Below are 56,775 nucleotides of genomic sequence, written 5' to 3'. Positions count from 1 at the left end.
TGGCTGAATTCTGCGAGGCGCATGCTGCGGAGCGGTGAGGGGCAGGCTTGACCTTCCCACAATGGAAGGTTGCACGATGCCGCCGCTATCGCGGCCGGATTGTGCAAAGGAATATCATGGCGAATGCCCCGAAGGAGACGTCTCACGGTGGTCACGAGGCCCATGTGGGCCATGCCGCCCACCATGGTAACCACGGACATGGTGCCCATGTCGGGCACCAGGATGCCGGGAAGACGAATGAGGGGCAGGTCAAGGATCCGGTCTGCGGGATGGCGGTCGATCCCCACGAGACGACACACCGCGCGCAGCACGGAGGGCGGCCCTATTATTTCTGCTCCTCTGGCTGCCAGTCGAAATTCGAGGCTGACCCGGCTCGTTACGTCGATCCAGAGCTAGCCGCGGCAACCGATACCGCGCCGGAGGGGGCGACCTACACCTGCCCGATGCATCCCGAGATCAGGCAGATCGGGCCGGGTTCCTGCCCGATCTGCGGCATGGCGCTCGAACCGGTTCTGATGACTGCTGAAGCACAGCCCAATGCCGAGCTGGTCGACATGAGCCGGCGCTTCTGGATCGGCCTCGTTCTCGCCCTCCCGGTCGCGATCCTGGAAATGGGTGGGCATCTGCTCGACCTTGACCACCTGATTCCGCGTCACCTCTCCAACTGGATCCAGCTCGCCCTGGCGACGCCGGTGGTGCTGTGGGCTGGCTGGCCGTTCTTCGAGCGCGGCTGGCATTCGCTGGTCAGCCGCAACCTCAACATGTTCACGCTGATTGCGATGGGAACGGGCGTTGCCTGGGTCTACAGCGTCGTGGCGACGTTGATGCCCGGGATCTTCCCGCCGGCCTTCCGCGGGCATGACGGCTCGGTCGCAGTTTATTTCGAGGCCGCGGCTGTCATCACGGTGCTGGTCTTGCTCGGGCAGGTGCTCGAGCTGCGCGCGCGGGAAAGCACGGGCGGCGCCATTCGCGCCCTTCTCGATCTTGCTCCCAAGACGGCCCGGCGTCTGAATGCCGACGGCTCCGAGGAGGAGATCCAGCTCGATACGGTGCAATTGGGGGATCGTCTGCGGGTTCGCCCTGGCGAGAAAGTGCCCGTGGACGGCGCAGTGGTCGATGGCCGCAGCGCTGTCGACGAATCCATGGTCACTGGCGAATCCATGCCCGTGACCAAGACTGTCGGCGACGCCGTGATCGGCGGCACGATGAACCAGTCCGGCGGCCTCGTCATCGAAGCGCAGAAGATCGGGCGCGACACCATGCTGTCGCGGATCGTGTTGCTGGTCTCGGAAGCCCAGCGCAGCCGCGCGCCGATCCAGCGCCTGGCCGACCAGGTCTCTGGCTATTTCGTGCCGGCCGTCATCGCCATTGCCCTGCTCGCCTTTGCCGCCTGGGCCATCTGGGGGCCGGAGCCGCGCCTTGCCTTCGGGCTGGTGGCTGCGGTCTCGGTCCTGATCATCGCCTGCCCCTGTGCGCTCGGCCTTGCGACGCCGATGTCGATCATGGTCGGTGTCGGGCGAGGGGCCCGGGCCGGCGTGCTGATCAAGAATGCCGAGGCGCTTGAGCAGATGGAGAAGATCGACACGCTTGTCGTCGACAAGACCGGCACGCTCACCGAGGGGCGGCCGGCGGTCACCGCGATCCGGCCGGCTTCGGGATTTTCCGAGGCCGACATTCTGCGCCTTGCCGCCAGCGTGGAGCGGCCGAGCGAGCATCCCCTGGCGGTTGCGATCGTTGCATCTGCCGAAGCCAAGGGCGTTACGACGGCGGCCGTGACGGACTTCGATTCCCCGACCGGCAAGGGAGCGTTGGGAACGGTCGAGGGCCAGCGGATCGTGCTCGGCAATGATCGCTTCCTGGCCGAGCACGGCGTCGATGTGTCGGGCCTCGTCCAGATCGCGGACGACCTGCGCAGGGACGGTGCGACGGCGATTTTCATGGGCGTGGACGGCAAGCCCGCTGGCGTGATCGCCATTGCCGACCCGGTCAAGGCTTCGACGCCGGAGGCTCTGTCGGCGCTGCGGTCCGAGGGGATACGCGTCGTCATGCTCACCGGCGACAACCGTACCACGGCGCAAGCCGTGGCCCGCAGGCTCGGCATCACCGAGGTCGAGGCCGAGGTTCTCCCAGAGGACAAGAGCGCGGTCGTGGCGAAGCTCAAGCGGGAGGGGCGCGTGGTCGCGATGGCGGGCGACGGCGTCAATGACGCGCCGGCTCTGGCTGCAGCCGATGTCGGCATCGCGATGGGCTCCGGGACCGATGTCGCCATCGAGAGTGCCGGCGTCACATTGCTCCAGGGCGACATGACCGGGATCGTGCGTGCCCGGCGTCTGTCTGAGGCCACGATGCGCAATATCCGACAGAACCTGTTCTTCGCCTTCGTCTACAACGCGTTCGGGGTGCCGGTGGCGGCAGGCGTGCTCTATCCGATCTTCGGCTTGCTGTTGTCGCCGATCATCGCAGCGGCCGCGATGGCGTTGTCCTCGGTCAGCGTGATCGCCAATGCCGCGCGGCTGCGGGCGGTGAAGTTGTGACCGATGCGAGCCGGCCGCGGCCGTATCCCCGCTCCGGCTCGCTGGCGGCTTGCCGGTGGCGAGCGCCGAGAGGGCGCAGGAACACGGTCAGACATGTCCTCGGGCCGGAATGCGCCCGGACGGTGCGCCCATTCTTCGTCTTGGTTCGGATTTGAGTTCCTGACGCAGATCTGAGGGAAGCATCTCGTAGCGTCACTACAGCATTGCCTGCGTCAGTCGTTTGAGAGATGCTGTCATTGCGGTTTGGGATGGTCGCGTCGTTGTTGCCCCATCCCTGCCGGCCTGTCGCTTGGATGAGCAAGCCTGCCTTACCCGCAGAATGTGAGAGCGTTCTCGACCGGAGGCGAAATGAGCTACGTCGCTGATCGTGACAAGCAGCAGCTCGCGCAACTCGACGAGCAGATTTCGCAGTTCATCGCGCGCTACAGGCAGCACAGACCGGCGCGGCGCAAGACGGTCATCCTGTTCCCGGGAGGCATGGGATCCAGCATCAAATGGGCGACCACGACCCAGGGCAATACGCCCTATTTCTACAATCTGATCTGGCTGGATTGCCCCATCCTGACCGGGGGCGCGCTGCTGCTCAAGATGAAGGGCGATGACGATGCGGGCCGGCATTTCGTGATCGCCGATGGCTGCGTCCGGTTTCCTCCGGTGCTTACCCCCTACGACGATTTCCTGAGCTGGTGCACAGCCAGGAAATTCGATTGGTTCGTCTTTGGCTGGGACTGGCGGCGCGATCCCGAGCTCGTGGCGCGCTTCTTCCTGAAGAGCTTCGTGCCGAAGTTCCGTCAACGGGTCCGCGAGGAATGCGGCACCGATCCCTTCGCCGATGTGACGCTGATCGGGCACAGCTTCGGCGGCATGGTCGTCAAGCTGGTCCTGAACCAGGGCGGCTCGCATGTCGCAGCGGTCAGGCGGGCGATCAGCGTCGGGTCGCCCTTCTACGGCTATGCCGGGCAACTGAACCGCTATTTCAAGGGCGACCCCGACCTGGACAGGCTCTCATGGTCCTACGACCCGCGCAATCTGACCCAGTTGATCTCGTCGTTGCCGGGGCCATACACGCTTCTCTACCTGGACCAGGCGACCTTCCAGCGTGACCAGGCGGCGTTGGCTGCCGATCCGAACTATCCGCTGTCGCGATATCCGGTCAGGGACCGCGATACCGGCGCGATCGCCGATCCTTACAACCCCGGGAAGAACGGAACCCAGGTGCGCTACCCCGTGAACTGGGGCTTCAGCCATGCCGCCCTGGGCCGGGGCAACACGGTCTATGAGAATGTGGCGCTGCCGCTCGGGGCGGCCACGAAGAGCAAGTTCTACAATATCCGCGGCGTCCAGCAGCGCAGTGGAAGAACCGTCGACGAGACGATCCTTGAGCAGACATGGGACTGGATCGACCCCGCCTTCGACCCGAACTCCGATCCGTCACCCATTGTCGATCACTCCTGTTGCCCGGGAGATGGCGTGATCCCGGCCTGGTCCGCGCGTCTGGTCTCGACCCCCGCGGCCAATGTGCGCACCGTGACCGGAGACATTGACCGGGACAGTCTCGAGCATATGGATCTGATGCTGAGCCCGCAGATCCGCGCGCAGATCCTCAACATCATGCAGTAGCTTGGCGAGGTGCGTCATGGCCGTGAAAACACGCAAGCCAAAGTCCCCGCCGCCTCCTTTGCGTGCCTCCCGGGACGAGCTCAACAGGTTTCTGGACGGTCTCCAGGCTGCCCAGGCGGAGGCTGCCGGAGACAGCACCAAGCTCCGGACGGCGACGCTCGCGCACATCGCCAAATACAGTCTGCCTGAATTGCAGGGACTCATCGGCAGGGCCTATGTCGATGCGCCCAAGAGCGCCAGCCAGAAGCTCGGTACGATGCCGAAGGATGGCGGGCCTACGGAAGAGGAAGGTTCGCCCAAGGTTCCACGACCGCGCTCTCCAGCCCCGAGGGGCAGGGCCAGCCCAAAGCCGAAAGGCAAGTGAGCCTGGAATGCTGCGCTATTTCTCCGGCCGCATGGCGACGATGCCGGTGTCCAGGGGAGGCGAAACCGGCAGAGGTCGTGCCGTCGCCTTGGGTTTCCGGCGGGCTTCGGCATAGGGAATGAGCCAGAGGCTCGGCTTGCCGTCGCCATCGGTGAGCGCGATCGGCTCGAAATAGCGGACGCGATCCTCCGGCGACAGATCGTCCGGATGTTCGCCATATTGCGGGTCGAGCGTATCGCTCCCAGCCAGATAGGTGCGCGGTCGCGCCGGCGAGGACTTTGACCAGGTAAAGCAATGAAAGCTCGCCGAGGCGATGATGTACCATCGCATCGGGTTGAACGAACGGCTGTGGCGGAGCCTCCGCAAGGTCTTGAGCAGGATGCGCATGCGCCCGACCACGGTCCAGGGACGCCGGAAGATCCGTTCGAGAAAGGCGACGATCGGCTGAGCCGGTTCGGCAAGCTGCGCGTAGCAGATCGTCTCGCCGTCCAGGTCCCGGAAGCGAAGATTGGGAGCCAGGCGCCCGCTCTCCAGATCCTCCCAGAAGAGCTGGGTTCCGGCGAGAGGAGCAACGACGCTGAGATAGGTCGGCATCGGCATCAGCGGGTTGTCGGCGATGGCTTCCATGGCCTGCTGCATCTCCGCAGCCGTCTGGTAGCGAGGGTCGAAGAGATAGCCGTAACCGACGGCAATGCCGTGCCCCTCGGCGAAGGCGACGTCATCGATGACATTCTGGCGCCGGCTGAGGTTCTGGGTCTTGTTGTAGCGGCGCAGAAAGCTCGCATCGAGCGATTCAATCCCGACGAACAGCCCGACGCATTTGGAGGCGGCGAAGGTCTCGATGAGCGCGCGGTCCTGGACGACGTTCTGGGTGACCAGCGCGCCCCAGCCCCGCACCTTGGGATGGTCGCGCAGGAACTCGCAGATGGCCAGCATATGGGCCCGGTCATCCGAGAAATTATTGTCCAGCAGCATGACCATCGGATACCAGCTGCGCATGCTCAAGCGGGGGCTCGATTGCAGCGCGCTTTCGAGCGACGCCTTGAAGCTGGCTAGCCCATGGCGAACATGCGCCCCGACTTCCGAGGGGATGACGCAAAAGCTGCATTTGAAGCTGCATCCGCGTGAGGTCTCCGCAAGATGCGTGCTCGGATTGATGCCGCTTTTGCGCAAAAGGCTATAATCGACCGTGTAGTCGGAGATTTGTGCAATCGGAGAGCGGTAGATTGGTCGGAGCGAGCCGGCCAAATAATCGTTAACGACATCTCTGACGCAATCGACGCCGCCGGCGCAGACGACATCGAAGAACTGCTGAGCGAATTCCGGGAAAAGCGTGCATACGCTCCCGCCGGCAACGACCGTCGCTCCACTGCGTCTGAAATGATAGGAGAGTTGCCGCAGTCGATCGAAGTCGGGCTGAAGCCCCGTGAGGAATACGAGGTCGTACTTGTTGCAATGTGCAGGGTCGAATGGGCCGTGCCAGTCTTCATGATAAAGCACGACATCAAATCGCTTTGCATCGATCAGTGCAGCAATATGCAGACCTGCGATAGGTTGCATGAAATGCGTCGAGCGCCGTTTGTCGCGACCAGGCCGAAGATGGGCGCAAATGACGACCGTTTTGATCGTCTGTGGTGCGCCGGGACTGGCTTCGGCTGATGTTCGGGAGAAAAGACGCGATATTCTTGAGGCAGGCATGAACGGTCGCCCCCCGTATACTGGCGGAAAAACTAGAGACAGCTAGGTAATGACTTCACTCTATGCGCATATGCGGCCATATTCAAACTGACGAGACAGTAGCCGAGCGCCGACTTTCGCGACACAGGAGCCTGTGCGATGACGATGAGCGAAGCCGAGCCTCGAAAACTTGTGTCGGAGAGGCGCTACGTCACGATCGTCTTCGTCGACCTCGTCGGTTACACCCAGTTGTCGGAGCAGCTTGATCCGGAAGAGCTCCGTCTCGTTCAGCGCCGCTACCAGCAACTGACCCTGACGACCATGGAGCGCTATGGCGGCTTCGTTGCGAGTTACACGGGCGACGGTGTCCTCATCTTCTTCGGCTATCCCACGGCCCGCGAGAACGACGCGGAACGGGCCGTCCGTGCCTCCCTCGAGCTGATGGAGCGGATCAAGACGCTGAACACGAGCATCGAGGATGGCACCGTTCCGGATATCGCAGCGCGTATCGGCGTTCACACGGGCCTCGTCGTGATGGCTCCGGCCCGCGTCAGCAGCGGCTCCAGCGAACTCGGTGCGGTGGGCGAGGCCATCAATCTCGCGGCGCGACTGCAGGCTGAGGCCGCGCCTGGGACGGTCGTGGCGACCCGGGAGGTCACCGACCTCACCGCCGGGCTGTTTGAAGTCAGGGCCCTCGGCCCAAGAGCCATCCGGGGCCTTTCGCGTGAGATCGAAGTCTTCGAGATTGCTCGTGAGCGATTGGGAACGGCGCGGCGCCGAGGCAGGGTCGCGAGCAGTGTTCCGATCGCTGTCGGCCGGGAAAGCCATCTCCAGAGCATCCTTGCGCGCTGGACCAGCGCAACGAGCGACAGGCGGGCGCAGTTCGTTCTCGTGGCCGCGGATGCAGGAGTCGGAAAGACGAAGGTCATCACGGAGATCTGCGGTCATCCGGCGCTCTCCGATGCAGCGATTTACATGACCTATTGCCATGAGCTGTTCGCGAGTACGCCGCTCTACCCGGTCGCGAGCTTTCTCTGGGCACGGGCTGGTCTCAAGTTCGAGGACGACAACAAGGTGCGCGGCGCGAAGATCGGCGCCGTCCTGGACGAAATCGGCCTCAACACGCCGGAGAACAACGAAATACTGGCAAGCCTGATCGGTTTGGCTGCAACCGGCATCCGCGAGCAGTTTGCCCCGGCCCCGACAATGTTCAAGCGCAAGCAGTATGAGTTCGTCATCTCGGTCATCGTGCGCACGGCCCGCCGACAGCCGACCCTTGTGGTGATCGAGGATGCGCATTGGCTCGACCCGTCCTCGGCGGAGCTCTTGCGGGAACTCCTCGTAGCCGGGGGCGATGAGGCACTGATGGTCGTGGCCACCGCACGGCCGTTCCCGCGCGCCGAGGGATTGCCGGAGCCCGACGAAGTCGTGACGTTGGAGCCGTTGTCGGGGGAGCAGAGTCTCGCACTGGCGCACGCGATTCCGGGTTCGGAGGAGCTGCCTCCCGAAAAGATCGCGCAGGCGGTCGCTGCCGCCGAGGGCGTTCCGCTCTTTGTCGAGCAGTTCGTGCTCTCCTTGATCGACGAACACATCCAGACGCCTCATCCCATCCGCAAACCGTCGAATGTCCCGCTTCTCCTCGCGGAACTCATGTCCGAGCGGCTCGATCGGCGTCCGGGTGCCCGACCCGTCGTACAGGCCGCGGCGTGTATCGGTCGTTCCTTCACCCCGGTATTCCTCGCCCACGTCCTGGAGAAGGGCATCAGGGAGGTGATCGCGCCTGTCGAGGCGCTGGTCGACGCCGAGATTCTCCTGCCCAAGCGCATAGGCGGGGAAATCCGCTACGAGTTTCGGCATTCATTACTTCAGCGCATGGCTCATGAATCGATGCTCGCCACCGAACGGCGCGCGATCCATGATCGCATTCTGGGCCTGCTCGATCAGGGGGACGGCGTCGATATCCCCTTGCCTGAGGTCACTGCGCACCATCTCACCGAGGCGGGCCGCTACCAGGAGGCAGTCAAGGCCTGGCTGAGGGCTGGGGCGAGCGCCGGACAGCGTTCTGCCCATATCGAGGCGATCGGGCATATTCGCCACGGCTTGTCTCTGCTCGACAAATTGCCGGAGGACATGGCGCGGACGACGCTCGAGCGCGGCCTTCAGGCGGCGCTGGTCGGCTCCATCACCGCCGCGCAGGGGCCGACATCGTCAGGTTTGCTGCAATGCTGCAAGCGCGGGTTGGAGCTTTGCAGCGAAGACGAGCCCTCGGCATTGATGTTTCCGTTCCTGTTCGGAAAGTTCACTTTCGCCAATTGCAGCGGCGATGTGCCCGAAGCCGCGTCGCTGGCCCAGAACTTCCTCGATCGATCCGAGCGCGCGGACTATGGCTCCGGCCGAGCCATCGGGCACCGTCTGATCGGCATGGTGCGGCTCGGCCAGGGCAAGGCCGACGAGGCGATCGAGCATCTCGAGCACTCCCTGCTCATCGGAGAGCGTGATCGCGACGAGGCCAGTACATTCATGTTCGGCCAGAACACCGAGATTCACACCAGATCACTGCTGAGCCTCGCTCATTTCTGCCTCGGCAATGTCGGCGAGTCCCTGCGCATAGGCATCGATGCGCTTCGCTCCGCAGACGCCTTGCGGCATCCTCATTCCGCGGCGATTCCGATGTCCTATGTCGGTGGCTGGGTCTTCGGGCTTTCGAAGGCGACCAATGAGCTGATGCAGGAGGCAGGGCGGCTGGTGGCCTTGTCGGAGCAGCACGGGCTCGCAGGCTTCCGGGCCCATGGCGCGGCGTTTCTGGGCTGGGGGCTCTGCCAGAAGGGTGATCTCGCGCGCGGCGCGGCAACCATGCAGAGGGCGATCGCGGCATTCGAACGCGTCGGTTACGTATTGTCCCTCTCCGGCTATCTCGCCAATCTCGCCGAAGCTCAGCTTCAACTCGGGCAGTTGGCGGAGGCGCAAGCCTCCTGCGACCGGGCGATCGCGTTGATGTCGCGAAGCGGTTCGCTGTGGCTGGAGCCGGAGCTGGATCGGATCCAGGCCGGCATCATGGCCAGGGGCGTGCGGGCGCAGCAGCAGGATGCGGAGGCGGCACTGCGCTCGGCGGTGGAGAAGGCAAGGCGGCTGAACTCTCCCGTGCTGGAGCACCGCTGCCTGGCGTCCCTCCGGGATCACCTCAGGCCGCAGGGCCTCGACCCCGAGGTCGAGGCGCGTCTGGAGGCTCTCGCACGCTTTGACGATCTGTCCGGGACTGTGTCGCGCGCCTTGCGGGAGACGGGCGCTGCGGCTGACCTGTCTCGTGTCGCCAGCCAGATGGTGTCATAGGCCGCTGATGCGGCATGAGCAGCCGCGGCAGCGGCGCAATCTCCCGTCGCGCTACAGGCAGGCATAGCAGATCGCCCTGACATGGCGCAGGTCGGTGCCGCAACAGCCTCCGAGGACACGCGCGTTCTTGAGTTGCTTGCGCAGGCTGCGATAGCGATGGGCGAGGTCGAGGGGATCCCCAGCATCGAGTTCGGTTGCCATGTCGAGTTCGGTGTGGCTCAAGGTCGAGGCGTTCGCCCTCAAGCCCCCGATCCTGTCGAGCCAGGGTGCGCTGCCGGAGATGACCCGCTCGAAATGCAGGGGATGCGCGCAGTTGATCATGTAATGGAGGGGATAGGCCTCGGTTGCCTCATCGACGCGCTCGATCGCATGGCCCAGGGGCTCTCCGCTCGGGAGCCTGCCGTCGGTCTCCAGGGTGAAGGAGATGACGGCGGGCATTCGGTGAGCCTGCGCAGCGGCGGCGATGCCGATCGCCTCGTTGCTGTAGGTCATCGTGATGGCGCTCACCATGTCCGCTTCGGTGCGGGCAAAGGTCTTGACCTGATCCTGATGGTAGAGCTGCGCTTGCCGCGCGCTCATGCGCGTATCGATCCGATAGCCATCCCCACGCGGCCCGATCACGCCGTTGATCACGATCCTTGAATCGCTGGTTTCGTAGTGAGGACGCAGCTCCATCGCCAGCTGAACCGAGGCTCTCTGAACCTCCTCGATCATGGTGCGCGAGTAGTCCAGCTTGCGGGCCCAATCGGGATTGGCGCGCCAGGTCGGCGTATCCAGAATGAAGCCCTTGCCGTACTCGGCGGCGAGCGTGAGATAGGGCAGGAAATAGGCCTTGAGGCGGGCTCGGCCTTCTTCGCTGCGCACCAGCGGGAAAGCGGCGAAGAATGGCAATTCAAGCCCGTCACGAAAGGCGAGTGTCGTTTCCAGTCCGCCGTCCGTGAGGAATTCTCGCGCCAGGACCTGCGGAAGAATCGCCCTGTACTTGGCCATGGCCTTTCCCCTGTGTGGGATTGTCGCCGAACCCTTCCCGGAAAGGCGGATGCGTTCTGTGATCTGGATCACAGATGCTGTCAGGCGCCCCAGAGCGCGACGGAGATGCGTTGGCGCCTGCCGCGAATCTCGACTGTGCGAATGCTGTCGGGTTCGCGGTGGCGCTTCCGGATGTCGCCGGATGCGACGAGGAGCTCTGCTGAAACGGCAAGCGCGGCGCCTTGCTCCTTTGCGACTTCCATCAAGCGGCTCGCGACATTGACGCTGTCCCCGGTCGCAGTGATGTGCTGATGCGCTTCGTGCCCGAGACGAGAGACGATGACCGGGCCGAAATGGACACCGACACGAAGATCCGGATGGCCAATCGATACCTCTTCGCCGGTGGCCCACTCGCGCATATCCTTGAGCAGTGCCCAGGCCGTGGAGAGAGCGTGGCCGGCATCATCGGCGTGCGGATCTGGAATGCCGAACGCGATCATTGCACCGTCGCCCATGAAGGAGATGACGAGCCCGTCATGCGCGGTCACCTCGTTTTCGATGAGCGTGTGAAACGCCTTGAGAAATTCGCGTGTTCGCGTGAGGCCGGCCTGCTCGCTCAGCCGCGTGAAGCCCGAGAGGTCCACGAACAGGATCGCAACCGTCTGTTGCACCGGCTCGCGCAGGAACCCCGGGTCCCGTGCAATGCGATCTGCGAGCAATGGCGGCTGAAACTGCCGTAAAGCGGCTTCGGAACGGGCGATATCCGTGGCCTGGCGGCGGTCCCATGTCTGCCGTAAAACCACTGCGAGGACGACAGGTGGAATGACTGACGCCAGCGGGAGCGCCGAACTGAGCCAATAGCCTGCGGCGAAGAGCGCCGTGGTGGCCAGCAGCCAGGCAGCGAGACCGAAGACCGCTGCGCCGACGCCGATGCCGAGCGGAGCAGAGGCGATGAAGAAGACGGAGCCGGTGGCCAGCACGAGTGCCACGCCTGCGTCGAGCAACCGCACCTCGTGATCCCGGACCAGTCCGGTGCCGGCGATCAAATGAGCGATGCCGGTCGCCAGGACCTCCACGCCCGGCGTCACGGGATCGAAGGCGGTGCTGAAGGTGTCGCCGATAGCCGTGGCGGTGACGCCGACAATGACGATACGGCCCCGCAGGCGCTCTACGGGCACGGTGCCCGCAAGCAGGCCGGTTGCACTGATCGTTTCGAAGCTGCCTCGCGGGCCGTAGAACCGGAGCGGAAGATGGAATCCGAGGTCGAGCTTCACCGGGCTGCCTGCCAGGCGCACGGTATCGACGCCGAACACAGGAGCCTCGCCCTTGAAGCCTGCCGCCACACTTAGGACGAATGATGGCATGACCCCGCGGTCGGTCCGGAAAAGCAGCGGCACATGCCGCGGGGTGCCGCTTGCGTCGGATGAAATATTGACGAGACCGACGGCTGCCAACCGGTCGAACGGCGACAGCGGCCAGAGCATCTGTTTCGGTGCCGGTAATTGCGAGCTTCCTTCCTCGTCCCGGCCGAAGCTGCCGGCCGCGGCGACGAGTGAAGGCGTTCGTTCGAGAGCCTGGGCAAGCGCCTCATCTGTCTCGGGCGAGGTCGGGTCGACGAGCAGCAGGTCGAGTGCAAGGGTGCGTGGGGCCGCGGTTCCAATGGCGAGGATCATCCGAGCCAAAGTGGAGCGCTGGAGCGGGTAGCCGCGTTGCTGAGCCACGGTTTCATCATCGATGGCGATGATGACGATTTCGCCTGGGGGTGAGCGTCGACCGGCAATAAGCAGGCGCATGTCGGCGAGCGCCGCCTCGACTCGGTCGAGAGGATTGCGCTCGCCCGCGAGATGCATTCGCCCCAGAAATCCGGACCAGAGCGCGGCGATCACGAGGCAGAGGATGGTGATCGACGCGGGCAGGCGGACACTGCGCGTCGAGGTCACCGCCCGAACCGAGCAAGCAGCCCTGCGGCGCGCTCGCGGGACCAGCGGTGCACGTCAAGTCGCTTTTCCTGGGAGACGTCAACGCCATCGCCGGGATTGAGTTCGACGGGGTCCGTGCCATCGCGGCGCGTGACACGCACGCGCCCTTCGGCGACGAACACCGATGTCTTCGAGGTCGTTACGTCGACGGCATAGATCGTGCCGCGGACCGAGGCGATGGCGTGGGGCGTCAGGATCTGGAGGGGCCCGCGGCGACGGGGTAGCTCGACCAGAAGGCCTTTGCCATCCAATGCGATTGATTGAATCGCGCGGCCGGGCTGTGGCGATTGGACCTGGAAGCGGGTGGCGGCCTCCGCTTCAATGATCAGGCCACCGCTGCACCGGAACACGGTTCTCGGCGGATCGGTCCGCGCTGACGGGGTGCAGCCCGCAGGTTGTTGCGCGGCGGCGGGCGGGATCGATGCGCAAATGGCGCAAGCGGCAATCGAGAATCGGAGGAAGCGCATGGCAAGCCTCTCATGCTCGGTATTCAGATCGCGCCGGACTTCGCCAGCTGCCGAAAGCTGTCGACATTATGAATCACGAGGCGGCCCCGTCCAAGGGAGAGAATGCCGATCTGTTTCCAGCGCTGCAGCTGGCGGTTCACGGTTTCGCGGGTGACGCCGGTCAGCGCCGCCAGTTCCTCCTGGGAAATGTGCAGCTCGCTGCCATAGTCGGTGACGAGCACTTCGATGCGTCGCGCCAGCCGTGATGCGGCTGGAAGGAAGGCCGTGTCCTCCATGCGCTCGCTCATGCCGCGCAGCCGCTCGCAGAGCAATTCGATCAGCCGGATTGCAATCAGTGGCTCGTTGTCGAGCAGATTCAGGAAGTCACGCCGCGGCACGAAGAACATCTCGGTGTCTTCCAGCGCAATGGCGTCGGCGCTGCGGGCGCGACCGTCGAGAAGGGCGATCTCCCCGAAGACGTCGCCGCCTCCCAGCAGGTTCATCGTCAGCTGCTGGCCGGCATCGTCCGTGGTGCCAATTCGGATCCGGCCATGCCGGATGGCATAGAGGCCATCGCCGGGATCGCCCTTCAGGAACAGGACCTCGTGCGGTGCCAGGTGCCTCGGCAGGCAAATTGCGGCGATCTTGACCAGGGCGTCGTGAGCAAGCCCAGCGAAGAACGGATTTACCGATAGAAGCCGAACCACCAGATGCGGCGCGCTGCGCATTCCCAAGTCCCCCTGTTCTCTCCGTTGCTAGGAAAAGCTGACGCCTATGTGACCTGTTTCACAGAAGATAGCACGGGAACGGCCGAAAACCCCCGGCGAAGGCCGCAGCGACCGCAGCCCGCAGTCGCTGTGTGTGCCGCTCCGAACGGGAGTTTCGCCGTGCACCACACCGCCAACACTCATTCCACGCCGTTCAGGACAACCTCGCTCGAACCGCTGCGCGAGCCCGAGACAGTGACGCAGGCGGGCGAGTGCCCCTTTCTTGGCAGGATGACGCGCGCGAGCCGCGCGCTGGTCACATCGCTGGCGCTCGCCTTTGGCCCGCAGCGCGGGCAGTCGCAGAGCGTTGCCATGGATGCGCATACATTGAATGACATTGGGCTGAGCCACGCCGAGGCTGCCCAATGGGGGCCGCTGAGCCGTTACATGCCACGCCCCTGGGGCGAGACGGATACGCTGAACTGATGCGCAGGCGCAGGGAAGCTATTGTCCGCAACACGGGAAAATTGCGGTACGCTGGAGCGCAGCGCTCACATCACAGGCCGGATGCGCTCCATGGCGGATGGTTCCTCTCTGCAGGCGGCCCAGCGCTTGCGCTCGCGGCCAGGACAGGCGGCAGCGCAAACCACGCCTCAGGCGCCGGTTGAGGCGAGCGCGCCCGCAGCAACAGGCTTGTTTGCCTATATCTGGCGCAACAGCCGCCGGCAGCAGCTCCAGATCATCGCGATCGTGCTGCTGTCGTTTCCCTTTTACTATCTTTCGCTTGAGCTGCCGAAATACATCATCACGGACGCCATCCAGGGCCGCGCCTTTTCCGGTGGGCAGGAGACTGCACGGCTCTTCCGGTTCTCGCTCGCCCTACCGGCCTGGCTCGGGGGCAGCCGTGAACTTCTCAGCGGCGTCATGCTCGATCGCATCAGCTATCTGTTTGCGCTGTCCGGCCTGTTTCTGCTGCTGGTGCTCATCAATGGCGCCTTCAAATACGTCATCAACATGCGCAAGGGGGCCTTGGGCGAACGGCTGCTGCAGCGCCTGCGCGCCGACCTCTTCGCGACGCTGCTGAGTTTCACGCCCGAGGCACGGCGCCGGCTCAAACCGTCCGAGGCCGCGACTGTCATCAAGGACGAGGTCGAGCCAGTCGGCGGTTTCGTCGGTGATGCCTTCATCCAGCCGGTTCTGCTCGGTGGCCAGGCGCTGACGGCGCTGATCTTCATTCTGCTGCAGAATCTGGCGCTGGGGTCGATCGCGGCAGGCATCGTTCTCGTGCAGGCAGTGATCATTCCCCGGATGCGGCGTGAGCAGATCCGGCTTGGGCGACAGCGCCAGATCGAGTCGCGGGCCCTGGCCGGCAAGATCGGCGAGGTCGTCGAGTCGCTGGACGAGGTTGCTGGCCACGGCACCTCTGCGGTCGAAAAAGCACTCGTCGCAGTGCGCCTCGAGAGGCTGTTCGGCATCCGCTACCAGCTCTATGGGCGCAAATTCGCGGTCAAGTTCCTGAACAACCTGTTGGCCCAGCTGACGCCATTCCTGTTCTACACGATCGGGGGGTATTTTGCCCTGACCGGCCGTCTCGACATCGGCCAGCTCGTCGCGGTCATCGCCGCGTATCGTGACCTGCCGACGCCGGTAAAGGAACTGATCGACTGGGATCAGCAGCGTCTCGACGTCGAGGCGCGGTTTCAGCAGGTCACCCAGCAATTCTCGCTGGACGATGCCCCGGCGCCGGAACGGCCGCAGGCCCCGCTCTCCGGAGATGGGATCGTGCCTGGCGAAGGCATGATCGCGGCCAAGGGGCTGACGGTTCTTGGGCCGGCCGGCGACCGGCTGCTCGAGCGCGTTTCATTCGCTCTGCCCTTGGGGGGGAACATCGCCTTGATCGACAAGGCGGGGGAAGGGGCGGCTGCGTTCGCGTCTGTGCTCGGGGGCAGTATGGCGCCGTTCGACGGCGCGGTGACGCTGGCCGGTATTCCCTTGGCTTCGTTGTCCTCCGAACGGCGAGGGCGGACACTGGCCTATCTCGGAGCGGAGCCCGTCATTCTCGATGCGTCCCTGCGCGACAACATTCTCTATGGCCTGCGCCGCCCTGTTGTCGCCCAGGCCGGGGCCCAGCCCTGGTCGCTCGACTTCAGCGGCGCCGGCGTCGCGAGCAGGCACGAGCTCGAACGTCTCCTGGTCGAGGTGCTAGGCGTGGTCGGGCTCGCCGAAACGGTGTTTCGCTTCGGCCTGCAGCGCCAATTGAGTGCGGACGACCCGACCGAGATCGTCAACAGGGTTGCCGAGATCCGTACGAGAATTCGCTCCAGGCTGATTGGGCGCGGGGCGGGCGATGCGGTGGAGCCCTACGATCCCGAGCGATACACACGAAACGCGACCATCGGCGAGAACATCCTGTTCGGCGTCGTCACTGATCCCGGCTTCGCCGGGGAACGCCTGGCCAGTCACAAGCTGGTGCGCGCCATTCTGGACGCGCAGGGCCTGACCACGCTTCTGACCCAGATCGGGCGGCGTATCGCGGCGACCATGCTCGAGATCTTTCGCGATCTTCCAGCCGATCACGTCCTGTTCGAGCAGTTCTCCTTCCTTTCCGCGGCCCAGTTCCCTGACTATCAGGTCATTCTCGGGCGGGCCGAGGCCCGCACCCTCCGGGAGGCCGATCGCTCCCGGTTGATCGCGCTGGCATTTCTCTATGCGGAGCCGCGGCATCGGCTGGGGCTGCTGAGCGAGGCGGACGAGGTCCGCATCCTCGCCGCGCGGCAGTCTTTCCGCGCGCAGGCCACCCCGGAGATGGCGGATGCCATCGCCTTCTACGATCCGGCCCGTTACTGCCCGGCAGCCCCTCTGCGCGACAATCTCTTGTTCGGCTGCGTTGCCAGCAGCAGTGCTGCGGATGCGGAGCGCGCGCTCGAGGCCATCCGTGAGAGCCTGATCGAACTGGGCCTGGAGCGTGACGTCTATCGTTGGGGACTTGAACAACAGGCCGGCTATGGCGGACAGTTCCTGTTTCCGGCTGCGAAAGCGGCCGTTGCTCTGGCACGTTGCCTGATCAAGCGCCCGCAGATCATGATCCTGAACGACGCGTTGGCGTCGTTCGGGCAGGCCGAGGCTGCCAGGCTATTCGCACGGATCACGACCTTCATGAAGGGGCGGACCATTCTCGTTGCCGGCCGGCAGATTGCGGAACTGGGTCGTTTCGACGCCAGCCTTGAATTCCACGGAACCAACTCCGTCAGTTCCGCAGACGCGGCGGTTCAGACGCAAGCTCAGTCCGACGAGGCGTTCGTGAGCGATCAGTTTGACGCGGGCAGTATCGAGCTGCGCGCCCTGCGTTCCGTGCCGATCTTTGCCGATGTCGATACGGTGCGCCTGAGGTTGCTGGCCTTCACTGGCGAGCGGGTCGAGTTCGCGGCGGGGGAGGTCATCTTTCGCCAGGGAGACGAGTCGGACGCCGCCTATCTGCTGATCACGGGCTCGGCCGACGTCGTGTCCGAGGCGTCGGGGCCGCCTGTCCGGATCTCGACCATGAACGCCAACAGCCTGTTCGGTGAAATGGGGATCGTGACGGATGATCCTCGCTCGGCAACGGTCATCGCGACCACGCCGCTGACGGCGCTCCGCTTGCGCAAGGAGGTTTTCGTCGCTCTGCTGACGGAGTTCCCTAACATGGCCCTCTCGGTGACGCGGTTGATCGTCCGGCGCCTGCAGGACAATGTGGTTACGCTGAGCCATCGGCACTGAACCGGCCCCTGGCATGGTGCATCACGGCAGTTGCAGCGGATCGACCGAGATCGCCCGCTTCAGCGTCCTGAGACCGAAGGTCGTGCGTGACTGGCGAATTCCGGGGATCCGGTACAGCGTCTCACGGAGGAAGCGCTCGTAGTGGTCGGTGCCGCTGACCACGACCTTGACGAGATAGTCGTATTCGCCGGTGACGAGATGCGCCTCGACCACTTCGGGAATGCGCGCCAGCGCGTCCCCGAACGTGTCGAGCACCTTGTCGTCGTGCTTGTCGAGCGTGATCTCGACAAAGACGGTGTTGTTGAGCCCCAGGGCCGCGTGATCCAGGACTGCCACATAGCGCTCGATTGCGCCGCTTTCCTCCAGCCGCCTGACCCGCGTCCAGCAAGGCGATGGCGAGAGCCCGACCTTCTCGGCCAGTGCGCTCGTCGTCAGGCGGCCATCGGCCCGCAGGGCGGACAGAATCCGCCGGTCGATAGGGTCGAGAGCGTCGCTGCGCCTGGACTTGCCGGTCATCGGGCGAATCTTCTGTAAATGGAGACAGTGGCGGAAGAATTTGCCGAGATTGAGCCGAATGTCGAGCGTCTTCGGGAAAACTCTTTCCGTTTGCCGGATTAACGTCGTTGCGGCGATGGGGGTGCGTGATGACCGGGCGAATGCAACGGCGAGTTGTGGTGAAAGCGTCGACCAGCGACGCCTATGACGGGCTGGTCAGACTCCTGCTCGATGCCCAGCGCCTAGGCTTCGCCCTTGTCGAACTGTCGAGCTCCCGCCAAGATGACGGACGAACCGCGATCCGCATGGTCATCGAGACCGAAGGCGTCTCGGACTGCGCGGAGATCGGCTTCCGCCTTGCCCGCCATCCGGCGCTCGCAGCTGTTGAGGCTTTCGAGTTCGGCGACGAGCCGGGTTCATTCTATGTCGGCTCGCTGCATGCGGGTCGGCAGGGCGCCCTTGCCGGAGTGCGGGCATGACCGATCAGCCGTTGCGCTTTCATGTCCCCGAACCCGCCAGCCGCCCGGGCGGCAGGCCGGATTTCTCCAATGTCGTCATCCCGGAAGCGGGCTCGGTCCGCCGGCCTCCGGTCGATATCGATCCCAAGGAAATTCGCGATCTCGCGTATTCGATCATCCGCGTGCTCGACCGGGAGGGGCAGGCTGTCGGCCCGTGGGTGCCCGATCTCGACAGGGATGCTCTGATCCGGGGCATGCGCCACATGATGACGCTGCGCGCCTTCGATGCCCGCATGCAGATGGCGCAGCGCCAGGGCAAGACCTCGTTCTACATGCAGCACACCGGGGAAGAGGCGGTGAGCTGCGCCTTTCGCATCGCGCTCGGCCCGGAGGACATGAATTTCCCGACCTATCGCCAGGCCGGGCTCCTCATCGCGCATGATTATCCGCTCGTCGACATGATGTGCCAGATCTACTCGAATGAGCGAGACCCGATCAAAGGCCGCCAGCTTCCGGTCATGTACTCGTCGAAGGCGCACGGCTTCTTTTCGATCTCCGGCAATCTCGCCACCCAATTCGTTCAGGCGGTAGGCTGGGCCATGGCCTCGGCGATCAAGGGCGATCGCAGGATCGCCGCCGCCTGGGTCGGCGACGGCTCGACAGCGGAGTCCGATTTCCACGCCGCCCTGGTCTTCGCCTCGACCTACAAGGCCCCGGTCGTCCTCAACGTCGTCAACAATCAGTGGGCGATCTCGACCTTCCAGGGCATTGCCCGCGGCGGCTCCGGCACTTTCGCGGCGCGCGGACTCGGCTTCGGCATTCCGGCCCTGCGCGTCGACGGCAACGACTACCTTGCGACCTACGCAGTGGCGCAATGGGCGATCGAGCGCGCGAGGCGCAATCTCGGGCCCACGCTGGTCGAATACGTCACCTATCGCGCCGGCGCCCACTCGACCTCGGACGACCCCTCCGCCTATCGGCCCAAGCATGAATCGGAAGGTTGGCCGCTCGGCGACCCGCTGATCCGGCTGAAGCAGCATCTGATCGCATTGGGCGCCTGGACTGAAGAGCGGCACAAGCAGGCCGAGGCCGAGATTCTCGCAACCGTGATCGCTGCGCAGAAGGAGGCCGAGGGCCACGGCACCCTGCATGCCGGCGGCAAACCCTCGGCACGCGACATCTTCGAGGATGTCTATGCCGAACTGCCTCCGCACCTGCGCCGGCAGCGTCAGCAGATCGGAGTCTGACGCGATGGCTCGAATGACGATGATCGAGGCGATCCGTTCGGCGCTCGATGTCTCGATGGGGCGCGACGAGAACGTCGTGGTCTATGGCGAGGATGTCGGCTTCTTCGGCGGCGTGTTCCGATGCACCCATGGCCTGCAGCAGAAATACGGGGTGAACCGCTGCTTCGACGCCCCGATCAACGAACTCGGCATCGTCGGCACGGCAGTCGGCATGGCGGCCTATGGCCTGCGCCCCTGCGTCGAGATCCAGTTCGCCGACTACATGTATCCGGCTTACGATCAGATCGTCTCGGAGGCGGCCAGGCTGCGCTACCGTTCGGCCGGCGATTTCACCTGTCCGCTGGTGATCCGCATGCCGACGGGCGGCGGCATCTTCGGCGGCCAGACGCATAGCCAGAGCCCGGAGGCGCTCTTCACCCATGTTTCCGGGCTGAAGACCGTGGTGCCCTCCAACCCGCATGACGCCAAGGGCCTCTTGATCGCCGCAATCGAGGATCCCGATCCCGTCATCTTCCTCGAACCGAAGCGGCTCTATAACGGCCCGTTCGACGGTCATCACGATCGCCCCGTGACACCCTGGTCCAAACATGAGCTCAGCGAGGTGCCGGACGGCCATTTCGTGCTGCCGCTCGGCAAGGCCGCGATCCGGCGCGAGGGCGCGAGCGTCACCATCATCGCCTATGGCACCATGGTTCATGTCGCCGAAGCGGCAGCCGAAGAGACCGGCATCGACGCCGAGGTCATCGATCTGCGCAGCCTGCTGCCGCTCGACCTCGATACGATCGTGGCCTCCGTGCGCAAGACCGGCCGCTGCATTGTCCTGCACGAGGCGACGCTGACCTCGGGGTTCGGCGCAGAACTCACGGCCCTGGTGCAGGAGCATTGCTTCTACCATCTCGAGGCGCCCGTCATGCGCGTCGCCGGCTGGGACACTCCCTATCCGCATGCCCAGGAATGGGCCTATTTCCCCGGCCCGGCGCGCGTCGGCGCCGCCCTGCGTGAGATCATGGAGAGCCGATGATGGCGGAACGGGTCATCAAGCTTCCGGATGTCGGCGAGGGCATTGCCGAGGCCGAGCTCGTCGAGTGGCACGTCAAAGTCGGCGACATCGTGCGTGAGGACGATCTCCTTGCTGCTGTGATGACCGACAAGGCGACGGTCGAGATCCCGTCGCCGGTCGACGGGGAGGTGGTCTGGGTCGGCGCCGATATCGGCGACACCGTTGCGATCGGCTCGGCGCTGGTCCGGCTGAAGGTTGCAGGCGAGGGCGCGACTGATCCTGGCGAACCGGAAGGGAGCGCGGCGCCGGAGCTGGTCGTTGTCGAGCAGCCTGTCGCCGCGCCGAAGAACGAAGCTCCCGCCCCCGCTCCGGCAAAGCTGACCGAGGCCAGGCCCGCTGCATCGCCCAAGCCGCGCGCGGTCTCAGCTCCCACGCTGAGCGCCGTACCGAGGCGGCAGGCTGGCGAGAAGCCGCTCGCTTCGCCGGCCGTCCGGCTGAAGGCGCGCGAGGCCGGGATCGACCTGCGCCAGGTCGTGGGCTCCGGCCCGGGTGGGCGCATCACTCACGAGGACCTCGACAGCTTCGCGTTGCGCGGGCCCGAGGCCGAACGAGCGCCAGGGCTGGCGCGCCTGACCGCCGTCACCGACATCAAGATCGTCGGCCTGCGCCGCAAGATCGCCGAGAAGATGGCGCTGTCCAAGGCGCGCATCCCCCACATCACCATCGTCGAGGAGGTCGACGTCAGCGCGCTGGAGGACCTCCGCGCAGTCCTGAACAAGAAGCCGACGCTCGAGCGACCGAAGCTGACGCTTCTGCCCTTCGTGATGCGGGCGCTGGTCAAGGCGCTGGCCGAGCAGCCGAACCTGAACGCGCTGTTCGATGACGAGGCCGGGATCGTCCACCAACATGCCGGCATCCATATCGGTATCGCGACCCAGACGCCGACCGGACTGATCGTGCCGGTCGTAAAACATGCCGAGGCTCGTGATCTCTGGGACTGCGCCCGGGAACTCGGCCGGCTCGCCGAACGGGGACGCGAAGGCATCGCGACCCGGGACGAATTGACGGGTTCAACGATCACGGTCACATCGCTCGGCGCGCTCGGCGGCGTCGCCACCACGCCGGTGATCAACCACCCCGAGGTCGCCATCGTCGGCGTCAACAAGATGATGATCCGGCCGATGTGGAACGGCACGAGCTTCGTCCCGCGCAAGATGATGAACCTGTCGTCGAGCTTCGACCATCGCGTCATCGACGGCTGGGATGCGGCCGTCTTCGTGCAGCGGCTCAAGGAGCTTCTGGAAAACCCGGCAATGCTCTTCGTGGATGCCTGACGCCATGACCGAGATCACCTGCAAACTGCTTGTCATCGGCGCGGGCCCGGGCGGTTATGTCTGCGCCATCAGGGCTGGCCAGCTCGGCATCGACACCGTGATCGTCGAGAGCACGAAGCTTGGCGGCAGCTGCCTCAATGTCGGCTGCATTCCGTCCAAGGCGCTGATCCATGTCGCCGATGAATATGAGAAGCTGGCCACGGCCGCGCAGGGCAAGACGCCGTTCGGGCTCACGGCCTCGGCGCCGGCGCTCGATTTTAAGCAGGCCATCGGCTGGAAGGACGGGATCGTCCAGCGCCTGAACAACGGCGTCGCCGCGCTCTTGCGCAAGTCCAAAGTCAAGATCGTGCATGGCCGGGCTCGCTTTCGCGACGGCAAGACCGTTGCCGTCGAGACCGAGACGGGCCCGAAGCTGATCCGGGCCGAAACAATCGTCATCGCCACCGGCTCTGCGCCGGTCGAGCTGCCCTTCCTGCCCTTTGGCGGCACTGTGATCTCGTCGACGCAGGCATTGTCGCTGCCCGCGGTTCCGGGGCGGCTGGCGGTCGTCGGTGCCGGCTATATCGGCCTGGAACTCGGGATCGCCTTTGCGAAGCTCGGCTCGCAGGTCACCCTCGTCGAGGCGTTGCCACGGATTCTTCCGCTTTACGATGCCGAGCTGACCGCGCCGGTCGAGAGATCGCTGTCGAGGCTCGGCGTCGGGCTTCTGCTCGGGGCGAAGGCGCGCGGCGCGACTCCGGACGGCAAGTCCCTGCTGGTGGAGACGGCGGAAGGCGAGGAACGGCGGATCGCGGCGGACGCGACACTCGTCACCGTTGGCCGCAAGCCGGTGCTGTCCGATCTCGGGCTCGAGGAACTGGTGCTCGACATGGATGGCAGCTTCATCCGCATCGGCGAGCGCTGCGAGACCTCGATGCGCGGTATCCATGCGATCGGGGATGTCACCGGCGAGCCGATGCTGGCGCACCGCGCCATGGCGCAGGGCGAGTTGGTGGCGGAGATCGTCGCCGGCCTGCCGCGCGCCTGGGACAAGCGTTGCATTCCGGCGATCTGCTTCACCGATCCGGAAATCGTCTCGGCCGGTTTTTCACCGGGCGAGGCGCGTCGCGCCGGCTTCGAAATTAAGACCGGGCAGTTTCCGCTGGCTGCCAGCGGCCGTGCGATGACGCTCCACAGCGAGCAGGGCTTTGTGCGCATCGTCGCGCAGGCCAACACCCATGTGATCCTGGGTATCCAGGCAGTCGGGCAATCCGTCTCCGAACTCAGCGCGGCGTTCGGGCTCGCCATCGAGATGGGCGCAACGCTCGAGGATATCGCCGGAACGATCCACGCCCATCCGACGCTTGGCGAGGCCGTGCAGGAGGCGGCGCTGAAGGCGCTCGGCCACGCCATTCATATCTGACGCGATTGCGGCTGTGACTGCGCTACGGCCCGGGCTTCATTCGGCAGCCCGCGCAACCGAGGGGATGACTGCCGGTCTCGGCTTCGCTGTGCCATCGCCCTGCCTTCGTTCGCTGCGCCGGGGCGGCTCGATTTCGAACGAGATGGTGCAGCCCGTTTCGGTGTCGGCGATGATCAGTTCCCGGCCGTACTCGGCCAATGTATCCGAGACGATTGCAAGGCCCAGTCCGGATGAATGATGACTGTCCGGAGCGAAGTGGACGCCACGTTGCAGGATCAGTTGGCGTCGGTCTCCCGGCACGCCGGGCCCATCATCGCTGACCGAGAGAACGGTGCTGCCGCCGTCAGCGGTGTGGACCTGCACCGTAACGGCGCTGCGTGCCCATTTGCGCGCATTGTCGAGCAGATTGCCGACGACCTCGGCGAAGTCGTCGGTTTCCATCGCGGCGCTGACGTGTTCGGGAATCGTGACGCTCCAGCTGATGCTGTCGGCGCTGTCGATGCGGCTCATCAGATCGACCAGCCGGTTAACGATCGGCAGCACGAGCGTTCTCATGCTCACTGCCTGGATCGCACCGTGCGTCCGCGCTCGCGCAAGCTCGCGCTCGACATGTGCGCCGATCGCTTCGCATTGTTCACGCAGAATGGCTGCATGCGCGTGCTGTCCGGACTTTTCAAGGCGCGCCACTTCGCTCGACAGGATCGTGAGCGGCGTCTTCAGCCCGTGGGCCAACAGGCCCGCCCTGTCGCGCGCCTTGCGCACCAGCTCATCCTGGCGATCGAGCAGCCTGTTCAGATCATCGACCAGCGGCTTGATCTCCTCGGGAAGGGTACCTGTCAGGCGCGATGTGCGGCCTTCGCGCACGGCGGTGAGACTCGCGCGTAGCTGATGAAGGGGGCGCAGGCCGAACCGCATCTGCAGCCAGGCCCCACCGATCAGCAACAATGCGAGCAGGAACAGGATCTTGGCGACATCGAGGGAGAAGGCGTGGCGCAGTTCGCCGATATCGGCATGATCAAGCGCGACGGCCAGCTGGAACGTCCGTGGGCCATCGGCGCCATCGAGCTTCACCGAGCGTTCGAGGACGTAGAGCTCGGAGTTGTTCGGCCCGTCGATCTCGAACGCGCCCTTGCTCTTGTCCTCCCCCTTGGCCGTGCTCGTATCGAGGATCTGGTCCCAGAGCGAGCGCGAGCGCAGATGCTGCACCGCCCCTTCGCTGATCTGCCAGTAGGCGCCGCCATAGGGCAGCTGATAGCGCGCATCGGCGAGATCGTGGTTGATCAGCGGGTTGCCGTCCGCATCGAGCTCGAACGCCTTGGCGAGTTCGCTGGAGCGGATCTCCAGCTCGATCGCGATGCGCTTCAGGACATGCTGCTCGAACACCAAGATGAGCGCTGCGCCTGCGGCCGCGAGCGTCACGGCAATCGTCAGGGCTGCGATCGTCAGGATGCGCTTGCGGATCGAGCCCGAGCTCATCGCCTCAGCCCCCGATGATGTAGCCATGGCCACGCCGGGTGCCGATCGTCTCCGCCCCGACCTTCCGGCGCAAGCGCCCGACCAGCACTTCGACAGCGTTGCTGTCGGGTTCGTGATCGCCGCCATAGACATGGTCGATCAATTCGCCCTGCGACACAACCCGCCCCTGATTATGCACGAGGTAGCGCAGCAGCCGATATTCCAGCGGAGACAGCTCGACATTGCGCCCGCCAACCGCAACCGTTCTGCGGCGCGTGTCGATATTGAGGTCTCGATAGACCAGTTGAGGCGTCAGGTGACCGCCAGCTCTGCGAATGAGTGCGCCGACCCGGGCGACCAGTTCCTCGGCCTGAAACGGCTTGGGCAGATAGTCGTCGGCGCCGGCGTCTATGCCTTCGACGCGCTCCATCCAGGCGCCGCGCGCGGTGAGGATCAGAATAGGTGTCCTGACCGAGGCTGCCCGCAGCTTGCGGACAACCGAGAGCCCGTCGAGCTTCGGCAGGCCAAGGTCGAGCACGAGCGCATCGAAATCGTCCGTCTCGGCGCGAAACCAGGCGGCCTCTCCATCATGGACGACCTCCGGAACATAGCCGGCTTCCGTGAGCGCGGAGGCGACATCGCTGGCGATGCGCCGTTCGTCCTCCACGACGAGAATTCTCATCATCGCCTCCGCATTTGGAGGATCCGGTTGCGCCGGGCGTCGACTACGACTTCGCGGTAGCGGCCTGCGCCGTCGAGAACCAGTAGTTCATAGCGCCATTCGCCCGTGGGCGCGAGGCGCAGATCGACCTCGAGCACGTCACCGGGAACAGCCGCGCGCACCACTGACAGGACGGCGCCGAGCGACACGACCTGTCCTCCCTGGGTCGCCTGACGTGCGAAATCGGCACTCGTATTGCCCCAGTGCTGGCCGGTGCTGACGGCATCCTCGCCGTTCCTGCCGCCGCGACCCGAGCGACCACGCTGATTGTCTCCCGAATTCTGGCTCGCGGCGGACCCGCCGTCATGGCCCGATCTGCCGCTGCCGGAATTGCTTCCGCTGTTGCCGGAGCCTCCGCCGCCGCTGGATCCGGAGCCGCCGCTGGAGCCACCGCTGCCACCGCCGGAGCCGCCGCCGCCGGAACCGCTACCTCCGCTTCCGCCTCCGGAGCCACCTCCACCTCCGGAGCCTCCGGAGCCGCCCCCCCCACCGCCGCCAGAACCGCCGCCGCCCCCGCCGCCATCGCCTCCGCCATCCTTGGCAAAGGAGGGGGCGATCCAGGCCGGGCTTGTCGTGACGAGCGCAAATACGACCGCGAGGGCCGGAACCGCGCGCCACAGGGCGATGTTGCGTGAATGTCGCATGGTAGCTTTCGAAGCTACGACACCCAAGCTGACATTTCCCTGACAGGCCGCGTCAGGCTGGCGAGGTTCGAGGGCGCGCAGGCTCTGCTCCGTCACCGAGGAGAGAATGATCGGCGGTGGCTATGGCAAGGAGATACGACCATGACATTGCGATCACTTATGCTGGCGACCACCATCCTGGTGGCGACCACCGGCTCGCAGGGCGCGAGCGCCGCCATCCGTGACGACAGCTCGCCTCACCTGGAAGGCATCATCCGCCTGGGGGCGTCAGCCCTGTCCCGGAGCGGTGAGGGCGAGAACGATTCCCCAGCTCACAAGAGTGCGACCTCGCATGAGGACGCGGCCCGCGTCATCCTGGCGCGCGACGGCGGCGGGGGAGGTGGCGGCGGAGGCGGCGGCGGAGGTGGTTCTGGAGGCGGAGGGAGCGGTGGAGGCTCCGGTGGTGGCAGCGGCGGCTCTGGCGGAGGCAGCGGAGGCAGTGGCGGCGGAAGTGGCTCCGGCTCCGGCTCAGGCTCCAGCGGCAGTAGCGGCGGCAGCGGCCGCGGTGGCGACAGCGGTGGTGGTCTCGGCGGTTCGTCGAGCGGCGGTGGCAGCGCAGCCGATGCGCGTGGCCGCGGCGCCGATGATGGAGCCGGTCATGCCCGAGGCGGTCGCGGTGCTGATAACGCTGTAGGTCAGGCTCGGCATGGGCGTGGAGCGGATGATCCGGCCGGCCATGTGCGGCAGGGMCGGGGTGCGGACGATGCRGTCGGYCAGGCCCGGCGTGGGCGTGGAGCGGACGATCCGGCYGGCCATGTGCGGCAGGGCCGGGGTGCGGACGATGCAGTCGGCCAGGCCCGGCGTGGGCGTGGGGCAGACAATCCGGTCGGCGACGTACGTCGCGCCCGCGGCGCCGACGACCCGGCCGGCCATATCCGGGGTGGCCGCAGGGCGGATGACCAGGCCGGTCATCTCTGAAACAGGCCGATGCGCGAGGCTCAACGCCGCCTCGCGCATCCTCTGGCATCCTGCCTGATGTGGGAAGCGAGAGGCTGGACAGGCTGGCTGTTTCGGCTCGGCGAGCGCGACGGTGACTGCGAACGGCTTGCGCGATAGGTTGGCCTAAACTAGGCGCACCCTCGTGAAGCAACGGTTCCTCGCGTTTCTCGGATTATGGATACCGCTGGCGCTCATCGCCCTTGCCCTGGCGGCTGCTACCGAATTCGTCCGGGTGCGGGACGGGCTGGAGCGGGATGGCGGCACGCTGCACCGCGTCCTGTCGCAGCGCGTCGATCAGCATGACGCCCATCTGACCAGCCTCGCAGCAGTCCTCGCAAGCTCGGATGCATCATCCGCAACCTTCCAGGCTGTGGTCGAGGCGATGCAGCGCTTCTATCCCCGCATCGCTGCTGTCGCCCTGATCGATTTCCCCAAGTCATCCGAAATGGATGTCGGCAGCCCACCATCTGCTCTCCGGGATTTCGACATGGCGGCGCTTGCGGGAAAGCTCCGCGAACTCGGGCCAGGGCAGGCTGGGACGGTCGCCAGCCGAGGGGGGACGCCGTTCTACGCGCTGGTCAAGCGCCTTCCCGACACTGCGTCCGAAGTCCGCGCGCTCATCCTGGTGATCGACGGCAAGCTCCTGGTCGAACCGGAGGGCGGCCAGCCGCACGAGATCGCTCTCGTGCTTCGGGATGCTGCCGGAGCGATCCTCGTTCAGACCGGGGTAACCCTTCCCGAACAGGGAGTGATCCCCCGTCTCACCTATGAAAGGGCGCTGGGCAGTCGGTCACAGCCGCTCGTGCTGCACCTCGCCGGGCAGCCGGTTCTGGCGGATCTCCTCCCGCCGCGCACCGCATTCGTCGTCCTGACCGCGACGGGGCTCGCGGTCTTCCTGTTGCTGGTGATCCGGCGCGAGAGACGGCGAACGGCGGGCGCAAGGGAGGCCATGCGCCTGCACCAGCATGAGGCCCGGCTGGCCCATGCGATGCGGGTCAATACAGTCGGTGAAATGGCGTCCGGCATTGCCCATGAGATAACCCAACCCCTGACGGCGATCCTCAGCCAGAGCCAGGCGGGCCTTCGCCTGGCTCGGTCGGGAGGGAAAACCCCCGACGAACTCGTGAGCGTGCTTGAGGCCAATGTCCGTCACGCGCGGAGGGCGGGCGAGATATTGGAGCGGCTGAGGGCCTATGTCTCACGACGTGATCCGGTCCGGCAGCCTGCAGATCTCAACCAGATTACCCGCAATGTGGTCGAACTGGTCGAACGCGACCTGCAGGAGCGCGCGATCACGTTGCGGCTGGAGCTGAGCCCCATTCCGCCATGGGCGGTGGTGGATCGCGTTTCCATCGAGCAGGTCGTGCATAATCTGGTTCGAAACGCTGCCGAGGCGCTCGACGCGATGCCGGAGGAGCGGCGCGTGATCACGATCAGGGTCCGGGAGGTTGCGGGGGAGGCGGTGATTTCGGTCGCGGATCAGGGGAGCGGCATCGCGGATGCCGATATGGCGCGCCTCTTCGAGCCGTTCTTCACGACCAAGAGCGGCGGAATGGGCCTTGGCCTGCCATTATGCGAGCGCTTGGTCGAAAGCGCGGCCGGACGCATGGAAGTCCGGAACGGAGCGGCGAGTGGGGCCGTCTTCACGATCCGTATCCCCGTCTTGATCGCGGAGCGGAAGGTTGCTGCGGAATGAAGCCGGCTGCACGCACGGTCTATCTGGTGGATGACGACAGCGATGTCAGGGAAGCGTTGACCCTGCTGTTGAAGACCATGGGATTCGCCGCGAAGCCGTTTTCGAGCGCGCAGGCTTTCCTTGATCGCCCGGATCCGCGGCAGGATGGCTGCGTGGTCGTCGATATCCGCATGCCGGGGGTCTCGGGTCTGCAGCTGCTCGAACGGATGGCCACCGCGGCAGTACGTATGCCGACGGTTGTGATCACCGGCCATGGCGATGTCACCGCCTGCCGGCGCGCATTCAAGGCCGGGGCCGTCGATTTTCTGACCAAGCCGGTCGATGAGCAGGTTCTGCTCGAAGCGATCGAGGCCGGTTTCGCGCAGCGCGACGACCTGAGCCGGGATCAGGCAGAGCGGACCGAGCGGGCCGCACTGCTCGCTCGCCTGACCCCACGCGAGCGCGAAATTCTCGATCTGGTAGCGCAGGGCCGGTCGACCAAGGAGATCGCACGCGCTCTCGACCTCTCGCCCCGCACGGTCGAGACCCATCGTGCCAATATCGGGGTAAAGCTTGGCGCGACCTCGGTTGCCGCCATGGTGCGGGCCGCGCTTTAGGGCTCGGCCTCCGGCAGGTCTCCGTATGATTACGGAGATGGCTCCGGCACCGCACCGATAATCTTCGCCGCCGCCTCGGGCTAACCTTTCTCCGTCGAGCACAGGGTTCGATCACGCTCAGTACCGGAGAAATCATGTCCATGATCCGCCTTGCTGCCGCCGCAGCCCTTGCGCTTGTCCCCGTCGTCGCCGGGGCTCAGGTTCTTCAGGAACGGAACATGCCGCTGGCCATCGCCCAGGAACTCGCCCAGGCCACCGTCGAGGCTTGCGCGGCCAAGAATTTCAATGTGACGGCGACCGTCGTCGATCGTGCCGGGCTCGTGCGCGCCGTGCTTCGCGCCGATCGGGCCGGGCCGCACACTGTCGAGGCCAGCCGCGCCAAGGCTTTCACCTCTGCCTCTGCCCGCAACGCTACCTCGGCGATCGCGGAGGGCGCCGAGAAGAATCCGGCCGCTCGTCATCTTGCGTCGATCGAAGGCTTCCTGCTGCTCGGCGGCGGCGTGCCGGTCAAGGTCGGTGACGAGGTCATCGGTGCGGTCGGGGTCGGGGGCGCTCCCGGGGGGCATCTTGATGAAGAATGCGCCAATGCCGGCATCGAGAAGGTGAAGGCGAAGCTGCGCTGAGACTATTCTTAGGCATGTCGATGAAGGCGGCCGGCGCTCGGCCGTCTTCGGGATCGTCGGAGTGGGGCAATGTCGAGAACGCTGTTCGCCGCCGTAATCCTCGCGGTCGCGACCCTGTCGGGCCAAGTGCGGGCGCAGACGCCGCCGAGTGCCGCGGAATTGTCCGCCTATCAGGGCCTCCACGCCGCTGCCGCGTCCGGCGACGTCGCCCGGGTCAACCACCTTGCCGCGACGGGGGCTGACCTGAACGCCCGGGACGGGAACGGCCGCACGCCGCTCCATGTCGCGGCCTTTCGCGGGCAGGGGGCCGTGGCGTGCGCCCTGATCGTCGCGGGAGCGAACCCGGCGCTTCTCGACCACCAGCGTTATGATGCCGTCACCATCGTCGCAGTCAGTGACGATGTGCCGACGTTGAAGGCTCTGCTCGCCGCGGGCGCGGCCGCGACCCTCGTCACCAGCCGCTATGACGGCACCGCGCTGATCGCCGCCGCCCATCTCGGCCATGAGGGCATCGTAGAAGAGCTGATCAAGGCGAAGGCGCCCCTCGATCACGTCAACAATCTCGGCTGGACAGCGCTGATGGAGGCGGTGGTGCTCGGCAATGGCGGCCCACGGCATGTCGCGACCGTGCGGGCCCTGGTCGCTGCCGGCGCCAATCCCGGGATTGCTGATCGGGACGGCCTTACGCCGCTGCAACATGCCCGCGCTCGGGGCTATAAGGCCATCGTCGAGGCGCTTGAAGGCAGGCGCCTTCGCTGATCCAAGCCGGGCCCGGCAAATCTCTCGGGCGCTGGTTCGCGCCGGGCTCACGTCAGGCGGCCGTCCTCAGGACCGCTGTGACCTCGGAATCCTGGACAGCGCGAAATGAGCGGGCTGGGTGTCCGCGCGGGTTGTCGACGTCAGGCTAAAGCATCGGCCCGAAAAGTGGATCGCGGTTTTCGGAAAAGCCGATGCAAACACAGAAGGCCAGATCATCGGACCGGATACGATATCCGGTCTGATGATCTGGCCTTGGGCGGCGAGCGCTATCCGGCCTCAATCAGCCAACCGGTGTTCAAGCACCTGATAGAAATCATCATTGGCGGGATCCGCAGCCAGCGCGAGGGTCGTCTCGTCGGAGGGGACACTCAGCCCGCCGGCAAACGCCTTGAAGGCGTGGGCAGATTCCTCTTCCAGGAAGCAGAGCCGTATCGCCATCTTGTCCCTGGGCAGGGCGACAACGCGATAGGGGATTCCCCGCAGACTGAGCCACGCATCCATGGCGTCGAGCTTGAGGCGCAGATTCACATCGTCCGTCGTGACCAGGACGTGATGAATCCAGTGGGGGGCATCAACGACATCAAGGCATGCCATGCCAATTTCCCCCGCTCGCAGATTTTCTCACCGCGCTGCTCTTAAACCTGAGGTTTCTCGCTTAGGTTGTATAGGGTGAATTCCTGCTTGTTCGCAGAATTGAGCTGCCCCCCGGGAAAAATCGCGCGGCACGTGCGCGGTGGTTTCCGGAGTGTTCGTTCAGTCCTGGATCGACCGACCAGGGGCGGCTCGCATGCAACCTCACAGGCGCGCTGCAGGCGCCATCACGCCAGGCGCGAGAACCAGCCATCTGCATCGCTCGCTTGCCTCGGCTGTGCCCTGGATCTCCAGAATTCGAAGAGGCTTTCGGCGGCTCTTGCTGGCGGGCGGAGAGCCATGAGCTGGATGGAAGCGTTCATGGGCTTGACACCGATTTGGTCATATGGAACGTTCCAGTTCGAAGCTGGAACGTTCTAGAAGCCCGGCTCATGGAAACGCGACATGGAGAAAGTGCATGGACGAGCATAATCCGTCACGCCGCGCCGCTTTGGGCGCGCTAGCCTTGGGGACGGCCGCCGCTGCTGCGGTCACTGCAAGCACGACGACAGCCAGCGCCTCGACGCCTGAGGAATTCACCAAGCGCGGCAGCATTGCCATCGGTGTCGTGTCGGGCGTGCCGCCTTTCGGTATCGTCAATGAGCGCGGCGAAGCATCGGGCTACGATGTCGATGTCGCCAATCTCATCGCCAAATACATGGGCGTGAAGGCGGAGATCACCGCGCTGGCGCCGCCGGCACGCATTCCCGCCTTGCAGGCCAAGCGTGTGGACCTGCTGGTCGCGACGCTCGGACCGACGCCGGAGCGCGCCAAGACCATCGTCTTCCCGATGCCTTACAGCGCCTTCCGCATGTCGATCATGGGCGCGAACGATCTGGCCGCGAAGTCTCTGGCTGATCTCGCCGGCAAGCGCGTCGCGGTTCCGCGCGGCAGCCCGCAGGACACCACGCTGACGCGCATGGCGATGCCGGGTACGAACATCGTGCGCTTCGATGACGATGCGATCTGCGCCCAGGCGGTCTTCAGCCGCCAGGTCGATGCCGCGGCCCTTCCGGACACCACGGTCAATCAGATTCTGGGTCAGAACAAGGGCGCCAACGCCGAGCTCAAGTTTGCCTTCGCGCTGCAGCCCAACTCGATGGCTGTCCGCAAGGACCAGATGGAGCTGCATCAGTGGCTCAACAACACGATCTGGTTCATGAAGAACTCTGGAGAGCTCGACGAAATCTCCAAGAAGTGGCTCAACGCGCCTCTGCCGGAACTCCCGGTCTTCTGAGCTAGCGCGCCGGTGCGCCCCGGCGGCGCACCGGCTTCGTCTTCTCCCGCGATCGAAATGTCAGCACTATGCCAAGCCTCGTCTTTTCCGACGTTTGGGCGCAATTAGACACGCTCCTGAGCGGCCTTCTGCAGACCGTCTGGATCTCCGCTGTCGCTATCGTGCTCGGCGTGGTCATCGGCGTCCTGTGCGCGGTCGCGCGCAGCGCACGCAGCCGGCTCCTGCGCGTTCTTGCAGCCGGATATGTCGAGGGCATGCGCAACACGCCCTTCATCGTCCAGCTCTTCCTCGTCTTCTTCGGGCTTCCCGGCCTGGGCATTCAGATCACGGCGATCCAGGCCGGGCTGATCGCGCTCACCCTCAATCTCGGCGCCTATTCGGCAGAGATCATTCGCGCTGGAATCGAGGCCACCCATCGCTCGCAGATCGAGGCCGGTGCGGCACTCGGACTGAGGCGCCGCGACATTCTGCTCCACGTCGTGCTTCTGCCGGCCCTGGAGCGGGTCTGGCCGGCGCTGTCGAGCCAGTTCGTCCTCACCATGCTTGCCTCATCGATCCTCTCCCAGATTTCCGTCGAGGAACTGTCCTCTGCGGGAGCCCTGATCGACAGCCGCACCTATCGCTCGATGGAGGTCTACATCATCCTCGCCGGCTTCTATCTCGGCCTCACGATGCTGTTCCGCCTGAGCTTCGATCTCGCCGGCCGGTTCCTGTTTCCGCGCCGTCGCGCGGTGGCGGTGCGTCGATGATCCGTTCCTTCGGTCCTGCCGAATTCACCTTTCTCGTCGAGGCGGCGCGCTGGACCGTGCTGCTCTCGCTGCTGGCCTTCATTGGCGGCGGCGCGATCGGCATGGTCGTCGCGCTGATGCGGGTGTCGCGCAACGCCATGCTCAGGAACATCGCAGCCGGCTGGATCAGCGTGGTGCAGGGCACGCCGGTGCTGATCGTGCTCTTCCTCGTCTTCTACGGCCTGCCGTTCCTCGGCTTGCGCTTTCCACCCCTCGTGGCGGCGGCGCTCGGGATGACGGTCTATGCCAGTGCCTTTCTGGGCGACATCTGGCGAGGCTGTATCGAGGCCGTGCCGCGCCAGCAATGGGAGGCGGCGTCCTCGCTCGCGCTGAAACCGGCGCAGCGCATGATCTATGTCGTGCTGCCGCAGGCCGTCAGGCTGGCGGTACCGCCGACGGTCGGCTTCATGGTGCAGATCGTCAAGAACACCTCGGTGGCGTCGATCATCGGCTTTGTCGAGCTGACGCGGGCCGGCACCCTCATGAACAACGTGACATTCCAGCCCTTCTGGGTCTTCGGCTCTGTCGCACTTCTTTACTTCGCCATGTGCTGGCCGCTGAGCGTGATGAGCCAGCGGCTCGAGAGGAGGCTCCATGCCGGTCGTCGTAGCTGAGGACGTTCGCAAGTCGTTCGGATCGCTCACCGTCCTCGACGGTGTCTCGCTGAGTGTTTCCGAAGGGGAGCTGATCGCGGTGATCGGCCGCAGCGGCTCGGGCAAGAGCACCTTCCTGCGTTGTCTGAACGGCTTGGAGACGCCTGATTCCGGGCAGATCATCGTTGCCGGTCACGCGCTTGCTCCGGGTGAGGAGGCCCTGCGTGCGCTGCGCCAGGATGTCGGCATGGTGTTCCAGTCTTACAATCTCTTTCCGCATCTGACGGTCGGTAAGAACATCGAGCTGGCGCCCAGGCTGGTGAAGAAGATCGGCAAGGCCGAGGCTTCGGATATCGCCCGTTCCGTGCTCGCCGAGGTCGGGCTGGCCGAGAAATACGACGCCTTCCCGGAGCAGCTCTCAGGCGGGCAGCAGCAGCGTGTCGCGATCGCGCGCAGCCTGGCCATGCGTCCGAAGGTGATGCTCTTCGACGAGGTCACATCGGCGCTCGATCCGGAACTGACGGGCGAGGTGCTCAAGGTCATGGAGGGCCTGTCGCGGTCCGGCATGACCATGCTGCTTGTCACACACGAAATGGCTTTTGCGAGGAAGGCGGCGAGCCGGGTGGTCTATTTCCACCAGGGACGCATTCACGAGCAGGGGCCACCCGAGGAGTTCTTCGGTGCGCCGAAGACTCCTGAACTGCAGCAATTCCTCGGAGCCGTTCTCTAGCGATGTCCCGGCCCACGCTGATCGAAGTCGCGGAACAGGCGGGCGTGTCGAAGTCGACCGCTTCGCTGGCGCTGCGCGGCGCCCCGGTTTCGGCCGAGGCGCGCGAGCGGGTTCAGCGCGCCGCGTCCCAGCTGGGCTATATCTATGATCGTGCCGCTGCCGCGATGCGGGGCGCTCGTTCGGGCACGATCGGGTTGATCGTCTTCGATCTTGCCAACCCCTTCTATTCGGAGCTCGCCGCCGGCGTGTCCGAGAGCCTGGAGGCGGAGGGCGCGCTCGTTCTGATCGCCGACACGCGCGAGGATTGCGGACGGCAGTCACGAATCCTGACCCGGATGCGCGAACATCGGCTCGACGGGCTGATCCTCTGCCCGTCGACCGGCAGCGATGCGTCGGAATTGAGAGCCCAGATTCCGTCCGACCTGCCGCTGGTCCAGGCGTTGCGCCATGTCGAGGGATTGGTCTCGGATTATTCCGGCGCTCAGAACGCGGCAGGTACGCAGGCCATTGGTCGCCATCTGCTGGGGCTCGGTCACAGGCACATCGCCTTCGCCGGGCATAATGACGAAACCTCGGTCCAGCGCGAACGTTTCGCCGGCCTGAAGCAGGCGACCGACGAGGCGGGTCTGCCGCCGCCGATCTCCATCGCCTGTCCGCCGACGCTGGCAGGCGGCGTGGCTGCTGCGGAGATCGCCCTGGCGCTTGGTCCGCAGCCCACGGCGCTCGTCTGCTTCAACGATCTCGTGGCGATCGGTGCGACGCTGGCGCTGGCGCAGCGCGGCATGACACCGGGCCGCGAGCTCTCGATCACCGGCTTCGACGACATCATGGAGGCGGCCTTGCGGACGCCAGCCCTGACCACGGTTGCGATCGAGCCCCGCAACCTTGGACGCAAGGCGGCCGAACTCGTGCTCGAGCGCCTCGACGATCCGAACGCGCCGCCGAAGACCTGCCTTCAACCCGCTCACCTCATCGTCCGGAACACGACGGGCGCCCCCTTCCTCCCTGGACATCGCCATGTCTAAATCTGTCATCACCGCGCAGGCCGCGGCCCGCCTGATCCCCGACGACGCCGTCGTCACCGTCTCGTCCTCGTCCGGGTTGAACTGTCCCGACGCCGTGCTCAAGGCGATCGGCGAACGCTTCAAGGCGGAGGGGCATCCGCGCAATCTGACGACGCTGCACCCGATCGCCGCCGGCGACATGTACGGCATCGACGGCATCGACCATCTCGCCCAGCCAGGCCTGCTCAGCGCGATCCTGGCCGGCTCCTATCCGTCCGGCCCGTCCTCGCTTCCGTCCCCGCGGATCTGGTCGATGATCGGCAGCAATGAGATTGCGGCCTGGAACGTTCCATCCGGGATTCTCTTCGACATGCACCGCGATGTCGCGGCAAGACGAGCCGGCGTCCTCACCAAGGTCGGGCTCGACACCTTCGTCGACCCGCGGCGCCATGGCTGCGCCATGAACGACGCGGCACGCGCCCGTCCCCCGGTGGTAAGCGTCGTCGCGTTCGGCGGCGAGGAGTGGCTGCACTTCCCCAATATCGTACCGAAGGTCGCGATCATTCGCGGCACGACGGCCGATGAGCGCGGCAATATCAGCATGGAACATGAGGGCGCACCGCTCGGCGCGCTCGACCAGGCCATGGCTGTCCGCAACCATGGCGGCATCGTCATCGCCCAGGTGAAGCGTGTCGTCGCAACCGGTTCGCTGCCGACGCGCCAGGTTGTGGTGCCGGGACATCTTGTCGACCACGTCGTGGTCGACCCCGACCAGCGTCAGACCACCGGAATCGACTATGACCCCGCGATCAGCGGCGAGATCCGCGTGCCGGCTTCGGCTTTCGAACTGCCGGAGTTCGGCATCGAGACCGTGATCGCCCGGCGCGCGGCGATGGTGCTGCGTTCTGGCTGGGCGGTGAATCTCGGCTTCGGCGTCTCGGCCGTGGTTCCACGCGTGCTGCTCGCCGAAGGGCAGGCCGGCAGCGTCACCTGGGCTATCGAGCAGGGTGCGGTCGGCGGCATGCCGTTGACAGGCTTTGCCTTCGGATGCGCGGCCAATGCCGACGCCATCCTGCCTTCACCCCAGCAGTTCACCTATTTCCAGGGGGGCGGCTTCGACTGCGCGCTGCTCTCCTTCCTCCAGATTTCCGCCGCGGGCGACGTCAATGTCTCGCGGCTGGGCTCGAGGCCCTATCTGACGGCTGGCGCCGGTGGGTTCGTCGACATCACGGCTCACGCCAAGCGCGTTGTCTTCAGCGGAACCTTCACCACGGGTGGGCTCGATGTTGCGATTGCCGATGGCGGTTTGACCATCAAGCGCGAAGGCAAGCTCAGGAAGTTCGTGCCGGAGGCCGAGCATGTCACCTTCAGCGGCCGCCGCAGCCGAAGCGTTGGCACGGACGTACTCTATGTCACCGAGCGCTGCGTTTTGCGCCTCACCGATGAGGGGCCGGAGGTGATCGAGATCGCCAACGGCATCGACCTGAAGCGCGACGTTCTGGAGCAGGCGGATATTCCGCTTAGGGTCGCCGCCGATCTCAGGCCGATGGATCCTCGCCTGTTCGATCCGGCCCCGATGGGTCTCGTCCTTGGAGTCAGGCCATGAGCGAAGAGCTTTCATTCGACGTCCGGGGACCTGTCGCCAGCATCACCTTGCGGCGCGCGGCCAAGCTCAATGCCTTGACGCCGGCGATGCTCGACGGACTGATCCGTGCCTGCGACGCCATCGAGGCCGACCCGGCCATTCGCTGTGCCGTGCTGCTGGCAGAGGGCAAGGCCTTCTGCGCGGGGGCCGATATCAATGCGTGGTCGGGCCTGACGCCGATCGAGATGTGGCAGCGCTGGATCGTGCCCGGTCATTCCGCGTTTGGCCGTCTCGCTGCGTTGCGCGTTCCGACGCTCGCGGTCGTCGAGGGCGCCTGCTTTGGTGGCGGCCTCGAACTCGCGCTGTGCTGCGATATCAGGATTGCGTCGCATCAGGCGATGTTCGCGATGCCTGAGGTTTCGATCGGGACACTGCCGGGCTGGGGCGGAACCGGGCGCCTGCCGCGCGGTCGGGCTGCCTCGCGCCAAGCAGATGATCTTCTCCGGTGAGCGGATCGATGCGGCGCGGGCGGAAGGCTGGGGGCTCGTCAACGGTGTCTTCGAAGGCGAAGGGGCACGCGCCGAGGCTTCGCGCCTGGCGGACCTGATCGCGGGACGCGCACCGGTCGCGGTCGCGGCTGCGAAGCTGGCGCTCTCGGTGCATGAGAACGATGCGCCGTCACGCGCGCTCGAGGCGCTGGGCGGAGCGATTGCGTCGGCGACGCAGGATGCGCGCGAGGGGCTGGCATCATTCCGCGAGAAGCGGGCTCCGAACTGGCAGGGGCTCTGAGACATGGCCATCGCCAGCGTCACGGGAGCAGGCCGCGGCATCGGTCAGGCCATCGCGATCGCGCTGGCCAGGGCCGGCTTCGATCTCGTCCTGAACGATCTCAGCGAAGAGGCATTGGCAGAGACCGCGGCGGCTGTGGTCGCGTGCGGTCGCAGCCATGCGCTGGTCGCCGGTGATATCGGAGCAGACGCTGCGCGGATCGGCGACAGCATGGCCGGCGCGCTTGGCCCGCTGCATTGCCATGTCAACAATGCCGGCGTGCCGATGCGCCAGCGCGGCGACCTTCTCGAAGGTGGCGCTGACGAGTTCGATCATGTGATGGGGATCAACCTGCGCGGCACGTTCCTGCTGACGCAGGCGATCGCCCGGCGCATGGCAGGCGAGGCCGCATCGCCTGGCACCGCGCGCAGCATCATCACTGTCACCTCCGCGAGCGCGATTCTGGCGTCACCCGAGCGCGGCGCATACTGCATCTCCAAGGCGGGCGCCTCGATGATGGTCAAGCTCTTTGCCTTGCGGCTCGCCGAACATGGCATCATGTGCCACGAGATCCGGCCCGGCGTGATTCATACGCCAATGACCGCGCCCGTCTCCGCGCGCTATGACGCGATGATCGCCGAAGGCCTGACCCCGGTTGCCCGCTGGGGCGAGGTCGAGGATGTCGCTCGCACCGTCGCCTCCCTTGCTACCGGCGCACTCCCCTTCAGCACGGGCGACGCCTTCCATGTCGATGGCGGGCTCCATCTCCACCGCTTGTGACAGCGCCGAGGTCTTCAATGCCGAACCTTGTCCTACCCGTCGCGCCTGGGCGCAGCGAAACCTTCAGCCTGTCGCCGGCGCGCGCCTTCGAGCGGCACGAGGGCCCGTTCACACGCGTGGCCTATGCTGCGCCCCATGTCGTGGTGGATGCATCGGCCGAGCACGATCCCTGGCTCGATGCAGCGATCGATTGGGAGCGCACCATCGCCTTCCGCCGGCATCTCTGGTCGCTGGGTCTTGGTGTCGCCGAAGCGATGGATACCGCGCAGCGCGGTATGGGACTTGGCTGGCCTTCGGCGCTGGAGCTCGTCCGCCGCAGCGTCGAGGCGAGCCGGGATTTCCCGGGGGCGCTGATCGCTTCGGGCGTCGGAACCGACCACCTGGAGCCGGGGCCGGGCGTCACGGTCGATGACGTGCTGCGGGCCTATGAGACCCAGTGCGAGGCCGTCGAAGCGCTCGGTGGGCGCATCATCCTGATGGCGTCGCGCGCGCTGGCCGCCGCGGCACGCGGGCCGGCCGATTATGCCCGCGTCTATGGGCGCATCCTGTCGCAGGTGCGCGAGCCGGTCGTCCTGCACTGGCTCGGCGACATGTTCGATCCCGCCCTGGCAGGCTACTGGGGCGGGGCCGAATTCGAGACCACCATGGCTACGGTGCTCGACATCATCGCTGCCCATTCCGACAAGGTTGCCGGCATCAAGATCTCCCTGCTCGACAAGGACAAGGAAATCTTGATGCGCCGCCGCCTGCCGGCCGGAGTGCGCATGTTCACCGGGGACGACTTCAACTACGCCGAGCTGATCGAGGGAGACGAGCACGGGCACTCCGATGCGCTGCTTGGCATCTTCAACCCGATTGCGCCGGCTGTGAACGCGGCGCTGGGCGATCTTGCGCGCGGCGAGCAGGAGCGCTTTCGCAGGACACTGGCGGCGACCGTTCCGCTCAGCCGCGAAATCTTCACGGCCCCGACACGCTTCTACAAGACGGGTGTGGTCTTCATCGCCTGGCTCAACGGTCATCAGGACCATTTCACAATGCTGGGCGGGCAGGAGAGCACGCGCTCGATTCTGCATCTCTCGCGGGTCTTCAGGCTGGCCGATCAGGCCGGCATCCTGATAGATCCCGAGAAGGCTGTCGCACGGATGCGGCATCTGCTGGCGACACATGGCGTGGCTTGAAGACGTGACGATGAATCCTGCGGCAGCCGGAATGCCTGATTTCGCTTCTCGCAGAGGCCGCGCCGGACGCTGGCTGACCGAGGAACTGCTTCCAGGCTGGGCGCGGGTTGCCCGTCATCCCATCGGCGGTTTCGTGAGCGGGCTGTCTGGATCCGGCGAGCCTTTGATCGGGCAGCCGCGGATGCTGCTGGTCCAGGCTCGCCTTGCCTACAGCTTTGCAGTGGCACACAAGCTCGGTGTGCCGGGCGACTGGGCGCTGAAGGCCGCGAAGGATGCCTTCGCCGTGATCGTCGACGCGTTGCGCTCGGCGGATGGCGGCTTCAGGCAGAGCACCGGGCCCGAAGGGGCGACCCGCGACTTCTACGATCATGCCTTCGTGGCCTTCGCCTCTGCCTGGATGGAGCACGTGACCGGCGATGCCGGCTATCGTTCCGTTCTGCGCGAGACCATCGCCTTTCTCGACGATCGGATGGCTCATCCGGCCGGCGGCTATCGCGAGAGCCTCGAGCCCTCCGCTGGCCCTCGTCGCCAGAACCCGCATATGCACCTGCTCGAGGCGCTGCTTGCCGCATGCCGGGTCACCGGCGAAGCCGAGTGGCTTCTGCGGGCGCGGGGCATCGTCGATCTCTTCCTGGCGCATTTCTTCGACGTGCGTACCGGTTCGCTGATCGAGTTCATGACCGAGGACCTGGCGCCCTGCCCGGGGGAAAAGGGCGACTGGCGCGAGCCGGGTCACCATTTCGAATGGGTCTGGCTCCTGCTCGAATACCATGCTCTCTCTGCCGATGATCGGGTGCTTGCCCCCATCGAGCGGCTCTACGCCTCGGCAATGCAGCATGGCGTTCGGGGCTTCGCGGATGGCCGGGTGGGGGTCATCGAGGCGATGAGCGCAGCAGGCGATCCTCTGTCTCTCGATCGTCTGCTGTGGCCGCAGACCGAGTATGTGAAAGCCGAGATCGCGCGGGCGCGGCATTTCGGCGACGGCGACGCGGCGAAGCGCGCGGAACGTCACTTCACGGAGATCCGGGAGCTCTTCTTCGGCAACGGCGCACTGCTCTGGGCGAACCGCCTCGGTCCTGACGGTGGTTCGCGCGAGGATATCGTCCCGACGCGCGTCCTCTACCATGTCGCCTTTGCGGCGGCGGAGCTGGAGCGTGGCGCCTGAGCCGCCTGTTTGACGGTTGAAGTCGCTAAGCTCGAATTCCTGTCCCGGAGATCCCCGGCGAGCCCCCTTCGTCGCTTCGGCATCTAGGGCTTCACGGCTCCCTTCGGTTGCGGCAGCTGGCTGAGCTGGGTGCGCAGTGCCACCGCGCTTAGGCCAAAGGCTGCTTCGAACTGCGTATTGAAGCGCGTGAAATTGGAGAAGCGCCAACGCCGCGCAATCTCGCCGACGCGTTCGCCGGAATGGCCCTCGATCTCGCGTTTGACGGCCTCTAGCCGCACCGAGCGCTCGTACTCGGAGATCGACATCCCCAGGAACTTCTGAAAGCCGTATTGCAGGGCCCGCAGGCTGACGCCGGCGACCGCCGCAAGCTGCTCGGGGGTGATCGGCCTGCGGGCATTCTCCCGGATGAATTCGATGGTCCGCTTGACGTGCTTTGGGGCGATGACATGCGAGCCCCGTTCCAGCGCCTTGGCGTGATTATGGGGCAACACCTCCAGGATGAGGTCTGCCAGCAAGGCGCTCAGGCGCCTCGCGCCATGTGGAGCATCCTGCAGCAACCGGACCAGCATCGAAAGGTCGAGCCCCACGAGGAAGCGACGCAGGGCGTCGACTGAGGGCTGCTCCAGATCAAGCTCAGGCTCGAAGCTGAGCTTGCGCATGACCGGCGCCCCGGTCAGTTCGAACAGACGGTTGGTCAGCAGGTTTCTGTCGATGAGAACGGAATAGTTTTCCGAATGGGCTGAACGATGCAGCGCCTTGGTCTCGCCCACATCGAAGATCGCGGCCTGCTGCTTTTCGCAGCGAATGACGCGATCTCCGAGCTCGATGCTCGTCGAACCCTTGAGCGCCACCAGCAGCTGATATCCCCATGGACTTTGCCGTGGCTGGATTTCGACGGCATTCTCGAAACTCGTACGGGTAAGGACAATCCCGTCCGACGCTTGATTCAGTGCATTGATCTCAATTCGTCCAGAGGACTCATTCTGCGGCGAGATCGAGAGGCTCACTCCGCATGCTGCAAAGTGGTCCATGGCTTCGTGAGGGTCATGGGTGACGAAATGAAGCAGCGTCTGGCGCCGCGCTGTCGAGCGGTGATGGGCGCGCGTCATCACACCGTTCTCGACCTCGGCTCGCGGCACAGATCGCCGGCGGAAGCAAGCGTACTGGCGAGCCCTTGGCTGCATGGCAGCTTCCGACATCGCAGGTGTCGACCCATCTGAAAGCCCCTAGGCCGACCGGATTGCCTGAATCCGCCGACGATTTTTTACAGTAGGCGAAGCGAGAGGACAGATTGCGCAAACTGGATTCGCCGGGCGCAACTGCCTGACAAACAGCGCAATATCTGATTCGCGGTTAATATATCGATCAGAATTGAAGGTAAAGATTGGCCCTATCAAACGTTTCAGACCTAAACTATCTCGATTGTTTGTATGTAATCCTGCTGTAATTCGGCAGAATTTCGTGCGCGGTCGGAGATTGAATCTTGTTGGTCATAAGGAACGAAGGTCAAGATATAGAAGGTTCAATTCGTGCTGACGTTAATGCTTCCAGCAGATTGCTCGCTACGAATGGTAGGTCATCTGTTTGATCAGATGACCTCTGCTGTTCAGGCCGAGGCTGAGGTCGAAATCGATTGTTCGGCCCTTGCCGTGATCGATCTCGCCGGATTGCAGCTTCTGATTTCGGCTGGCCGGACCGCACGAGCGGCGGGCAAGCGCATCTGGCTGCAGGCTCCTTCGGACATCTTGAACGCTGCGCTGGTGCGGGCAGGCATCTCGCCCGCGCAGTTCGGTGACTGCATTCTCATCAACAGGGCTTGAGTGGCATGGCGGCAATTCTGACTGTCGACGATTCTCCGAGCGTGCGGCAGATGATCAAGCTTGTGCTCGCTCCCTCCGGCCATAAGGTCGTGGAGGCGGGTGATGGTTCCGAGGGCTTGGCCAAGGCGAAGGCAGAGCGTTTCGACCTCGTCATCACCGACCTGAACATGCCGGTGATGAACGGCCTGGAGATGATCCGGGGCCTGCGTGCGCTCCCGTCCTTTACGGGGGTGCCGATCGTCTTCCTCACGACCGAGTCCGATGACGGGGTCAAGCAGCAGGCGAAGGCCGCGGGCGCGACCGGCTGGATCACCAAGCCCTTCAAGCCGGAGCAACTGCTTGCGGTTGTCGCCAAGCTGGTGCGGACATGATGGAGCTCGATCCGACCGAAACATTCCGGCAGGAGGCCAGCGACCTGCTGGACAGTCTGGAGGCGGCGCTGCTCGATCTCGGTCAGACGCCCCAGGATAGCGATCTGATCGACGCGGCGTTCCGGGCGCTGCACACTATCAAGGGCTCGGGGGCGATGTTCGGCTTCGACCGGGTCGCGGCCTTCACCCATGATTTCGAAACCGCCTTCGACCTGATCCGCAAGGGCAAGATCTCGGCGGAGCGCGACATCATCACTGTCTCCCTGGCCGCCAAGGACTATATTCGCGCGCTGATCGACGATCCCGACTCGACCGATCCGATCATTGGTGAGGCGATCGTCGAAGAGCTCCAGGCCCTGATCGCCACGGGCGCGAGGGGAGGCACGGCGTCGCCCATCGGTGCTGCCCTCGACGAGCCTCCCGCGGTGGCCGCCGCAGACGGCGCAGGCTGGCTGATCGAAATCGCCTTCGAGCCGGATATCCTGCGCAACGGGACCAATCCGATGGTCCTGCTCGACGACCTCCGCGCGCTTGGCTCATGCAGGATGAGTGCGCATCTCGACGGCGTGCCGGAACTCGGAGCGCTCGATCCGGAGACATGCATGATCGCATGGACGGTCGAGCTTGAGGGGGGCTGTACGCGCGAGGACATCGAGGATGTCTTCATGTTCGTCCGCGATGAGATGAAGCTTGCGATCACGCCGCTCGGCTTGGCGGGATCGGCGGATGCGAAGCGTCCCGCGAGCGCGGAGATCGACGCAGTGGCTGCGGCGGCGCCCGCTGTCCCTGCCGTTGCGAAAGAGTTGCAGCCCGCCCTGACGGAGCGTGCCACTGGCGAGCGGAGCGAGGGCGCCCGTCGCGGTGAGGACAAGACCTCGACCGTCCGCGTCCAGGCCGAGCGCCTGGACGAGTTGATGGATCGCGTGGGCGAACTCGTCATTGCGCAGGCGCGGCTCAGCCAGCTCGCGCATTCCGGAACGGATCTCGCGATCAAATCGATAGCCGAGGAAATCGAGCGCCTGGCGTCCGGCTTGCGCGATTCGACCATGGGGGTGCGCATGGTGCCGATGGGCTCGCTCTTCGGCCGCTTCCGTCGCCTTGTCCACGACCTCTCGCGCGATCTCGGCAAGCCCGTCGATTTCGTGACGGTCGGCGAGGATACCGAGCTCGACAAGACCATGATCGAGCGTCTTGCCGATCCCTTGGTCCACCTCATCCGCAACGCGATCGACCACGGCATCGAAGCGCCTGCGGCTCGCGCCGGCACCACCAAGTCGCCGACGGGGCGGATCGAACTCGCCGCGCGCTATGTCGGGGCGCAGGTGCTCGTCACGGTGCAGGATGACGGCGCCGGGCTCGACGCGGCCCGCATCCGCGCCAAGGCCGAAGAACAGGGATTGATCGCGGCCGGGACGCCCCTGAGCGAACACGAGATCCATCAGTTCCTGTTCCATCCCGGCTTCTCCACTGCCCGGACGATCTCCGCGCTGTCGGGGCGCGGCGTCGGCATGGATGTGGTCAAACGCACGATCGAGGCCATGCGGGGCACGATCGATCTCGCCACCGTGCCTGGCTATGGCAGCACGGTGACGCTGCGGCTGCCGCTGACGCTCGCCATCATCGAGGGCCTGCTGATCCGCGTCGGCGAGGGGCGCTACATCATTCCGCTCTCGGCGGTGGAGGAATGCGTCGAACTGACCGCGGCCGAGGACGCTCGGGCGCGCGGACGCAACTTCCTGAACGTGCGCGGCGACCTGGTGCCCTTCCTGCGGCTGCGCGATCTCTTCGAGGCCGACGGCGAGGCCGACCCGCATCAGAAGGTCATCATCACCACGATGGGGGATACGCGCGTCGGCCTGGTCGTCGACCAGATCATCGGCAGCCACCAGACGGTGATCAAGTCGCTGTCCAAGCTTCACTCCGATGTCACGATGTTCTCGGGCGCCACCATCCTTGGCGATGGTTCCGCTGCCCTCATTCTCGACGTCGCCCAACTTGTTTCGCTCGGCCAGAGCCGCGCCGAGACCGAAAAGACACCGGAGGCGGCGTGATGCAGATTCAGACGCAAGGCGGCGCCGGCCACGGCCCTCACACGGCAGCGGAGACGCGGCTTCAGGTCCTGATGATCGGGCTCGGCAGCGAGATCTTCGCGATCGAGGCCGACATGGTACGCGAGATCATCGACCCGGTTCCCGTCACCCGGGTTGCGGGCGCGCGCGCCTTTCTGCCGGCTCTCATCAATGTGCGCGGCAATGTCATCCCCTTGGCGGATCTGCGCCTGCGCTTCGGCATGGCGCGACGAACCGACACCGCCGACACCCGCATCGTTGTCGTGGAGATCGAGATCGACGGTGATCCCGTTGCGCTCGGGATCATGGCCGACAAGGTCTACGAGGTCACGGAGATTTCAACCGCCCAGATCCAGCAGACACCGCGTCTGGGAATGCACTGGCGGCCGGAATTCATCCGGTTCATCACCAAATGGAACGACGAATTCGTCATCGTTCCCGATCTCGAGAAAATTCTGAGCTGAAGCGCTACCCATCCAGCGCAAGACACCCTTCACGTTGCTTATCGGGGACTGACTATGAGATTGACGATCAAGACTAAACTGGCCGGTGCCTTCGGCATGGTCATTGCCCTGTCCATGGTGGCAGGCGGACTTTCCTATCAGAGGCTGTCCGACATGTCCGAGACGCAGGACGTGCTGATCAATTGGACCAACCGGCTGGACCAGATCAGCGACGTTCGCAGCATGATGAACAGGTCGGTTCGCTCGGAAAAGAATGCCGTCATGGCGGCAACCGACAAGGAAACGCTCGCTCATGCGGCGAGTGCCGTCCAGAACCGCCTCGACGCCGTGAAGCTGAAGGAGCGGATCCAGGCTCAGGCCAGCGACGACGGCAAGCGCCGCTGGGAGGCTCTGACGCCGAAGATCAATCGCTTCTTCGCGGCGCAGGACGAGGTCATCCGCAACGCCAAGCTGAACTCGAACAATCGTGCTGCGGAACTCTGGATCAGCGAGATAACGCCGCTCATCCAGGGCGTGACGGTCGCCTCGACGGCGCTCCTGAGCGAGCTCGCCAAACCGTCCGCTTCGCCCGAGGCGCTGCGGCTGGCTCTCGATTTCCAGTCGGTGCGGCTGGAATGGCTGCGCTTGACGCGGTCGATCGGGCAGCTGTTCGGCGCGACGACCGTTGCCGATGTCGAGAAGCTGCAAAAATCTGCCGAAGTGCAGGCTCGCGACGTTCGCGCTGCGCTCGCCAAGACTGCGGCCCCCATCGCGGAGCAGGGAGTGTCGCCGGCAAACATGCTTGCCGCCTTCGACAAGGGTATCGATTCGGCGCTTCGGATCGCAGCCGTCGCGGGCGAGGCGGGAAACATCAAGGCCAGCACGATCTCGATGGGCGAAGGCAGCGAAGCCGTCACCGAGATGATGGCGGGGCTCGATGAGTATACCGACTTCATCAAGCAGTCCGCCGCGGCGGCGGCCAAGGAAGCAAGCGAACAGGCGGCCTTCGCCAAGACGCTGCTCATCGGCATCATTCTGGGCTCGCTGCTGATCGCCATCATCGCCGCCACCTGGATCGCCCTTGCGATCAGCCGCGGCCTGTCGAGCGCGGTCGGTCTCGCCAATGCGGTTGCGATCGGCGACCTCGGACAGTCGATCTCGGTGAAGAGCAAGGATGAGATCGGCGATCTCGTCACCGCGCTGAACACGATGACGGCAAATCTCAACGACACGGCCGCTGTCGCCAACGCGATCTCCAATGGTGACCTCACGGTCGAGGCCAAGAGGCTGTCGGAGAAGGACACGCTCGGCATCGCTCTCGAGAACATGGTCGAGAAGCTGCGTGATGTCGTCGGGCAGGTGACGAGTGCTGCCGAGAACATGTCTTCGGGCAGCCAGGAACTGTCGGCCAGCGCCGAACAGCTCTCGCAAGGCTCGACCGAGCAGGCCTCTTCGACCGAGGAAGCCTCCTCATCGATGGAGGAGATGGCGGCCAATGTGAAGCAGAACGCCGAGAATGCCAGCCAGACGGAGAAGATGGCCTCGCAGTCGGCGAAGGATGCCGAAGCGAGCGGCGTTGCCGTCGGCAAGGCGGTCGACGCGATGCAGACCATTGCCGCCAAGATCAACATCGTCCAGGAGATCGCCCGTCAGACCGATCTGCTGGCGCTGAACGCGGCGGTCGAGGCAGCCCGTGCCGGCGAGCATGGCAAGGGCTTCGCGGTGGTCGCCTCGGAAGTGCGCAAGCTCGCCGAGCGCAGCCAGGCGGCTGCGGCGGAAATCGGGACGCTGTCGGCCGATACGGTCAAGGTCGCGCAGGAAGCCGGCTCCATGCTGGCCAGGCTGGTGCCTGATATCAAGAAGACCGCCGAGCTGGTCGAGGAGATCACCTCCGCCAGCCGCGAGCAGGATGTCGGCGCTGCCCAGATCAATCAGGCGATCCAGCAGCTCGACAAGGTGACGCAGCAGAACGCAGCCGCCTCCGAACAGGTCTCCGCGACCTCCGAGGAGCTCTCGGCTCAGGCCGAGACGCTGCAGGCCACGATCGCCTTCTTCCGGCTCGATGAAGGCAGCACGCGCAAGAACAGTCAGCGCCCGGTTGGTGTCGACAGGGCGGTCACCCAGCTGCGCGGCAAGGCCACGGCCATGGCGACGGCGATCCAGCCGAAGAAGGCGCCTGTCTCCGGGTTGCGCCCGGCCAAGAAGGTCGTCAATGGCGGCTTCGCCTTTGACATAGATGGCGGCGAGGATCAGCACGACGCCGCGTTCCACCGCGCCTGAGCGGATACCGGCCCCGCCCAGGAGGCGGGGCCGGTCCTGCTGCCCTCCAATCCGCCTGGTTCCCTAGCCGCATCGCGAGTCTTCCATGGCCGACACCGCCCAATACCTGACCCTTGGCATCGATCAGGAGCTCTTCGGCATCGATATCCGCAATGTCCGCGAGATTCTCGACATGCGCCCGATATCGAAGCTGCCACATGCGCCGGCCTTCCTGCTCGGCATGATCGATGTCCGCGGCGCCGGCTACCCGATCGTCGATCTGCGGACCAAGCTCGGGCTGCCGCGCACGGAGCCGACCGACGCGACGCGCATCATCATTCTGGATGTGCCGGTCAAGGGCCGGACGCTGGGCGTCGGCTTCGTCGCCGATCGGGTCTTCGAGGTCACGGGTCTCGACGCCGACCAGACCGAAGCCGCTCCCGATGTCGGCGGTCGCTGGCAGTCGAACTACATCGCCGGGATCGGGCGCAAGGGTGAAGCCTTCATCGTCGTCTTCGATCTCGAGCGCCTGATGGAAGCCGACGGCCTCCCCCTGACCGATCTCGCCGCCGGTAAGGCAGCCTGAGACCGATGGGGCCAACGATGTCGCATTCCTCGGACTATCTGGCTGACAAGCATTTCTCGGCCATCGCCGCGATCATCGAGAGCCGCGTTGGCATCAAGTTGCCGCCGACGAAGCGCACCATGGTCGAGGGGAGGCTGCGCAAGCGCGCCCGCGCGCTTGGCCTGGCGGGGGTGTCCGGCTACGGCGCCCATCTGTTCGAGCGCGGCGGACTCGACGACGAGCTTGTTCACCTGATCGATTGCGTGACCACCAACAAGACCGATTTCTTTCGCGAGCCGAGCCATTTCGAGTTTTTGCGCAATGTCGCCGTGCCGCAGCTGCTGCGGCGGCATGGCTCGCTTCCGGCTGGCCTGAAGGTCTGGAGCGCTGCCTGCTCGACAGGGGCGGAAGCCTATACGGTTGCGATGGTGCTGCAGGACCTGGTGAATGCCGCCAGACCGATCCGCTTCTCGATCCTGGGTACCGACATCTCGACGGAGGTCCTGCGCGAGGCGAGAGCGGCCATCTATCCGCGCCCCTTCGTCGCTCCGGTGCCGCTGGCCCTGCAGCAGCGCTATCTCATGAGATCGAAGGATCCGCGGCAGGACGTCGTCAGGGTCACGCCGGAGCTGCGCCGAAAGGTCCATTTCGAGCGCCTGAACCTGATGGATGAGAGCTATCCATTCGACCGGGACGTCGACGTCATTTTCTGCCGCAACGTGCTGATCTATTTCGACGGGCCGACTCAGAGGGCCGTCATCGAACGCCTCGTGTCGCATCTGCGCCCCGGCGGCTACCTGATGCTTGGCCATTCCGAATCGATGGCGGGCAGTGGCATTGCCGGACTGCAGCAGGTCGTCCCGACCGTCTATCAGGCCGATCCCGCCGCGCCCAGGATGTCAGCAGCATGACCCGCCCACCGATCCGCGTGCTCATCGTCGACGATTCCGCCTCGGTGCGCCAGGTCCTCAGTTCGATCCTGAACGACGATCCGGGCATCGAGGTGATGGGAACGGCGGCCGATGCCTTTGCCGCCGTGCGCCGCCTGCAGAACGAATTGCCCGATGTCATGATCCTCGACATCGAGATGCCGGGCATGGACGGGCTCACCTTCCTGCGCAAGATCATGGCGCAGCGGCCGATCCCGGTGATCATCTGCTCGACCTTGACCGAGGCGGGATCGCGGGCGCTGTTCGATGCGCTCGAAGCCGGCGCGGTCGACGTGCTGCCAAAGCCGCGTATCGACACGCGCAACGCCCTGATCGAGACGGCTGACCGGCTCAGGCACTCCGTCAGGGCGGCCGCGCAGGCGCGGCTGCGCCCCAGGCAGGCCCGCCTGCCCGTCGAGAAGAAGCTGACTGCGGATGTCATCATGCCGCCACCGGTCCCGGGACGTGTCCGTAGCGAGACGGATCGCATCGTCTGCATCGGGATTTCGACCGGGGGGACCGAGACCCTGCGGGAGGTTCTCACCGCCCTGCCGGTCACATGCCCCGGCATTGCGGTGGTGCAGCACATGCCCGAAAAGTTCACCGCCGCCTTTGCCCGGCGGCTGAACGGCATTTGCGCGGTCGAGGTCAAGGAGGCCGAGGATGGCGACGAGCTTCGCGCCGGCCGCGTCCTGATTGCGCCGGGAAATCGTCACATGCTCCTGCAGCGCTCCGGCACGCAGTATCGCGTCGCCATCAAGGACGGCCCGCATGTCTCGCGTCACCGCCCGTCCGTCGATGTGCTGTTCCGCTCGGCGGCCCAGTATGCCGGTGCCAACGCACTCGGCCTGATCATGACCGGCATGGGCGACGACGGTGCCCGCGGGCTGCTCGAAATGCGCAAGGCCGGCGCGCACACGCTCGCGCAGGACGAGGAGAGTTGCGTCGTCTTCGGCATGCCGAAGGAAGCCATCGAGCTTGGCGCAGCCCAGCGCGTGGTCGGCCTTGCGCGGGTCCCGCAGGAAATCATGGCCTGGCCGCATCTCGGGCGCGGCGGGGCAGGCGAGATCGCCCAAACCGCCTGAGGGCTGAATCGCAATGCGTTGGGGGCAGAATGTTCCGGAATAACGAAGGACTACCGAGGTTGATCCAGTCGCTCGATGCGAATGCGCGCGCGATCGATGTGACCTTCGCCACGGCCGGGCAGCAGCTTGGCGAGGGCCTGACGCTGTTCCAGGCACTGAACGAGCAGCTCGCGGCCTTGTCGAGCGAACTCGCAGGCAGCGAGATCGAACAGGCCCGTACGGCGCTGCATCGTCTCGCCGGCGAGCTGCGCACGCTGAACGACGACCTTTCCGCCGAAACCAGCGCGCTTCAGGATCTGTCGATTCACAGCCACAACGCCTCTCAGGCCCTGGAACGGCTGCTCGAGCATATGCGGCTCATCACCATCCTCGCACGCAGCGCGCGGATCGAGGCGATCTCCATTCCGATGGTCGGGAGCGATTTCGGCGACTTCGCCGGCGAGATCGGCACGCTGACTACGCAGGCCCAACGCACGATCGAGCGCTGCGCGCGCGACCAGGCGCAGCTCTGCAGCCTTCTTGATTCCGCACTGACGGCGCAGCGCGAATTCGAAGGACGCTATGGCAGATCCCTGGCAGCCCTGGCGGGCAAGCTCGGCCAGACGCTGGCGGAGGTCATCGAGCGCCAGAGCCGCAGCGTCGCGCTGACGGAAGAGGCTGCCGCGATCTCGGGCCGCATCACATTGGCGACCGGAGGCGCCATCATCGCTCTCCAGTCCGGTGACAGTATGCGCCAGAGGCTGGAGCATGCCATTTCCGGGCTGCGCCTGGGTGAGGCGCCGGGAGCGGTCGGCGACGAGGACGGCGAGACACGCGCCGCCTGTGTCAACGTGCTGCTCCGGCTTCAGTCGGCGCAGCTTGAAGCAGCGTCAGGAGCGCTCGGTCCCGATGTCGAAGAGATCAACAGCGCGCTGATCCTGCTCGACCGCGAGACCACGCAGCTGATCGATCTCGTCAGGTCGCTCTATCGCGGCGGCAATGGCGGGGCCGCATCCTTCCTGGTGGAGCTGGAGGCTGACCTCGCCGAGGCCTCAGTGCTGCTGGGCCGATGCGACATCGCCCGTGCGGGCGTCGATCGCGTCACCGAAGCGGTGGCGAGCGTTCTCGACACCTGCCAGGGCACGGTCGAGGCGCTTGCTGCGACCGCTGCGAATATCGTCCTGATCGGCATGAATGCAGGGCTGCGCGCGGCTCGTATCGGCACCGGTGGGCGCAGTCTCGTGGTGATTGCGCAGGAGTTGAAGTTCGCGGCCGATCAAGTGTCGACCGATTCGCGCAAGCTGACTCCAGCCTTCACGCAGATGCAGGCCGCCTCATCGGTGCTCAAATGCGAGGGGAGGCTCGACGCTGCCTATTTCGCCTCGCGCGACCTGACGATGCGCAGCTCGCTCGCAACCATGCGCCATAGCGGCGACCGGCTCGGTGCGAGCCTGGACGAGCTGCTGCGGGAGGGAGAACGGTTCGGCGCCGTGATCGAGCAGGCCGGATTGTCCTTCTCGAGCACCGGAGCCATGCGTGATCTCATCACGGGGGCGGCGCATGAACTGCTGCGCGCTGCCGGCGCACAACTGCCGGAGACGCATCTGCGCGCGCGGGTCGGGGATTTCATCGAGCAGGAAATCTGGCCGAACTACACCATGGCGGCGGAACGCCAGATCCATACCGCCGTGCTCGAGGCTTGCGGAGTAGTGACCGGGGCGCGTGCGCCGGTCGCCGTGCCTGCAGAAGCGGATGTCGATGAATTCCTGTTCTGAGCCTGTGCGATCCGGCGCCCCCTGGCGCCATTCAGGCGGGGGGCGTCGGCATTAAGTGCAGGTTTACTGACTTTGTTCTTTTCGCTCAAAAGTTGAGCGTTGACCGGAGCCCTTCACGATTATTGGGCTCCCGCCCGCCTAACAAGACAGCCGCTTACCTTGGAGAAACGTGGCATGCGTCTGGGCGGTTGGGGATTTGTTAAACGGGGCATCGCGGCCGCGCTGGCCGGCCTGATGGCCGGCCTGATGGCCGGGGTGATGCCGGTTCAGGCCTGCACGAATATACTTCTGATGGCGGCGGATGGAACGCCGGTCTATGGCCGCACGCTGGAATACGCGATCGAGACCCAGTCCGATGTCGTCGTCGTGCCGCGCAACTACGAGTTCGTCGGGACGCGCCCGAGCAATGTGCCCGGCATCAAATGGACGGCGCGTTATGCCTTTGTCGGCGTCATGAGCTTCGGCCAGCCCTTCGTCTCGGACGGCATGAACGAGAAGGGGCTCGCCGGTGGCGCGCTCTATTTCCCCGATTTCGCCAGCTATACGCCGCCTGAGAAGGCCGATGGGCGCACCGCGCTGGCACCGTGGGAGTTCCTGAGCTGGGTGCTGTCGAATTTCTCGACCGTTGCCGAGGTGAAGGCGGCGCTCGACAAGACTGCGATCATCGATCTGCCTGCGCCGATCGTGAACTTCACCTTGCCCTTCCATTTTCCGATCCATGATGCGACCGGCGCCTCGATCGTCATCGAGCCGATCGACGGGAAGCTGAAGGTCTATGACAACCCGATGGGCGTCCTGACCAATTCGCCGCCCTTCGACTGGCACCTCAACAACATCCGAAACTATGTGAAGATGTCGCCGGTCTCGGCCGACCCATTGAAGATCGGTGGGAAGACGTTTGCGCCGTTCGGTCAGGGCTCCGGCTTGCTCGGCATCCCGGGCGACCCGACGCCGCCCTCGCGCTTCATTCGTGCGCTCGGCTATGCCGCGTCGGCGAAGCAGCTTGCCGATGGTCCGCAGACCGTGCGCCTTGTCGAGCACATCATGAACAATTTCGATATCCCGATCGGCTTCATCGACTCGGCTGCGAAGGGCGGTGAGCTCGAATACACCCAGTGGACCTCGGTCGCCGACCTGCGGGCCAAGAAATACTACATCAAGGGCTACAAGGATCAGGTCCTGCGTGCGGTCGATCTGAACAGCTTCGATCTGGATGCGAAGGCCCTGCGGGTTGCGCCGTTCAAGATCAACCTGACGCCGCCGGCGCTCGAATTCGCCAAGTAGCAGGCGGGAACGAGCAGGCAGGAAAGTTCGGACCTTCGGCCCGCTGCATAAGCCGGCGGCCCGAAGGGGGAGGCCTGCAAGCTGAAACTCTGAACGGCCGCGCTGGCAAGACCGGCGCGGCCGTTCGTCTATTGGCTATCGAGACGCGGTGAGGGGGAGTGACACCGTGAGCAGACCCACCGTCCCGCGCGCCCTGTTCTCCACGCTGAACTCGCGCAGCACCTTGATGCGCGCCGAGATCGGCGTTTTGCCGATCTCGAAATTATACGCGATCGTTCCACCCAGGGCCGTGGTCCGTCCCTTGTAGGCGCCGAGTTGGGCGCCGGCGCCGCTGTCACCCGTAACCTGCTGATAGTGGTAGCCGATGATGCCGGCCGAAATCGCGCTGGTGATAGCCTTCGACGCGGCCCATTCGACGTGAAACTCGGTACCTGTCCGGTAGTCCGTCGCGTGATTGGTGCCGTTGAAGGTCACGCCGACCGCTGTGGAGAGGTCAATGCCCGTTTCCGGATCGAACCAGGTCAGGGCGCCGGAGAGATCGCTCGCCCAGCGATGAAAGGCGAGGTTGGCGAGCTGCCCATTGCGATAGTCGCCGACTGGCACATTGACGAGCGCCGTCGTGCTCCAGTGGAACTTGCCGGAATGCCATCCCAATGTGGCGGACAGGACGGGGTCGCCGACGATGGTCGCCTTGTCGCGGAGCGAGCGTCCGACGACCGTGTTCGTGCGCGGCGAATCGAGTTCGACGCCTGCCGAGACCGCGACACGCCCGACGGGCAGGACGGCGCCCACCGCCAGATTGCCGCCAAAGGCCTGCCACGGCGTCACCCAGGTGCCATTCAGGAAGTCGGCACGCGCCTGACTGCGCACATTCGCGATGACCCTGCCGCCCGTCGGAAGCGATTTCCGCGCATCGAGCTTGGCGTCGTAGGAATAGGTGTCGCTTTCGAAATAGAATCCGGGCGGAGGCAGATATCCCGCCATCGGCCCGCGACCGCCGAGGAGATAGAAACCGGTGCCATTCTCTGCCGCCTGTGCCGCATGGGGCGCCAGGCTCCAGCAGGCTGCCACACCGGCCGCGACAAGCGCGCGCGCCGTCCTCAACCCAAGCGCTGTGCGCTTGGCTTCCCCTCGAAGCATAGTCCCGTCGCCCCTCAACATGCGGCAATGCCGCTCGTCAGCCGAATCAATGACGCGACGTTAGGGCGTTTCCCGTCGTGATGGATATGCGGGGCACGATCTCTCGACGGGTTTTGCTCCGCTTACGGCGCCGTGAGGGAGATGAAGGGCTGCAGAGCGTAGACGAAGCGTGCTCCGGCCATGACAGTCTCATCGTCGGACGGCGCTGTGCCCCTGATCCGCGGTTGCACCGGGACGTTGGCGGCGTTGGCGATGGTCTCGAAATGGATGCTGATGGCAGCGTCACGGTGCAGCCGCGCGCGACCTTGAAGAGGTCGGCGGGCGCCCGGATCATCATGTCGTCATACCCCCTCTTGGTAGCGAGGGGGGGTGGTCTTGCAATCGACCTTTGTAGAGCCGCCTGCTGAAGGCAGTCGGCCACAAGTCTTTACAAAACCAAACTCTTCGGCGCCGAAGCGATAAAGAGTGGTGCCCAGGAGAGGACTCGAACCTCCACGCCCTTGCGAGCGCCAGCACCTGAAGCTGGTGCGTCTACCAATTCCGCCACCTGGGCAACGGCGGTTCGTTTACGGGGGCGGATGGAGGCTGTCAACGGGGATATCGAGCCGGCATGCGCCTATCTGTGGAATGTTCGCCTTCACAGCGCAGGTTCGATCCACTAGGACAGCGGCAAGTCCTCGGCGGAGCTTGAGAAATATGGCCACCCAGACCCCGTCCTCGCAGCTGATCACGGTTTTCGGCGGCTCCGGCTTCATCGGCCGCCATGTCGTGCGTGCATTGGTCAAGCGCGGATACCGCGTGCGCGTCGCGGTGCGCCGGCCCGATCTCGCCGGTTTCCTGCAGCCGCTCGGCACCGTCGGGCAGATCATGTCGGTGCAGGCGAATCTGCGCTATCCCGATTCGGTTGCTGCTGCGGTGCGTGGCGCGGATGCGGTGATCAACCTCGTCGGCATTCTCCAGGAAGGCGGCCGGCAGAGCTTCTCGGCCGTTCAGGCCAATGGTGCTCGTGCCGTCGCGCAGGCCTGCGCTGCCCACGGCATCACCCGTCTGGTCCAGGTTTCCGCAATTGGCGCCGCGCGTGAATCACGGTCCGCCTACGACCGCAGCAAGGCAGAAGGCGAGGCTGCCGTTCTGTCGTTGGTTCCCTCGGCCATCGTCCTGCGCCCTTCGATCGTCTTTGGGCCGGAGGATTCCTTCTTCAACCGCTTCGCTTCGCTCGCCCGGATGCTGCCTGTCCTGCCCTTGATCGGCGGCGGTGAGACCAAGTTCCAGCCTGTCTTCGTTGGCGATGTCGCCGAGGCTGCGGCGCGCGCCATCGACGGGACGATCACTGGCGGCCGAATCTACGAACTTGGCGGGCCTGAGGTGAAGAGCTTCAAGGAGCTGCTGACCTATGTTTGCGAGGTGACCGGCCGCAAGCGTGTGTTGGCGTCGCTGCCGTTCCCGCTGGCGCGGCTTCAGGCGCGCATTCTGGAAATCGTCAACACCCTGACGCTCGGCTTGCTGCCGGACGAGCTGATGCTGACGCGTGATCAGGTCACGCTGCTCGAGATCGATAATGTCGTCTCGAAGCAGGCGAAGGCGGAGGGGCGTTGCTTCGAGGGAATCGGAATCACCCCGACCTCGGTCGAGGCCATCGTGCCGTCCTATCTCTGGCGTTTCCGCAAGACGGGCCAGTTCGACACAGCCCGCGTCGGCTAGATGTGAGCTCTCAATAGGTTGTCCATCCGGTCCCGAGCGAGGAAGCTGAGGTTGCGAAGCTTCAGTCTCCATCGAAGGAGGACCGGATGAACATCCATAAGAATGCC

Annotated in this window: 50 protein-coding genes, 1 tRNA gene and 1 pseudogene (1 of these 52 only partly in view); 38 read left to right on the top strand and 14 right to left on the bottom strand. The window is 65.2% G+C overall.

Annotation, left to right across the window (positions count from 1 at the left end; translation table 11 throughout):
- The 4 genes from AC1DW9_RS28275 to AC1DW9_RS28260 form a co-directional block, all read left to right on the top strand.
- Positions 1–38, top strand: partial view of an HAD-IA family hydrolase gene (locus AC1DW9_RS28275; protein ID WP_441507837.1) — the end only. Its footprint begins 670 nt before the window's first position; only the last 38 of its 708 coding nucleotides appear in the window; the start codon falls outside the window, past its left edge; it ends in the stop codon at positions 36–38.
- 78 nt (positions 39–116) lie between these two features.
- Complete coding sequence (locus AC1DW9_RS28270) at positions 117–2,534, top strand: heavy metal translocating P-type ATPase (protein WP_441507838.1); 2,418 nt, start codon at positions 117–119, stop codon at positions 2,532–2,534.
- Positions 2,535–2,882: 348 nt separating this feature from the next.
- A complete protein-coding gene (locus AC1DW9_RS28265; RefSeq protein WP_441507839.1) occupies positions 2,883–4,154 on the top strand; it encodes a hypothetical protein in 1,272 nt (423 codons plus the stop codon).
- Positions 4,155–4,170: 16 nt separating this feature from the next.
- A complete protein-coding gene (locus AC1DW9_RS28260) occupies positions 4,171–4,518 on the top strand; it encodes a hypothetical protein (protein WP_441507840.1) in 348 nt (115 codons plus the stop codon).
- A gap of 15 nt (positions 4,519–4,533) precedes the next feature.
- On the opposite strand, the gene AC1DW9_RS28255 is transcribed toward AC1DW9_RS28260, so the two are convergent.
- On the bottom strand, positions 4,534–5,523 hold the full coding sequence (locus AC1DW9_RS28255) for a radical SAM protein (protein ID WP_441490290.1): 990 nt from the start codon (positions 5,521–5,523) through the stop codon (positions 4,534–4,536).
- A gap of 135 nt (positions 5,524–5,658) precedes the next feature.
- On the opposite strand from AC1DW9_RS28255, the gene AC1DW9_RS28250 reads away from it, so the two are divergent.
- Both AC1DW9_RS28250 and AC1DW9_RS28245 read left to right on the top strand, forming a co-directional pair.
- Positions 5,659–6,177: a hypothetical protein gene (locus AC1DW9_RS28250; protein WP_441490289.1), complete on the top strand. Its 519-nt coding sequence runs from the start codon at positions 5,659–5,661 to the stop codon at positions 6,175–6,177.
- A gap of 177 nt (positions 6,178–6,354) precedes the next feature.
- On the top strand, positions 6,355–9,525 hold the full coding sequence (locus AC1DW9_RS28245; protein WP_441507841.1) for an ATP-binding protein: 3,171 nt from the start codon (positions 6,355–6,357) through the stop codon (positions 9,523–9,525).
- A 51-nt stretch (positions 9,526–9,576) separates the two neighbouring features.
- On the opposite strand, the gene AC1DW9_RS28240 is transcribed toward AC1DW9_RS28245, so the two are convergent.
- From AC1DW9_RS28240 to AC1DW9_RS28225, 4 genes are all read right to left on the bottom strand, one after another.
- On the bottom strand, positions 9,577–10,515 hold the full coding sequence (locus tag AC1DW9_RS28240; RefSeq protein WP_441507842.1) for a homocysteine S-methyltransferase family protein: 939 nt from the start codon (positions 10,513–10,515) through the stop codon (positions 9,577–9,579).
- 80 nt (positions 10,516–10,595) lie between these two features.
- Positions 10,596–12,434: a CHASE2 domain-containing protein gene (locus tag AC1DW9_RS28235; RefSeq protein WP_441507843.1), complete on the bottom strand. Its 1,839-nt coding sequence runs from the start codon at positions 12,432–12,434 to the stop codon at positions 10,596–10,598.
- Complete coding sequence (locus AC1DW9_RS28230; RefSeq protein ID WP_441507844.1) at positions 12,431–12,940, bottom strand: FecR domain-containing protein; 510 nt, start codon at positions 12,938–12,940, stop codon at positions 12,431–12,433. Before AC1DW9_RS28230 ends, AC1DW9_RS28235 begins: the two co-directional genes overlap by 4 nt.
- A 23-nt stretch (positions 12,941–12,963) precedes the next feature.
- The gene (locus AC1DW9_RS28225) at positions 12,964–13,647 is read right to left on the bottom strand and encodes a Crp/Fnr family transcriptional regulator (RefSeq protein WP_441490284.1); all 684 of its coding nucleotides are present in this window, start codon (positions 13,645–13,647) and stop codon (positions 12,964–12,966) included.
- A 159-nt stretch (positions 13,648–13,806) separates the two neighbouring features.
- Between AC1DW9_RS28225 and AC1DW9_RS28220 the strand changes: the two genes are divergently transcribed.
- Together AC1DW9_RS28220 and AC1DW9_RS28215 are read left to right on the top strand one after the other, a co-directional pair.
- Positions 13,807–14,112: a hypothetical protein gene (locus AC1DW9_RS28220; protein ID WP_441490283.1), complete on the top strand. Its 306-nt coding sequence runs from the start codon at positions 13,807–13,809 to the stop codon at positions 14,110–14,112.
- A 90-nt stretch (positions 14,113–14,202) separates the two neighbouring features.
- Positions 14,203–17,382 carry a cyclic nucleotide-binding domain-containing protein gene (locus AC1DW9_RS28215; protein WP_441507845.1) on the top strand — a complete coding sequence of 1,060 codons (3,180 nt, stop codon included), beginning with the start codon at positions 14,203–14,205 and terminating at the stop codon, positions 17,380–17,382.
- Between the two features lie 21 nt (positions 17,383–17,403).
- On the opposite strand, the gene AC1DW9_RS28210 is transcribed toward AC1DW9_RS28215, so the two are convergent.
- Positions 17,404–17,898 (bottom strand): Lrp/AsnC family transcriptional regulator, encoded by a 495-nt coding sequence (locus AC1DW9_RS28210; protein ID WP_441490281.1) that lies wholly within the window; start codon positions 17,896–17,898, stop codon positions 17,404–17,406.
- A 158-nt stretch (positions 17,899–18,056) separates the two neighbouring features.
- Here AC1DW9_RS28210 and AC1DW9_RS28205 point away from each other — a divergent pair, with 158 nt between their 5' ends.
- Genes AC1DW9_RS28205 through lpdA form a run of 5 tightly spaced genes read left to right on the top strand, consistent with a single transcriptional unit; the run spans position 18,057 to position 23,318 of the window.
- Positions 18,057–18,356, top strand: coding sequence for a hypothetical protein (locus AC1DW9_RS28205; RefSeq protein WP_441507846.1), 300 nt, complete (start codon positions 18,057–18,059; stop codon positions 18,354–18,356).
- A complete protein-coding gene (locus AC1DW9_RS28200) occupies positions 18,353–19,582 on the top strand; it encodes a 3-methyl-2-oxobutanoate dehydrogenase (2-methylpropanoyl-transferring) subunit alpha (protein ID WP_441490279.1) in 1,230 nt (409 codons plus the stop codon). Before AC1DW9_RS28205 ends, AC1DW9_RS28200 begins: the two co-directional genes overlap by 4 nt.
- A gap of 4 nt (positions 19,583–19,586) precedes the next feature.
- Complete coding sequence (locus AC1DW9_RS28195; RefSeq protein ID WP_441507848.1) at positions 19,587–20,603, top strand: alpha-ketoacid dehydrogenase subunit beta; 1,017 nt, start codon at positions 19,587–19,589, stop codon at positions 20,601–20,603.
- Positions 20,603–21,916: a dihydrolipoamide acetyltransferase family protein gene (locus AC1DW9_RS28190; RefSeq protein WP_441507849.1), complete on the top strand. Its 1,314-nt coding sequence runs from the start codon at positions 20,603–20,605 to the stop codon at positions 21,914–21,916. Before AC1DW9_RS28195 ends, AC1DW9_RS28190 begins: the two co-directional genes overlap by 1 nt.
- A gap of 4 nt (positions 21,917–21,920) precedes the next feature.
- A complete protein-coding gene (gene lpdA, locus AC1DW9_RS28185; protein ID WP_441507850.1) occupies positions 21,921–23,318 on the top strand; it encodes a dihydrolipoyl dehydrogenase in 1,398 nt (465 codons plus the stop codon).
- A 36-nt stretch (positions 23,319–23,354) separates the two neighbouring features.
- Here lpdA and AC1DW9_RS28180 read toward each other — a convergent pair whose 3' ends face one another.
- The 4 genes from AC1DW9_RS28180 to AC1DW9_RS28165 form a co-directional block, all read right to left on the bottom strand.
- The gene (locus AC1DW9_RS28180; protein ID WP_476768629.1) at positions 23,355–24,821 is read right to left on the bottom strand and encodes an ATP-binding protein; all 1,467 of its coding nucleotides are present in this window, start codon (positions 24,819–24,821) and stop codon (positions 23,355–23,357) included.
- Positions 24,799–25,455 (bottom strand): response regulator transcription factor, encoded by a 657-nt coding sequence (locus tag AC1DW9_RS28175; protein ID WP_441507852.1) that lies wholly within the window; start codon positions 25,453–25,455, stop codon positions 24,799–24,801. The genes AC1DW9_RS28180 and AC1DW9_RS28175 overlap by 23 nt, the downstream gene beginning before the upstream one ends.
- Positions 25,455–26,138, bottom strand: a complete 684-nt coding sequence (locus AC1DW9_RS28170) for a PepSY domain-containing protein (RefSeq protein ID WP_476776571.1) — start codon at positions 26,136–26,138, stop codon at positions 25,455–25,457. Before AC1DW9_RS28170 ends, AC1DW9_RS28175 begins: the two co-directional genes overlap by 1 nt.
- Positions 26,139–26,645: 507 nt before the next feature.
- Entirely contained in the window at positions 26,646–27,134 is a 489-nt protein-coding gene (locus AC1DW9_RS28165) for a hypothetical protein (RefSeq protein WP_476768628.1), read from the bottom strand.
- 124 nt (positions 27,135–27,258) lie between these two features.
- On the opposite strand from AC1DW9_RS28165, the gene AC1DW9_RS28160 reads away from it, so the two are divergent.
- From AC1DW9_RS28160 to AC1DW9_RS28145, 4 genes are all read left to right on the top strand, one after another.
- Entirely contained in the window at positions 27,259–28,812 is a 1,554-nt protein-coding gene (locus AC1DW9_RS28160; protein WP_441507855.1) for a sensor histidine kinase, read from the top strand.
- Complete coding sequence (locus AC1DW9_RS28155) at positions 28,809–29,408, top strand: response regulator transcription factor (protein ID WP_441507856.1); 600 nt, start codon at positions 28,809–28,811, stop codon at positions 29,406–29,408. Before AC1DW9_RS28160 ends, AC1DW9_RS28155 begins: the two co-directional genes overlap by 4 nt.
- Before the next feature lie 134 nt (positions 29,409–29,542).
- Positions 29,543–30,031, top strand: a complete 489-nt coding sequence (locus AC1DW9_RS28150) for a GlcG/HbpS family heme-binding protein (protein ID WP_441490269.1) — start codon at positions 29,543–29,545, stop codon at positions 30,029–30,031.
- Positions 30,032–30,100: 69 nt separating this feature from the next.
- Positions 30,101–30,790, top strand: coding sequence for an ankyrin repeat domain-containing protein (locus tag AC1DW9_RS28145; protein ID WP_476768626.1), 690 nt, complete (start codon positions 30,101–30,103; stop codon positions 30,788–30,790).
- Positions 30,791–31,066: 276 nt separating this feature from the next.
- Here AC1DW9_RS28145 and AC1DW9_RS28140 read toward each other — a convergent pair whose 3' ends face one another.
- On the bottom strand, positions 31,067–31,384 hold the full coding sequence (locus AC1DW9_RS28140) for a hypothetical protein (protein ID WP_441507858.1): 318 nt from the start codon (positions 31,382–31,384) through the stop codon (positions 31,067–31,069).
- A gap of 454 nt (positions 31,385–31,838) precedes the next feature.
- Here AC1DW9_RS28140 and AC1DW9_RS28135 point away from each other — a divergent pair, with 454 nt between their 5' ends.
- From AC1DW9_RS28135 to AC1DW9_RS28090, 10 genes and pseudogenes are all read left to right on the top strand, one after another.
- Entirely contained in the window at positions 31,839–32,657 is an 819-nt protein-coding gene (locus tag AC1DW9_RS28135; protein ID WP_069877798.1) for a transporter substrate-binding domain-containing protein, read from the top strand.
- A 68-nt stretch (positions 32,658–32,725) separates the two neighbouring features.
- Complete coding sequence (locus tag AC1DW9_RS28130; RefSeq protein ID WP_441490266.1) at positions 32,726–33,406, top strand: amino acid ABC transporter permease; 681 nt, start codon at positions 32,726–32,728, stop codon at positions 33,404–33,406.
- Positions 33,403–34,059 carry an amino acid ABC transporter permease gene (locus AC1DW9_RS28125; protein ID WP_441507859.1) on the top strand — a complete coding sequence of 219 codons (657 nt, stop codon included), beginning with the start codon at positions 33,403–33,405 and terminating at the stop codon, positions 34,057–34,059. Before AC1DW9_RS28130 ends, AC1DW9_RS28125 begins: the two co-directional genes overlap by 4 nt.
- Positions 34,040–34,768 carry an amino acid ABC transporter ATP-binding protein gene (locus AC1DW9_RS28120; RefSeq protein WP_069877795.1) on the top strand — a complete coding sequence of 243 codons (729 nt, stop codon included), beginning with the start codon at positions 34,040–34,042 and terminating at the stop codon, positions 34,766–34,768. The genes AC1DW9_RS28125 and AC1DW9_RS28120 overlap by 20 nt, the downstream gene beginning before the upstream one ends.
- 2 nt (positions 34,769–34,770) lie before the next feature.
- Positions 34,771–35,793 carry a LacI family DNA-binding transcriptional regulator gene (locus tag AC1DW9_RS28115; RefSeq protein WP_441507860.1) on the top strand — a complete coding sequence of 341 codons (1,023 nt, stop codon included), beginning with the start codon at positions 34,771–34,773 and terminating at the stop codon, positions 35,791–35,793.
- Positions 35,786–37,378 carry an acyl CoA:acetate/3-ketoacid CoA transferase gene (locus tag AC1DW9_RS28110; protein WP_441507861.1) on the top strand — a complete coding sequence of 531 codons (1,593 nt, stop codon included), beginning with the start codon at positions 35,786–35,788 and terminating at the stop codon, positions 37,376–37,378. The genes AC1DW9_RS28115 and AC1DW9_RS28110 overlap by 8 nt, the downstream gene beginning before the upstream one ends.
- A pseudogene (locus tag AC1DW9_RS28105) lies at positions 37,375–38,146 on the top strand (enoyl-CoA hydratase/isomerase family protein). Before AC1DW9_RS28110 ends, AC1DW9_RS28105 begins: the two are co-directional and overlap by 4 nt.
- Before the next feature lie 3 nt (positions 38,147–38,149).
- Entirely contained in the window at positions 38,150–38,905 is a 756-nt protein-coding gene (locus AC1DW9_RS28100) for a 3-ketoacyl-ACP reductase (RefSeq protein WP_476776568.1), read from the top strand.
- A 17-nt stretch (positions 38,906–38,922) separates the two neighbouring features.
- Positions 38,923–40,083 (top strand): dihydrodipicolinate synthase family protein, encoded by a 1,161-nt coding sequence (locus AC1DW9_RS28095; protein WP_441507864.1) that lies wholly within the window; start codon positions 38,923–38,925, stop codon positions 40,081–40,083.
- A gap of 31 nt (positions 40,084–40,114) precedes the next feature.
- Positions 40,115–41,248, top strand: a complete 1,134-nt coding sequence (locus AC1DW9_RS28090; RefSeq protein ID WP_441507865.1) for an AGE family epimerase/isomerase — start codon at positions 40,115–40,117, stop codon at positions 41,246–41,248.
- Positions 41,249–41,331: 83 nt separating this feature from the next.
- Here the strand turns inward: AC1DW9_RS28090 and AC1DW9_RS28085 are convergent, their stop codons facing one another.
- Positions 41,332–42,357, bottom strand: a complete 1,026-nt coding sequence (locus AC1DW9_RS28085) for a helix-turn-helix transcriptional regulator (RefSeq protein WP_441507866.1) — start codon at positions 42,355–42,357, stop codon at positions 41,332–41,334.
- A gap of 420 nt (positions 42,358–42,777) precedes the next feature.
- On the opposite strand from AC1DW9_RS28085, the gene AC1DW9_RS28080 reads away from it, so the two are divergent.
- From AC1DW9_RS28080 to AC1DW9_RS28035, 10 genes are all read left to right on the top strand, one after another.
- Positions 42,778–43,068 (top strand): STAS domain-containing protein, encoded by a 291-nt coding sequence (locus AC1DW9_RS28080; RefSeq protein ID WP_441507867.1) that lies wholly within the window; start codon positions 42,778–42,780, stop codon positions 43,066–43,068.
- Positions 43,069–43,073: 5 nt separating this feature from the next.
- Positions 43,074–43,439 carry a response regulator gene (locus tag AC1DW9_RS28075; protein WP_441507868.1) on the top strand — a complete coding sequence of 122 codons (366 nt, stop codon included), beginning with the start codon at positions 43,074–43,076 and terminating at the stop codon, positions 43,437–43,439.
- On the top strand, positions 43,436–45,490 hold the full coding sequence (locus AC1DW9_RS28070) for a chemotaxis protein CheA (protein ID WP_441507869.1): 2,055 nt from the start codon (positions 43,436–43,438) through the stop codon (positions 45,488–45,490). The genes AC1DW9_RS28075 and AC1DW9_RS28070 overlap by 4 nt, the downstream gene beginning before the upstream one ends.
- Complete coding sequence (locus AC1DW9_RS28065; protein ID WP_441490254.1) at positions 45,490–45,972, top strand: chemotaxis protein CheW; 483 nt, start codon at positions 45,490–45,492, stop codon at positions 45,970–45,972. The genes AC1DW9_RS28070 and AC1DW9_RS28065 overlap by 1 nt, the downstream gene beginning before the upstream one ends.
- Before the next feature lie 54 nt (positions 45,973–46,026).
- Positions 46,027–48,231, top strand: coding sequence for a HAMP domain-containing methyl-accepting chemotaxis protein (locus AC1DW9_RS28060; RefSeq protein ID WP_476776567.1), 2,205 nt, complete (start codon positions 46,027–46,029; stop codon positions 48,229–48,231).
- A gap of 85 nt (positions 48,232–48,316) precedes the next feature.
- Positions 48,317–48,796: a chemotaxis protein CheW gene (locus tag AC1DW9_RS28055; protein ID WP_441507871.1), complete on the top strand. Its 480-nt coding sequence runs from the start codon at positions 48,317–48,319 to the stop codon at positions 48,794–48,796.
- Between the two features lie 17 nt (positions 48,797–48,813).
- Complete coding sequence (locus tag AC1DW9_RS28050; protein ID WP_441507872.1) at positions 48,814–49,686, top strand: CheR family methyltransferase; 873 nt, start codon at positions 48,814–48,816, stop codon at positions 49,684–49,686.
- Positions 49,683–50,789: a protein-glutamate methylesterase/protein-glutamine glutaminase gene (locus AC1DW9_RS28045; RefSeq protein WP_441490250.1), complete on the top strand. Its 1,107-nt coding sequence runs from the start codon at positions 49,683–49,685 to the stop codon at positions 50,787–50,789. The genes AC1DW9_RS28050 and AC1DW9_RS28045 overlap by 4 nt, the downstream gene beginning before the upstream one ends.
- Positions 50,790–50,818: 29 nt before the next feature.
- A complete protein-coding gene (locus AC1DW9_RS28040; protein WP_441507873.1) occupies positions 50,819–52,543 on the top strand; it encodes a coiled-coil domain-containing protein in 1,725 nt (574 codons plus the stop codon).
- 174 nt (positions 52,544–52,717) lie between these two features.
- Positions 52,718–53,827, top strand: a complete 1,110-nt coding sequence (locus AC1DW9_RS28035; protein WP_476769382.1) for a linear amide C-N hydrolase — start codon at positions 52,718–52,720, stop codon at positions 53,825–53,827.
- 135 nt (positions 53,828–53,962) lie between these two features.
- Here the strand turns inward: AC1DW9_RS28035 and AC1DW9_RS28030 are convergent, their stop codons facing one another.
- On the bottom strand, positions 53,963–54,967 hold the full coding sequence (locus AC1DW9_RS28030; protein WP_441507875.1) for a SphA family protein: 1,005 nt from the start codon (positions 54,965–54,967) through the stop codon (positions 53,963–53,965).
- 466 nt (positions 54,968–55,433) lie between these two features.
- A tRNA-Leu gene (locus AC1DW9_RS28025) sits at positions 55,434–55,520 on the bottom strand.
- A gap of 143 nt (positions 55,521–55,663) precedes the next feature.
- Between AC1DW9_RS28025 and AC1DW9_RS28020 the strand changes: the two genes are divergently transcribed.
- The gene (locus tag AC1DW9_RS28020) at positions 55,664–56,668 is read left to right on the top strand and encodes a complex I NDUFA9 subunit family protein (protein WP_441490246.1); all 1,005 of its coding nucleotides are present in this window, start codon (positions 55,664–55,666) and stop codon (positions 56,666–56,668) included.
- Positions 56,669–56,775: the final 107 nt, after the last annotated feature.

It is taken from the genome of Allobosea sp. P4_E12 (genome assembly GCF_056401655.1).
This window is presented reverse-complemented; position numbering and strand designations above follow the sequence as displayed.

Bases quoted from the DNA above. Each gene is read 5' to 3' on its own strand.
- AC1DW9_RS28270 (WP_441507838.1), top strand. From the start codon at position 117: ATGGCGAATGCCCCGAAGGAGACGTCTCACGGTGGTCACGAGGCCCAT.
- AC1DW9_RS28265 (WP_441507839.1), top strand. From the start codon at position 2,883: ATGAGCTACGTCGCTGATCGTGACAAGCAGCAGCTCGCGCAACTCGAC.
- AC1DW9_RS28260 (WP_441507840.1), top strand. From the start codon at position 4,171: ATGGCCGTGAAAACACGCAAGCCAAAGTCCCCGCCGCCTCCTTTGCGT.
- AC1DW9_RS28250 (WP_441490289.1), top strand. From the start codon at position 5,659: ATGCGTGCTCGGATTGATGCCGCTTTTGCGCAAAAGGCTATAATCGAC.
- AC1DW9_RS28245 (WP_441507841.1), top strand. From the start codon at position 6,355: ATGACGATGAGCGAAGCCGAGCCTCGAAAACTTGTGTCGGAGAGGCGC.
- AC1DW9_RS28240 (WP_441507842.1), bottom strand. From the start codon at position 10,515: ATGGCCAAGTACAGGGCGATTCTTCCGCAGGTCCTGGCGCGAGAATTC.
- AC1DW9_RS28230 (WP_441507844.1), bottom strand. From the start codon at position 12,940: ATGCGCTTCCTCCGATTCTCGATTGCCGCTTGCGCCATTTGCGCATCG.
- AC1DW9_RS28225 (WP_441490284.1), bottom strand. From the start codon at position 13,647: ATGCGCAGCGCGCCGCATCTGGTGGTTCGGCTTCTATCGGTAAATCCG.
- AC1DW9_RS28215 (WP_441507845.1), top strand. From the start codon at position 14,203: ATGGCGGATGGTTCCTCTCTGCAGGCGGCCCAGCGCTTGCGCTCGCGG.
- AC1DW9_RS28210 (WP_441490281.1), bottom strand. From the start codon at position 17,898: ATGACCGGCAAGTCCAGGCGCAGCGACGCTCTCGACCCTATCGACCGG.
- AC1DW9_RS28200 (WP_441490279.1), top strand. From the start codon at position 18,353: ATGACCGATCAGCCGTTGCGCTTTCATGTCCCCGAACCCGCCAGCCGC.
- AC1DW9_RS28195 (WP_441507848.1), top strand. From the start codon at position 19,587: ATGGCTCGAATGACGATGATCGAGGCGATCCGTTCGGCGCTCGATGTC.
- AC1DW9_RS28190 (WP_441507849.1), top strand. From the start codon at position 20,603: ATGGCGGAACGGGTCATCAAGCTTCCGGATGTCGGCGAGGGCATTGCC.
- lpdA (WP_441507850.1), top strand. From the start codon at position 21,921: ATGACCGAGATCACCTGCAAACTGCTTGTCATCGGCGCGGGCCCGGGC.
- AC1DW9_RS28180 (WP_476768629.1), bottom strand. From the start codon at position 24,821: ATGGCTACATCATCGGGGGCTGAGGCGATGAGCTCGGGCTCGATCCGC.
- AC1DW9_RS28175 (WP_441507852.1), bottom strand. From the start codon at position 25,455: ATGAGAATTCTCGTCGTGGAGGACGAACGGCGCATCGCCAGCGATGTC.
- AC1DW9_RS28170 (WP_476776571.1), bottom strand. From the start codon at position 26,138: ATGCGACATTCACGCAACATCGCCCTGTGGCGCGCGGTTCCGGCCCTC.
- AC1DW9_RS28155 (WP_441507856.1), top strand. From the start codon at position 28,809: ATGAAGCCGGCTGCACGCACGGTCTATCTGGTGGATGACGACAGCGAT.
- AC1DW9_RS28150 (WP_441490269.1), top strand. From the start codon at position 29,543: ATGTCCATGATCCGCCTTGCTGCCGCCGCAGCCCTTGCGCTTGTCCCC.
- AC1DW9_RS28145 (WP_476768626.1), top strand. From the start codon at position 30,101: ATGTCGAGAACGCTGTTCGCCGCCGTAATCCTCGCGGTCGCGACCCTG.
- AC1DW9_RS28140 (WP_441507858.1), bottom strand. From the start codon at position 31,384: ATGGCATGCCTTGATGTCGTTGATGCCCCCCACTGGATTCATCACGTC.
- AC1DW9_RS28135 (WP_069877798.1), top strand. From the start codon at position 31,839: ATGGACGAGCATAATCCGTCACGCCGCGCCGCTTTGGGCGCGCTAGCC.
- AC1DW9_RS28130 (WP_441490266.1), top strand. From the start codon at position 32,726: ATGCCAAGCCTCGTCTTTTCCGACGTTTGGGCGCAATTAGACACGCTC.
- AC1DW9_RS28125 (WP_441507859.1), top strand. From the start codon at position 33,403: ATGATCCGTTCCTTCGGTCCTGCCGAATTCACCTTTCTCGTCGAGGCG.
- AC1DW9_RS28120 (WP_069877795.1), top strand. From the start codon at position 34,040: ATGCCGGTCGTCGTAGCTGAGGACGTTCGCAAGTCGTTCGGATCGCTC.
- AC1DW9_RS28115 (WP_441507860.1), top strand. From the start codon at position 34,771: ATGTCCCGGCCCACGCTGATCGAAGTCGCGGAACAGGCGGGCGTGTCG.
- AC1DW9_RS28110 (WP_441507861.1), top strand. From the start codon at position 35,786: ATGTCTAAATCTGTCATCACCGCGCAGGCCGCGGCCCGCCTGATCCCC.
- AC1DW9_RS28100 (WP_476776568.1), top strand. From the start codon at position 38,150: ATGGCCATCGCCAGCGTCACGGGAGCAGGCCGCGGCATCGGTCAGGCC.
- AC1DW9_RS28095 (WP_441507864.1), top strand. From the start codon at position 38,923: ATGCCGAACCTTGTCCTACCCGTCGCGCCTGGGCGCAGCGAAACCTTC.
- AC1DW9_RS28090 (WP_441507865.1), top strand. From the start codon at position 40,115: ATGCCTGATTTCGCTTCTCGCAGAGGCCGCGCCGGACGCTGGCTGACC.
- AC1DW9_RS28085 (WP_441507866.1), bottom strand. From the start codon at position 42,357: ATGACGCGCGCCCATCACCGCTCGACAGCGCGGCGCCAGACGCTGCTT.
- AC1DW9_RS28075 (WP_441507868.1), top strand. From the start codon at position 43,074: ATGGCGGCAATTCTGACTGTCGACGATTCTCCGAGCGTGCGGCAGATG.
- AC1DW9_RS28070 (WP_441507869.1), top strand. From the start codon at position 43,436: ATGATGGAGCTCGATCCGACCGAAACATTCCGGCAGGAGGCCAGCGAC.
- AC1DW9_RS28065 (WP_441490254.1), top strand. From the start codon at position 45,490: ATGCAGATTCAGACGCAAGGCGGCGCCGGCCACGGCCCTCACACGGCA.
- AC1DW9_RS28060 (WP_476776567.1), top strand. From the start codon at position 46,027: ATGAGATTGACGATCAAGACTAAACTGGCCGGTGCCTTCGGCATGGTC.
- AC1DW9_RS28055 (WP_441507871.1), top strand. From the start codon at position 48,317: ATGGCCGACACCGCCCAATACCTGACCCTTGGCATCGATCAGGAGCTC.
- AC1DW9_RS28050 (WP_441507872.1), top strand. From the start codon at position 48,814: ATGTCGCATTCCTCGGACTATCTGGCTGACAAGCATTTCTCGGCCATC.
- AC1DW9_RS28045 (WP_441490250.1), top strand. From the start codon at position 49,683: ATGACCCGCCCACCGATCCGCGTGCTCATCGTCGACGATTCCGCCTCG.
- AC1DW9_RS28040 (WP_441507873.1), top strand. From the start codon at position 50,819: ATGTTCCGGAATAACGAAGGACTACCGAGGTTGATCCAGTCGCTCGAT.
- AC1DW9_RS28035 (WP_476769382.1), top strand. From the start codon at position 52,718: ATGCGTCTGGGCGGTTGGGGATTTGTTAAACGGGGCATCGCGGCCGCG.
- AC1DW9_RS28030 (WP_441507875.1), bottom strand. From the start codon at position 54,967: ATGCTTCGAGGGGAAGCCAAGCGCACAGCGCTTGGGTTGAGGACGGCG.
- AC1DW9_RS28020 (WP_441490246.1), top strand. From the start codon at position 55,664: ATGGCCACCCAGACCCCGTCCTCGCAGCTGATCACGGTTTTCGGCGGC.